At 68.6% G+C, this 56,560-nt stretch carries 50 protein-coding genes (1 of these 50 cut by a window edge); 19 read left to right on the forward strand and 31 right to left on the reverse strand.

Going from position 1 to position 56,560, the window contains the following annotated elements:
* Positions 1–61 precede the first annotated feature (61 nt).
* Positions 62–964, forward strand: coding sequence for a DMT family transporter (locus CFB34_RS25235; RefSeq protein ID WP_089441173.1), 903 nt, complete (start codon positions 62–64; stop codon positions 962–964).
* Positions 965–1,230: 266 nt separating this feature from the next.
* Here CFB34_RS25235 and CFB34_RS25240 read toward each other — a convergent pair whose 3' ends face one another.
* From CFB34_RS25240 to CFB34_RS25255, 4 genes are read right to left on the reverse strand one after another with little or no spacing between them, the layout of a single operon-like run.
* A complete protein-coding gene (locus CFB34_RS25240) occupies positions 1,231–1,443 on the reverse strand; it encodes a DUF1289 domain-containing protein (RefSeq protein WP_089441172.1) in 213 nt (70 codons plus the stop codon).
* Entirely contained in the window at positions 1,440–1,946 is a 507-nt protein-coding gene (locus CFB34_RS25245; RefSeq protein ID WP_089441171.1) for a YbaK/EbsC family protein, read from the reverse strand. Before CFB34_RS25245 ends, CFB34_RS25240 begins: the two co-directional genes overlap by 4 nt.
* 26 nt (positions 1,947–1,972) lie before the next feature.
* The gene (locus tag CFB34_RS25250) at positions 1,973–2,905 is read right to left on the reverse strand and encodes a hydroxymethylglutaryl-CoA lyase (protein ID WP_089426474.1); all 933 of its coding nucleotides are present in this window, start codon (positions 2,903–2,905) and stop codon (positions 1,973–1,975) included.
* Between the two features lie 26 nt (positions 2,906–2,931).
* Positions 2,932–3,873, reverse strand: a complete 942-nt coding sequence (locus CFB34_RS25255) for a glyoxylate/hydroxypyruvate reductase A (protein ID WP_089441170.1) — start codon at positions 3,871–3,873, stop codon at positions 2,932–2,934.
* A gap of 335 nt (positions 3,874–4,208) precedes the next feature.
* Between CFB34_RS25255 and CFB34_RS25260 the strand changes: the two genes are divergently transcribed.
* Positions 4,209–4,832 carry an alpha/beta hydrolase gene (locus CFB34_RS25260; RefSeq protein ID WP_089441169.1) on the forward strand — a complete coding sequence of 208 codons (624 nt, stop codon included), beginning with the start codon at positions 4,209–4,211 and terminating at the stop codon, positions 4,830–4,832.
* A gap of 255 nt (positions 4,833–5,087) precedes the next feature.
* On the opposite strand, the gene CFB34_RS25265 is transcribed toward CFB34_RS25260, so the two are convergent.
* The gene (locus tag CFB34_RS25265) at positions 5,088–5,375 is read right to left on the reverse strand and encodes a hypothetical protein (RefSeq protein WP_089441168.1); all 288 of its coding nucleotides are present in this window, start codon (positions 5,373–5,375) and stop codon (positions 5,088–5,090) included.
* Between the two features lie 553 nt (positions 5,376–5,928).
* Between CFB34_RS25265 and CFB34_RS25270 the strand changes: the two genes are divergently transcribed.
* From CFB34_RS25270 to CFB34_RS25280, 3 genes are read left to right on the forward strand one after another with little or no spacing between them, the layout of a single operon-like run.
* Positions 5,929–6,684: a 2Fe-2S iron-sulfur cluster-binding protein gene (locus CFB34_RS25270; RefSeq protein ID WP_089441167.1), complete on the forward strand. Its 756-nt coding sequence runs from the start codon at positions 5,929–5,931 to the stop codon at positions 6,682–6,684.
* An 18-nt stretch (positions 6,685–6,702) separates the two neighbouring features.
* A complete protein-coding gene (locus tag CFB34_RS25275) occupies positions 6,703–7,704 on the forward strand; it encodes a xanthine dehydrogenase family protein subunit M (protein WP_089441166.1) in 1,002 nt (333 codons plus the stop codon).
* On the forward strand, positions 7,701–9,926 hold the full coding sequence (locus tag CFB34_RS25280; protein ID WP_089441165.1) for a xanthine dehydrogenase family protein molybdopterin-binding subunit: 2,226 nt from the start codon (positions 7,701–7,703) through the stop codon (positions 9,924–9,926). The genes CFB34_RS25275 and CFB34_RS25280 overlap by 4 nt, the downstream gene beginning before the upstream one ends.
* Positions 9,927–9,935: 9 nt before the next feature.
* Here the strand turns inward: CFB34_RS25280 and CFB34_RS25285 are convergent, their stop codons facing one another.
* Positions 9,936–10,856 (reverse strand): LysR substrate-binding domain-containing protein, encoded by a 921-nt coding sequence (locus tag CFB34_RS25285; RefSeq protein WP_089441164.1) that lies wholly within the window; start codon positions 10,854–10,856, stop codon positions 9,936–9,938.
* 112 nt (positions 10,857–10,968) lie between these two features.
* Here CFB34_RS25285 and CFB34_RS25290 point away from each other — a divergent pair, with 112 nt between their 5' ends.
* Complete coding sequence (locus CFB34_RS25290) at positions 10,969–11,607, forward strand: glutathione S-transferase N-terminal domain-containing protein (protein WP_089441163.1); 639 nt, start codon at positions 10,969–10,971, stop codon at positions 11,605–11,607.
* Positions 11,608–11,663: 56 nt separating this feature from the next.
* On the opposite strand, the gene CFB34_RS25295 is transcribed toward CFB34_RS25290, so the two are convergent.
* Complete coding sequence (locus CFB34_RS25295; RefSeq protein WP_089441162.1) at positions 11,664–12,935, reverse strand: MFS transporter; 1,272 nt, start codon at positions 12,933–12,935, stop codon at positions 11,664–11,666.
* A 106-nt stretch (positions 12,936–13,041) separates the two neighbouring features.
* Between CFB34_RS25295 and CFB34_RS25300 the strand changes: the two genes are divergently transcribed.
* From CFB34_RS25300 to CFB34_RS25310, 3 genes are all read left to right on the forward strand, one after another.
* Entirely contained in the window at positions 13,042–14,094 is a 1,053-nt protein-coding gene (locus CFB34_RS25300) for a LysR substrate-binding domain-containing protein (RefSeq protein ID WP_089441161.1), read from the forward strand.
* A 115-nt stretch (positions 14,095–14,209) separates the two neighbouring features.
* Positions 14,210–14,419 (forward strand): hypothetical protein, encoded by a 210-nt coding sequence (locus CFB34_RS25305; RefSeq protein ID WP_089441160.1) that lies wholly within the window; start codon positions 14,210–14,212, stop codon positions 14,417–14,419.
* Positions 14,419–14,799, forward strand: a complete 381-nt coding sequence (locus CFB34_RS25310) for a type II toxin-antitoxin system VapC family toxin (protein ID WP_089441159.1) — start codon at positions 14,419–14,421, stop codon at positions 14,797–14,799. Before CFB34_RS25305 ends, CFB34_RS25310 begins: the two co-directional genes overlap by 1 nt.
* A 56-nt stretch (positions 14,800–14,855) precedes the next feature.
* Here CFB34_RS25310 and dapA read toward each other — a convergent pair whose 3' ends face one another.
* Positions 14,856–15,749, reverse strand: coding sequence for a 4-hydroxy-tetrahydrodipicolinate synthase (gene dapA, locus CFB34_RS25315; protein ID WP_089441158.1), 894 nt, complete (start codon positions 15,747–15,749; stop codon positions 14,856–14,858).
* A gap of 453 nt (positions 15,750–16,202) precedes the next feature.
* Between dapA and CFB34_RS25320 the strand changes: the two genes are divergently transcribed.
* Both CFB34_RS25320 and CFB34_RS25325 read left to right on the forward strand, forming a co-directional pair.
* Positions 16,203–17,222: a sulfate ABC transporter substrate-binding protein gene (locus CFB34_RS25320; protein WP_069249019.1), complete on the forward strand. Its 1,020-nt coding sequence runs from the start codon at positions 16,203–16,205 to the stop codon at positions 17,220–17,222.
* A gap of 204 nt (positions 17,223–17,426) precedes the next feature.
* Positions 17,427–18,389 carry an ion channel gene (locus CFB34_RS25325; protein ID WP_089441157.1) on the forward strand — a complete coding sequence of 321 codons (963 nt, stop codon included), beginning with the start codon at positions 17,427–17,429 and terminating at the stop codon, positions 18,387–18,389.
* A 51-nt stretch (positions 18,390–18,440) separates the two neighbouring features.
* On the opposite strand, the gene CFB34_RS25330 is transcribed toward CFB34_RS25325, so the two are convergent.
* Positions 18,441–19,055, reverse strand: a complete 615-nt coding sequence (locus tag CFB34_RS25330; RefSeq protein ID WP_089441156.1) for a glutathione S-transferase — start codon at positions 19,053–19,055, stop codon at positions 18,441–18,443.
* Positions 19,056–19,413: 358 nt separating this feature from the next.
* Between CFB34_RS25330 and CFB34_RS25335 the strand changes: the two genes are divergently transcribed.
* Positions 19,414–19,971: a sugar O-acetyltransferase gene (locus tag CFB34_RS25335; RefSeq protein WP_089441155.1), complete on the forward strand. Its 558-nt coding sequence runs from the start codon at positions 19,414–19,416 to the stop codon at positions 19,969–19,971.
* 2,182 nt (positions 19,972–22,153) lie between these two features.
* A complete protein-coding gene (locus CFB34_RS25340; RefSeq protein WP_089441154.1) occupies positions 22,154–25,726 on the forward strand; it encodes an indolepyruvate ferredoxin oxidoreductase family protein in 3,573 nt (1,190 codons plus the stop codon).
* Between the two features lie 92 nt (positions 25,727–25,818).
* Here the strand turns inward: CFB34_RS25340 and CFB34_RS25345 are convergent, their stop codons facing one another.
* Positions 25,819–27,486, reverse strand: coding sequence for a Na+/H+ antiporter (locus CFB34_RS25345; RefSeq protein ID WP_089441153.1), 1,668 nt, complete (start codon positions 27,484–27,486; stop codon positions 25,819–25,821).
* Positions 27,487–27,784: 298 nt separating this feature from the next.
* Here CFB34_RS25345 and CFB34_RS25350 point away from each other — a divergent pair, with 298 nt between their 5' ends.
* From CFB34_RS25350 to CFB34_RS25365, 4 genes are all read left to right on the forward strand, one after another.
* The gene (locus tag CFB34_RS25350) at positions 27,785–29,071 is read left to right on the forward strand and encodes an EAL domain-containing protein (protein WP_089426455.1); all 1,287 of its coding nucleotides are present in this window, start codon (positions 27,785–27,787) and stop codon (positions 29,069–29,071) included.
* Between the two features lie 147 nt (positions 29,072–29,218).
* Entirely contained in the window at positions 29,219–29,605 is a 387-nt protein-coding gene (locus CFB34_RS25355) for a hypothetical protein (RefSeq protein ID WP_089441152.1), read from the forward strand.
* Positions 29,602–30,006 (forward strand): hypothetical protein, encoded by a 405-nt coding sequence (locus CFB34_RS25360; protein ID WP_089441151.1) that lies wholly within the window; start codon positions 29,602–29,604, stop codon positions 30,004–30,006. The genes CFB34_RS25355 and CFB34_RS25360 overlap by 4 nt, the downstream gene beginning before the upstream one ends.
* A 109-nt stretch (positions 30,007–30,115) precedes the next feature.
* Positions 30,116–30,841: a copper homeostasis protein CutC gene (locus CFB34_RS25365; RefSeq protein WP_089431779.1), complete on the forward strand. Its 726-nt coding sequence runs from the start codon at positions 30,116–30,118 to the stop codon at positions 30,839–30,841.
* 205 nt (positions 30,842–31,046) lie between these two features.
* Here CFB34_RS25365 and CFB34_RS25370 read toward each other — a convergent pair whose 3' ends face one another.
* From CFB34_RS25370 to CFB34_RS25395, 6 genes are all read right to left on the reverse strand, one after another.
* Positions 31,047–32,402, reverse strand: a complete 1,356-nt coding sequence (locus CFB34_RS25370) for an allantoin permease (protein WP_089441150.1) — start codon at positions 32,400–32,402, stop codon at positions 31,047–31,049.
* Positions 32,403–32,605: 203 nt separating this feature from the next.
* Positions 32,606–33,601: a biotin-dependent carboxyltransferase family protein gene (locus CFB34_RS25375; RefSeq protein WP_089441149.1), complete on the reverse strand. Its 996-nt coding sequence runs from the start codon at positions 33,599–33,601 to the stop codon at positions 32,606–32,608.
* Complete coding sequence (locus CFB34_RS25380; RefSeq protein ID WP_089441148.1) at positions 33,591–34,466, reverse strand: allophanate hydrolase subunit 1; 876 nt, start codon at positions 34,464–34,466, stop codon at positions 33,591–33,593. Before CFB34_RS25380 ends, CFB34_RS25375 begins: the two co-directional genes overlap by 11 nt.
* Positions 34,463–35,926 carry an acetyl-CoA carboxylase biotin carboxylase subunit gene (locus tag CFB34_RS25385; RefSeq protein ID WP_089441147.1) on the reverse strand — a complete coding sequence of 488 codons (1,464 nt, stop codon included), beginning with the start codon at positions 35,924–35,926 and terminating at the stop codon, positions 34,463–34,465. The genes CFB34_RS25380 and CFB34_RS25385 overlap by 4 nt, the downstream gene beginning before the upstream one ends.
* Positions 35,927–35,930: 4 nt before the next feature.
* On the reverse strand, positions 35,931–36,173 hold the full coding sequence (locus tag CFB34_RS25390; RefSeq protein ID WP_089441146.1) for an acetyl-CoA carboxylase: 243 nt from the start codon (positions 36,171–36,173) through the stop codon (positions 35,931–35,933).
* A 16-nt stretch (positions 36,174–36,189) separates the two neighbouring features.
* The gene (locus CFB34_RS25395; protein WP_089441145.1) at positions 36,190–36,972 is read right to left on the reverse strand and encodes a 5-oxoprolinase subunit PxpA; all 783 of its coding nucleotides are present in this window, start codon (positions 36,970–36,972) and stop codon (positions 36,190–36,192) included.
* A 259-nt stretch (positions 36,973–37,231) separates the two neighbouring features.
* On the opposite strand from CFB34_RS25395, the gene CFB34_RS25400 reads away from it, so the two are divergent.
* Complete coding sequence (locus CFB34_RS25400) at positions 37,232–38,149, forward strand: LysR family transcriptional regulator (RefSeq protein WP_069249003.1); 918 nt, start codon at positions 37,232–37,234, stop codon at positions 38,147–38,149.
* 78 nt (positions 38,150–38,227) lie between these two features.
* Here the strand turns inward: CFB34_RS25400 and bioB are convergent, their stop codons facing one another.
* The 11 genes from bioB to aceK all read right to left on the reverse strand — a co-directional run bounded on the left by bioB (position 38,228) and on the right by aceK (position 50,257).
* Positions 38,228–39,250, reverse strand: coding sequence for a biotin synthase BioB (gene bioB / locus CFB34_RS25405; RefSeq protein WP_089441144.1), 1,023 nt, complete (start codon positions 39,248–39,250; stop codon positions 38,228–38,230).
* A gap of 55 nt (positions 39,251–39,305) precedes the next feature.
* Positions 39,306–40,025, reverse strand: a complete 720-nt coding sequence (bioD, locus tag CFB34_RS25410; RefSeq protein ID WP_089441143.1) for a dethiobiotin synthase — start codon at positions 40,023–40,025, stop codon at positions 39,306–39,308.
* A complete protein-coding gene (bioF, locus tag CFB34_RS25415) occupies positions 40,022–41,329 on the reverse strand; it encodes an 8-amino-7-oxononanoate synthase (protein WP_089441142.1) in 1,308 nt (435 codons plus the stop codon). The genes bioD and bioF overlap by 4 nt, the downstream gene beginning before the upstream one ends.
* Positions 41,326–42,672 carry an adenosylmethionine--8-amino-7-oxononanoate transaminase gene (gene bioA, locus CFB34_RS25420; RefSeq protein ID WP_089441141.1) on the reverse strand — a complete coding sequence of 449 codons (1,347 nt, stop codon included), beginning with the start codon at positions 42,670–42,672 and terminating at the stop codon, positions 41,326–41,328. Before bioA ends, bioF begins: the two co-directional genes overlap by 4 nt.
* Positions 42,673–43,071: 399 nt before the next feature.
* Positions 43,072–44,421 carry a HipA domain-containing protein gene (locus CFB34_RS25425; protein WP_089441140.1) on the reverse strand — a complete coding sequence of 450 codons (1,350 nt, stop codon included), beginning with the start codon at positions 44,419–44,421 and terminating at the stop codon, positions 43,072–43,074.
* Positions 44,421–44,810, reverse strand: a complete 390-nt coding sequence (locus CFB34_RS25430; protein ID WP_242808701.1) for a helix-turn-helix transcriptional regulator — start codon at positions 44,808–44,810, stop codon at positions 44,421–44,423. The genes CFB34_RS25425 and CFB34_RS25430 overlap by 1 nt, the downstream gene beginning before the upstream one ends.
* Positions 44,811–44,963: 153 nt before the next feature.
* Positions 44,964–46,238 (reverse strand): CocE/NonD family hydrolase, encoded by a 1,275-nt coding sequence (locus tag CFB34_RS25435; RefSeq protein ID WP_089441139.1) that lies wholly within the window; start codon positions 46,236–46,238, stop codon positions 44,964–44,966.
* Positions 46,239–46,344: 106 nt separating this feature from the next.
* The gene (locus CFB34_RS25440; protein WP_089441138.1) at positions 46,345–46,782 is read right to left on the reverse strand and encodes a YchJ family protein; all 438 of its coding nucleotides are present in this window, start codon (positions 46,780–46,782) and stop codon (positions 46,345–46,347) included.
* Between the two features lie 45 nt (positions 46,783–46,827).
* A complete protein-coding gene (locus CFB34_RS25445) occupies positions 46,828–47,505 on the reverse strand; it encodes an SDR family oxidoreductase (protein WP_089441137.1) in 678 nt (225 codons plus the stop codon).
* A gap of 111 nt (positions 47,506–47,616) precedes the next feature.
* Positions 47,617–48,384, reverse strand: a complete 768-nt coding sequence (gene can, locus CFB34_RS25450; protein WP_089441136.1) for a carbonate dehydratase — start codon at positions 48,382–48,384, stop codon at positions 47,617–47,619.
* A gap of 55 nt (positions 48,385–48,439) precedes the next feature.
* A complete protein-coding gene (gene aceK, locus CFB34_RS25455; RefSeq protein WP_089441135.1) occupies positions 48,440–50,257 on the reverse strand; it encodes a bifunctional isocitrate dehydrogenase kinase/phosphatase in 1,818 nt (605 codons plus the stop codon).
* Between the two features lie 303 nt (positions 50,258–50,560).
* On the opposite strand from aceK, the gene CFB34_RS25460 reads away from it, so the two are divergent.
* Positions 50,561–51,640 carry an MBL fold metallo-hydrolase gene (locus CFB34_RS25460; protein ID WP_089441134.1) on the forward strand — a complete coding sequence of 360 codons (1,080 nt, stop codon included), beginning with the start codon at positions 50,561–50,563 and terminating at the stop codon, positions 51,638–51,640.
* A 16-nt stretch (positions 51,641–51,656) separates the two neighbouring features.
* Here the strand turns inward: CFB34_RS25460 and CFB34_RS25465 are convergent, their stop codons facing one another.
* The 4 genes from CFB34_RS25465 to CFB34_RS25480 all read right to left on the reverse strand — a co-directional run.
* A complete protein-coding gene (locus CFB34_RS25465) occupies positions 51,657–53,303 on the reverse strand; it encodes an ABC-F family ATP-binding cassette domain-containing protein (RefSeq protein WP_089441133.1) in 1,647 nt (548 codons plus the stop codon).
* A gap of 199 nt (positions 53,304–53,502) precedes the next feature.
* Positions 53,503–55,098, reverse strand: coding sequence for an ABC transporter substrate-binding protein (locus tag CFB34_RS25470; RefSeq protein WP_089441132.1), 1,596 nt, complete (start codon positions 55,096–55,098; stop codon positions 53,503–53,505).
* Between the two features lie 538 nt (positions 55,099–55,636).
* Positions 55,637–56,410, reverse strand: coding sequence for an SDR family oxidoreductase (locus CFB34_RS25475; protein ID WP_089441131.1), 774 nt, complete (start codon positions 56,408–56,410; stop codon positions 55,637–55,639).
* Positions 56,411–56,429: 19 nt separating this feature from the next.
* On the reverse strand, positions 56,430–56,560 hold the end of the coding sequence (locus CFB34_RS25480; protein ID WP_089441130.1) for a thiol:disulfide interchange protein DsbA/DsbL. 508 nt of this gene lie beyond the right edge of the window; only the last 131 of its 639 coding nucleotides appear in the window; its start codon lies beyond the right edge, outside the window — the gene reads right to left on this strand; it ends in the stop codon at positions 56,430–56,432.

The following is a 56,560-nucleotide window of genomic DNA, read 5'->3' on the forward strand; positions in this document are numbered from 1 at the left end:
GGCTGCCGCGAAAGCAAGTTTCTAGAATCGAAGTCATCCACTCTTCTGAACGGAGTTCACGATGGCTTCGAATGAAATTCGCCGCGGCGCCGCCGAGATGGTCGTCGCGATGATGATGTCCGGCACGATCGGCTGGCTCGTGATGTCGTCGCAGCAGCCGCTGACGAACGTCGTGTTCTTCCGCTGCCTGTTCGGCGCCGCGACGCTCGCGATCGTCTGCGCGGCGTTCGGGTTCCTGCGCCGCGCGCTGTTCTCGCCGCGGATGCTCGCGCTGGCGATGCTCGGCAGCGTCGCGATCGTCGCGAACTGGCTGCTGCTGTTCGCCGCCTATTCGCGCGCGTCGATCTCGATGGCGACCGCCGTCTACAACACGCAGCCGTTCATGCTCGTCGCGCTCGGCGCGATCGTGTTCCGCGAGCGGATCACCGCGTCGACGCTCGCGTGGCTCGCGCTCGCCTTCGTCGGGCTCGTCGCCGTGGTGCGCGTCGAGCCGGCCGTGCTCGCGGTGCCGGGCGAATATCTGGAAGGTGTCGCGCTGTCGCTCGGCGCGGCGTTCCTGTATGCGATCTCGTCGATCGTCACGAAGCACCTGAAGGGCACGCCGCCGCACCTGCTCGCGTTGCTGCAGGCCGGCCTCGGCGTCCTGCTGCTCGCGCCGTTCGCGCACTTCGGCACGTTGCCGGCGACCGCCGGGCAGTGGCTCGACCTCGTCGTGCTCGGCGTCGTGAACACCGGCCTGATGTATGTGCTGCTGTACGGCGCGATCCAGAAGCTGCCGACCGCGATGACCGGCGCGCTGTCGTTCGTCTATCCGGTCGTCGCGATCGTCGTCGATCACGTCGCGTTCGGGCAGACGCTCGCGTGGACGCAGGTGGTCGGCGCGCTGCTGATCCTGCTCGCGGCGGCCGGCGTGAATCTCGGCTGGCGCATCGTGCCGGCCCGTCGTGCGGCCGTCGGTCACTGAAACGGTCGTGCGATTCGGTGAGCCGCCGTGGAGCAGCGCAGCAGCGCGTCGAATGCGTATTTCAGGGGCGCGTATTGCGTGGAGAGGGCGTGTGCGTGCCGAGCAAAAGCCGTGCGCGCGCACGGGTCCGGGACGCTGTAAGAAGTTGTAGGGAAACACCCGATGCGATGCGGCCGCGTCGCTCGTATGATGCGGGCTGTGACGTTGATCACGTTCACAGGATTCCGATCTCATGCCGTTCGCCTGTCAGGCTGAACGGCTTTTTTTTATGCGCCGCTTCTCGCCAGCAGACGCCGCCGCGCATCGAGCCGCGCGAGCAACGCGCGCCGCGCGTCGTCGTCCGACGCACGCCATCCCTTGATCTCGTCGCGCGTGCGCAGGCAGCCCGCGCACCAGTCGGTGCGCGGATCGATCCGGCATACGTCGGTGCACGGCGATGCGACCGTGGCGACCGGCACCGTCACCGGCACGTCGCTCATGCGGGCTCCCGCAACGCGACGTCCGCGACCGGCGCACCCGTCAGCGACACGAGTTCGTTCGGCGACAGGTTGAACACCGCGTGCGGATGGCCGGCGGCCGCCCACAGGCTGTCGAGCGCGAGCAGGTCGGCGTCGATCAGCGTGACGGGTTCGACGAGATGGCCGATCGGGCAGACGCCGCCGATCGCATAGCCGGTGTTGTCGCGCACGAACTTCGCGTCCGCGCGGCCGACCGCGCCGACTTGCGCGGCGACCTTCTTCTCGTCGACGCGATTCACGCCGCTCGCGACCACGAGCACCGGCGCGCCGTCCGACTGGCGGCGAAACAGGATCGACTTCGCGATCTGCGCGACCGAGCAGCCGAGCCCGGCCGCGGCTTCGGCCGAGGTCTTGCCGGTTTCGGCGAGCATCACGATGCCTTTCGCATGGCCGCGCTCGCGCAGCAGCAGCGCGACGCGTCGCGCGGAGTCGGGGAGGGAATCGAATGAAGCAGGTGTCGTCATGTTGAGGAATCCATCGAATACCGGGGTCATACGCAGTTCGCGGCGTCGGCCGCGCTCTGCGCCTTGGCGAGCAGGGCGCGACCGGCGCGCGACACGTTCGCGCGGCCGATCGCGTTCGAGATGAAGTCGCCGGCGGCAACGACCTGCGCGAGGTCGATGCCGGTGTCGATGCCGAGGCCCTGCATCAGGTACAGCACGTCCTCGGTCGCGACGTTGCCGGTCGCGCCCTTCGCGTACGGGCAGCCGCCGAGGCCCGCGACCGACGCATGGAAGATCTCGATCCCTTCGAACAGCGCCGCGTAGATGTTCGCGAGCGCCTGGCCGTAGGTGTCGTGGAAGTGGCCCGACAGGCGTTCGCGCGGGAACACGCGCGTGACGGCCGCGAGCACTTCGCGCGTGCGCTTCGGCGTGCCGACGCCGATCGTGTCGGCGATGTCGATCTCGTCGCAGCCGAGCGCCGCGAAGCGTTCGACGACGTCGACGACCGATGCGACCGGCACGTCGCCCTGGTACGGGCAGCCGAGCGTGCACGACACGCTGCCGCGCAGCCGCAGGCCCGCATCCTTCGCCGCCTTCGCGACGGGCTCGAAGCGCGCGATGCTCTCGGCGATGCTGCAGTTGATGTTCCGCTGCGAGAACGCCTCGCTCGCCGCGCCGAAGATCACGACTTCGTCCGCGCGTGCCGCGACCGCATTCTCGAAGCCCTTCAGGTTCGGCGTGAGCACCGAGTACACGGTGCCCGCGCGGCGCTCGATGCCGGCCATCACGTCGGCGCCGTCGGCCATCTGCGGCACCCATTTCGGTGACACGAACGACGCGGCCTCGACGTTGCGGAAGCCGGCGTGCGACAGGCGGTCGACGAGCGCGATCTTCACGTCGGTCGGCACGAAGGTCTTCTCGTTCTGCAGCCCGTCGCGCGGGCCGACTTCAACGATCTTGACGGCGGTGGGGAAGGTCATGGTTGTCTCCTGGTGTGCTTGTAGGTTCAGTAGCCGCGTGCGTAGTCGACGACGCCGCCGACGCGCTCGCCGCGCTCGAGCGCGCGGATCTTGCCGGCGATCTGGGCGACGGCCTCGTCGCGCAGCGTCTCGGCCGAGCTGTGCGGCGTGATCGTGATGCGCGGCGCGTGCCAGAACGGGTGGTCCTCCGGCAGCGGCTCGCGATGGAACACGTCGAGCGTCGCGGCGGCGATCTGGCCGCTCGCGAGCGCGTCGAGCAGGTCGGCTTCGACGAGATGCGCGCCGCGTGCGACGTTGACGACATACGCGCCGGGCGCGAGCCGTGCGAACGTGCGCGCCGCGAGGATGCCGTCGGTGTCGGGCGTGCTCGGCAACAGGTTGACGAGCACCTTCGCGCTGTCGATGCACGCATCGAATGCGCCGTCGCCGGCGAAAGTCGTCACGCCGTCGAGCTGCTTCGCGCTGCGGCTGTAGCCGCGCACGGGCAGGCCGAGCGCGGCGAGCGCGCGCGCGACTTGCGCGCCGAGGACGCCGAGGCCGAGCACGGCGACGGTGAAGCTGGCGCGCGCATGCGGTTCGAGCGGTTGCCAGCGGCGCTCGCGCTGCAGCACTTCGTATTCGTCGAAGCGGCGCAGGTAGCGCAGCACCGCGTGCGTCACGTATTCGACCATCTGCTGCGCCATGCCCGAATCTTCGAGCCGCACGAGCGGCACGTGCCGCGGCAGCGTGCCCGGATGCGCGTGCTCGAGCGCGAGCAGCGCGTCGACGCCGGCGCCGAGGTTGAAGATCGCGCGCAGGCCGTCGCGCGGGGCGAAGAATTCGCGCGGCGCGCGCCAGACGAGCGCGTAGTCGGCGGCGGCCGTGTCGCCCGGCTGCCACGCGCGCAGTTCGGCTTCCGGCAGCGCATGCGCGATCGCGTCGCGCCACGCGCCTGCTTCCTGGTGCGGGGAATGGAACAGGATCTTCATTGGATGACGGCGCGCGCGCCGGCGAAGCGCGTCACGGGAACGGCGAGCGGGGCCGGGCGCGGCGCGCCGGCGGGCGTAGCGGACATCGGGCGTCTCCTGACGACCGGGCGCCCGGCGCGTCGGCGCCCGGCCCCGGTTTCGTGTGAAGCTGACGGGAAGCCCACATTCTACGGTCTCGCGGCGCATCGCGCGCCGGTGCACGGGGCGGGCGGACGCCCCCGATGGCCCGCCCCCGGATGGCCGGCCCACTTAAAAGCAAAGCACAAAATATTGGTTCGGCCGCCGCGGACGCCGCGCCACAATCGAATCCCGTCTTCAAGCAAGCGAGGGCAATCATGCGCGCATGCAGCAAATCGGCGTGGCCGCCGCGGCTCGTCACCGTTCCGGGCCTGCACGGCAGCGAAGGCGCTCACTGGCAGACCTGGCTCGAACGGCAGTTCCCGCGCTCGCTGCGCGTCGAACAGGACGACTGGGATGCGCCCGATCTCGCGCGCTGGGCGCAATCGGTGCGCGCGTTGCTCGACCGCGAACGCGGCCCGTTCGTGCTGGCCGCGCACAGCTTCGGCTGCCTCGCGGCCGCGCATGCGCTTGCTCAGTGGCCGCATACGGGCGATGTCGCGGGCGTGCTGCTCGTCGCGCCCGCCAGTCCGAAGAAATTCACGTTTGCCGGGCCGTTCGACGCGCGCCGGCTCGCCGTGCCGTCGATCGTGATCGGCAGCGAAACCGATCCGTGGATGCCGCTCGGCGACGCGCGCACGCTCGCGCAGCACCTGGGCAGCGCGTTCGTGAACCTCGGCGACGCGGGGCACATCAATACCGCGGCCGGCTTCGGGCCGTGGCCGCGCGCGAAGTACTTCATCGACACGCTCGTCCACTGCGCGGCACCGCTGCGCTTTCGCGACGCGGACGACGGCTTCGAAACCGCGCTCGTCGACCGCGCGCTCGCGCACGCGGTCTGACGCGCCGGGCGGGCGGCGCGTGCCGCGCGGCGGCTGTCGCGGCATCGCGCGCCGTTGCGCGCGCGGCGCACGCACGGGCCTGACGCCGCCCGGATCCGAATCGCTCGGCCGGCCGGGCTCGGCATGGCCCGCGAGGTGGCGCGACGTCATGCCGTTTGCGCCACCGCCGACCGTGACGTCATGTCAGCGACACCTCCCAACGAAATCCCACCGCTCGCCCCGAGCGGGTCCGACTCACATCACGTGGTGACGGGATCAGCCCGGTGACGACGCGGCCGCGCTGGAGGCGGCTGCGTTCGCGGCGGGCTTCGCATCGTCGTCGTCATCGGGCGGGTAATGCACGACGGGCGGCGCGAGCGGCGCGGCATCGGACGCGGCGGTATTCGCGCGCGCGTCGCTGTTGAACGCGCTGGCGGCGCCGCTCGATGCGCCGCCGGCCTGCTGCGCGGCGTCGGTCGCGTTGGCGTCGTGCGGCGCGTCGTCGCTGCAGGCGGCGACGAAAACGGCGGCACACAGAACGACGGCGACGAAAACGCGACGCATGACTTCTCTCCTGGCAGGCTGATCGGGAAACGTTTTCGAGTATGCCGCCGCGATGCGACGTTTCGGTGAATCGTTTGCGATGCGAGTGCAATCGCGACCTGTTTTCGTCAGGCTGACGGAACGCCTTCGCGGCAATCCGCCGCCATGCGTGGCGGAATTTCCCGGCAGAGACGGATGCTGCGCGCATTTACACGGCGCGCAACGACGCGACCCGGCCCCGGCGACGCGAGCGCCATGCGCGTCGTGGCACGTGCACCCGGCAACTTGCGACCGATGTGTGGCCGGATGCGCCGGAAAACCGGGCGTTATTGCCGCTTCGCCAGCGAACGGCCAGCCGCGCGCCAGCGTGCTGTCATGAAGGCAGGGTCAGCGGCAACGTGTTCCGTCTGCCCCCCGGCGCGCGTCGCGCACGGATGACCGGCGCGGCACATCGGCGTTGCCCCGCCGTTTCGCGGCACCGGAATTGCTCAATGCAGATGCGCGTGCCGACCGCGCCGCCATCCGGGCGCGGGCGGCACATCCGCGTCCGTCAACCATGGAGCGAGCAGAAGCCATGTCCAGCGATCGATCCGACTCTCCGTCTGCCGAACCGGCGCGCGATGCCGCCCCGTCGCCGCGCGGGCCCGGCCATTCAGCGGCGCCGCGGTTGCCGCACGATACGCCGTCCAGTGCCGCGCGGCGCCACTTCCTGCAATCCGCGGCGGCTGCCGCGACCGTCAGCGCCGCATCGCACGTTCATCCGCAGCCGTCGTACGCGGCATCCACGCCGGCCGCGCCCCGCCGCGATACGGTGCCGGCGCAGCCCGTGCGTTTCGACATCAACGGGCGCGCGTACACGCTGCAGCTCGAACCGCGCGTCACGCTGCTCGACGCACTGCGCGAATACGCCGGGCTCACGGGCACGAAGAAGGGCTGCGATCGCGGGCAGTGCGGCGCATGCACGGTGCTCGTCGACGGGCGGCGCATCAACGCATGCCTGACGCTCGCGGTGATGCACGAAGGCGCGCGGATCACGACCGTCGAAGGGCTCGCGCGCGGCGGCGTGCTGAGCCCGGTGCAGCGCGCGTTCGTCGAATGCGATGCGTTCCAGTGCGGCTACTGCACGTCCGGCCAGCTCTGCTCGGCGACCGCGCTGCTCGACGAGTTCGCGGCGGGGGCCGGGAGCGCCGCCACCGACGACGTGCGGCGCCGTCCCCCGCAGCTGTCGGACGACGAGATCCGCGAGCGCATGAGCGGCAACCTGTGCCGCTGCGGCGCGTACCCGAACATCGTCGCCGCCGTGCGCGCCGCGCACGCGGCGCGCGGCTAGCCGACGGAGGGCACCGCAATGGAAGCGATCTCCTACGAACGCGCGACCGACGTCGCCGGCGCCGTGCGCGCGGCGCAGCGGCCCGGCGCTGCATTCATCGGCGGCGGCACGAACCTGCTGGACCTGATGAAGGGCGGCGTCGCGCGGCCCGTCACGCTCATCGACATCACGCGGATCGCGGGCCTGGATACGGTCGATGCGCTGCCCGGCGGCGGCGTGCGCATCGGCGCGCTCGTGCGCAACAGCGATGCGGCCGATCATCCGCGCCTGCGCGCCGACTATCCGCTGCTGTCGCAGGCGCTGCTCGCCGGCGCATCCGCGCAATTGCGCAACATGGCGACCGTCGGCGGCAACCTGATGCAGCGCACGCGCTGCCCGTATTTCTACGATCCCGCGTTCGCGCAGTGCAACAAGCGCGAGCCGGGCAGCGGCTGTGCGGCGATCGGCGGCCACAACCGGATGCACGCGATCCTCGGCGCCAGCCCCCAGTGCGTGGCGGTGAACCCGTCGGACATGAGCGTCGCGCTCGCCGCGCTCGACGCCGTCGTGCAGGTGAGCGGCCCGCGCGGCGCGCGGCAGATTCCGATCGCATCGTTTCACCGCTTGCCGGGAGATCGTCCCGACCTCGACACGACGCTCGAGCCGGGCGAGCTGATCACCGCGCTGGACTTGCCGCCGCCGCGCTTCGCCGACCATGCGCACTATCTGAAAGTGCGCGATCGCGCGAGCTACGCGTTCGCGCTGGTGTCGGTCGCAGCTGCGCTGCGGATGGATGGCCCGCGTGTCGCCGACGCACGGATCGCGCTCGGCGGCGTCGCGCACAAGCCGTGGCGGGCGATGGAGGCGGAAGCGCATCTCGCGGGCCGCACACCGACCGACGCGACGTTGCGCGAGGCGGCCGCGCTGGCGTTGCGCGACGCGCGTCCGCTCGACGGTAACGGCTTCAAGGTCGCGCTCGCGCAGCGGGCGATCGTCCGTGCGGTCGAAACGGCAGCCGCCATGCCGGGAGGTGCAGCATGAACACGATGACGGGACAACCGCTGGACCGTGTCGACGGCGTGCTCAAGGTGACGGGCGGCGCACACTACGCGGCCGAATTCTCCGATGCGCGGCTCGCGCACGCGGTGCTCGTGACGAGCACGATCGCATCCGGGCGCATCGAGTCGATCGATGCGGCGCGCGCCCGCGCGATGCCTGGCGTGCTGATCGTGATCACGCACGAGAACGCGATGCGGCTGCCCAACGGCGGCCGGCCGCCGCTGTCGCCGCCCGCCGGGCGCCGGCTCACGTTGCTGCAGGACGACACGGTGCGCTACAGCAACGAACCCGTCGCGGTCGTCGTCGCCGAAACGCTCGAGCAGGCGACCGACGCCGCGCATGCCGTGCACGTGCGCTATCGCGCGAGCGAGGCCGTGGCGGATTTCGCGCAGGCGAAGCGCGACGCGCGCGTGCCGCCGAAGCAGCAGGGCCGCCCGATGGATACGCAGCGCGGCGACGTCGATGCGGGCCTGCGCGAAGGCGCGGTGCGCATCGACGCGACCTATACGACGCCGATGCAGCATCACAACCCGATCGAGCCGCATGCGACGATGGCGCGCTGGGACGGCCCGACGCTCACGCTGCACGATGCGACACAGGGCGTGTCGGGCGCGAGCACGGCGGTGGCCGCGGTCTTCGGCATCGCGCCGGACCACGTGCGCGTGATTTCACCGTTCCTCGGCGGCGGCTTCGGCTGCAAGGGTTCGTCGTGGTCGCACGTGTCGTTGTGCGCGATGGCCGCGAAGCAGGTCGGGCGCCCGGTTCGTCTCGCGCTGACGCGGCCGCAGATGTTCGGCCCGGTCGGCGGTCGGCCGTTCACCGAACAGCGCGTCGTGCTGGCCGCCCGCCACGATGGCACGTTGACGGCGATGCGCCACGACACGATCGCCACCACGTCGACGTTCGAGGACTGGATGGAGATGTGCGGGATGCCGTCGCGGATCATGTACGCGGTGCCGAACCACGCGACCACGCACCGGATCGTGTCGCTGAACGTCGGCACGCCGACGTTCATGCGCGCGCCCGGCGAGGCGTCGGGCTCGTTCGCGCTGGAATCGGCGATGGACGAACTCGCGTGGCGGCTCGGCATGGACCCGGTCGCGCTGCGGCTCGCGAATTACGCGGCGGTCGATCCGCAGGACGGCAAGCCGTGGTCGAGCAACAAGCTGCGCGAATGCTACGAGGTCGGCGCGCGGCGCTTCGGCTGGTCGCGCCGCACCGGCGCGCCGCGCACGATGCGCGACGGCGACACGCTGATCGGCCTCGGGATGGCGGCCGCCACGTATCCGGCGAACCGCAGCGAAGCGTCGGCGCGGGCGCGCATCTTGCCGGACGGCACGGCCGAAGTCGCGTCGGGCACGCAGGACATCGGCACCGGCACCTACACGGTGATGACGCAGGTCGCGGCCGATGCGCTCGGTTTCTCGCCGCAGAACGTGCGCTTCGCGCTCGGCGATTCCAGCCTGCCGCGTGCGCCCGTATCGGGCGGCTCGCAGTCGGCGGCGAGCGTGGCGCCGGCCGTGCGCGAGGCCGCGCTGCAGGCGCGCGCGAAGCTGGTCGCGCTGGCGGTCGCCGCCCCCGGATCGCCGCTGCACGGCGCCGGGGCCGACGACGTGACGGTCGACAACGGCTGGGTCGTGCATCGCGGCGACCCTTCGCGGCGCGATCCGGCCGCGGCGGTGATCGCGCGCGCGGGCGGTCAGCCGATCGACGCGCAGGCGACGACGAAGCCGGGCGACGAGAAGTCGCGCTATGCGTCTCATTCGTTCGGCGCGGTGTTTGCCGAAGTGCACGTCGATGCCGAGCTCGGCACGATTCGCGTACCGCGCATCGTTGGCGTCTACAGCGTCGGCAGCCTGCTCAACGCGAAAACGGCGCGCAGCCAGTTGATCGGCGGGATGGTGTGGGGGCTCGGCACCGCGCTCGAGGAAGGTTCGCATCTCGACGTGCGGCACGGCCGCTTCACGAATGCGAATCTCGCTGAATATCACGTGCCCGTGAACGCGGACATCGGCGAGCTGGATGTGAGTTTCGTCGACGAGCGCGACACGCATTTCAATCCGCTCGGCATTCGCGGCATCGGCGAGATCGGCATCACCGGCGTGCCGGCCGCGATCGCCAATGCGGTCTATCACGCGACCGGCGTGCGGGTGCGCGATCTGCCGATCACGCTCGACAAGGTGGCGATGCCGATGCGGGCGTGAGCGCCGGCGTCAGCGCCGCGGCGTCCTGCGCCGCACCTCGCTGCGCAGCCAGTCGAGCCACGTGCGGATCGCCGCTTCGTGCGGATGGCCGGGGCGCCACACGACGTAGTGCGCATATACGTCGGCAATGCGCACCGTCGACACGCGCACGAGCGTGCCGTTCGCGAGCTCGGGCTCGATCAGCGAGCGGCGCGCGAGGGCGACGCCGCGCCCCTTCAGCGTCGCGTCGATCAGCGCGTTCGGATCGGTGAAACGCGGCGCGCGTGCGGATTCGGTGAGGTCGAGCCGCGCGGCCTGGAGCCACGGTTCCCACGGTTGGGCGGGATGACGCAGCAGCGTCGCGCGCACGAGATCGGCCGGCACGCGCGGCGCGACGCCGTCGCGATTGCGGTACGCGGGGCTCGCGACCGGAAAGATCGTCTCGTTCATCAGCTTCTCGGCGACGACACCCGGCCACGTGCCGGGCCCGTAGCGCAGCGCGACGTCGATGCGGTCGCGCTTGCGCAGCGGTGCGAGCGCCACGTCCGGGTGCAACACGATCGCGATGCGCGGATGCGCGGCCGCGAAGCGCGGCAGGCGCGGCGCGAGCCAGCGCTCGGCGACGCTCGGCAGCACGCTGACGTTCAGCGTGACGTCGCAGGTGCGCGGGCGACTGCGCACGGTGAGCGCCGGCTCGAACGCGCGCTCGAGCACGCTGAGGCCCTGGCGTACCTGCAGTGCGAGCGCGTGCGCTGCGTGCGTCGGCGTCGCGCCGTTACGTTCGCGCGTGAAGAGCGGATAGCCGAGCTGCGCCTCGAGCGCGCGGATGTGCTGGCTGACGGCGCCTTGCGTGAGCGCCAGTTCATCGGCCGCACGCGTGAAGCTCTGCAGCCGCACGGCGGTCTCGAACGCGCGCAGCGTCTGCAGCGGAGGAAGGTGGATGCGTCGCATGCGGGTATTAGTAACACTAATGTCCGAGCACGACAATTCATCGTTTGCGGCCGGCGGGCACGCGTTCCTACACTCGGTTCCGTCTTCCACCTCCCCGTCGGGCCCCACCACCATGAACGCCTATCGTCTCTATCTTTCGCCGGGCGCCTGCTCGCTTGCCGTCCACATCGCCCTCGAGGAAACCGGCGCGCCGTTCGACGTCGAGATCGTCTCGGTGCAGAAGCAGCAAAACCTCGAGGCGCGCTATCTCGCGATCAACGCGAAGGCGCGCGTGCCGGTGCTCGCGATTCCGGGCGAGCCGCACGTGCTGACCGAAACGCCGGCGATCCTCACGTATCTCGCGCGCCGTTATCCCGAGGCGCAATTGCTGCCGTTTGGGGACCCGCTGCGCGAGGCACGGTGCCACGAATGGCTCGCGTGGCTGGTCGGCTGGGTGCATGGCGTCGGCTATGGCGCGCTGTGGCGGCCGGGCCGCTTCATCGGCGATCCGGCCCTGCATGGCGAGGTCCGTGCGCATGGCCGACGCACGATCGAAGCCGCGAACGAAACGATCGAAGCCGCGCTCGCCGACGGCCGTACGTGGGCCGAGCCGGGCGCGCATTCGATCGTCGATCCGTTCCTGTTCGTGCTGTATCGCTGGGGCGTCGCGATCGGGCTCGACATGACGCGGCATGCGGCTTGGACTGCCCACGCGCAGCGCGAGGCCGAGCGGCCGGCGTCGCGGCGTGCGCTGGCGCGCGAGGCGGCCTGACGGATTGCGCGGGCGTCGTGGCGTGCGCGGCGACGCCCGCGTGAGACGGGCGGCTGCTATTTCGCGGCGAACAGCGGATGGGTCGCGCCGGCGACCAGCGCGGCCGCGAGCCACACCACGCTCCACGAACTGACCGCGAGCAGCGGTGGAATCGCGAGCGGCGTCGCGAACAGCCCGAGGTAGACGATCGTATTGGCCATCCCGAGTGCGGTGCCCGCCTGATTCGCGCCTGCGAGCGTCGCGAGCTCCGTGTACGCGACGCCGTGCCACGCGGACACGCAGATGCCGGCGAACACGAGAATCGCGACGATCGCGGCGAGCGGCACGTGCGCATGGCCAGCCGTTGCGGCGGCGAGCAGCGCGAACGAGCCGGCCGCGACGAATACCGATCCGCGCAGATACGCGCGCCGGTTGCCGTGCCGGTCGGTATGACGGCCGCTCCACACGCGCATCACCATCGCGCCGAGTTGCAGCGTGACCATCGCCGCGCTGATGCCGGCGAGGCCGAGCCGGCCGAAGTCGTGCAGGAACACCGTCGCGAACGTGAGCACCGCGAACTGCGGCGCGCACAGCAGGCCGATGCCGAGCACGATGCGCCACACGGGGCCGCTCGCGAGCGGGTTGCGCTCCTGCCGCGCGGATGGCTGCCGCTCGACGGGGCGATGCGCGGTGGGGTGCGTCACGGCCGGTTCGGCCGGCGGCTCGTGCAGCCAGCGCCAGGTGAGCGCGGCCGATCCCGCGCACAGCAGCATCAGCGCGCCGAATACCGCGGCAAAGCCGATATGCGACGCGAGCGACGGTAGCAGCGCCGCGCCGATGCCGCCGCCGAGCGGCACGGCCGTCTGCCGGATGCTCATCGCGAGCCCGCGTTCGCGCTCCCCGAACCAGCGCATCACCGCGCGCCCGCTCGACCCGTTCACGCTGCCGCCGAGCAGGCCGACGCAGCACATCGCCACGACGACGCGCATCAGCGGCGGCACGCCGTGCGCGGTCGGGACGATCGTGCACACCATCAGCGCGAACATCGCGGCCGTCGCGACGAGCCCGGCGAGCAGCACGCGGCGGTCGCCGAAGCGGTCGGCGGCCATCCCCCACGGCAGCTCGGACAGCGCGACGCCGAAGCCGAGCGCGCCGAGCACGAGGCCGAGCGCGCCGTTGTCGAGGTGATAGGCCGTGCGCATCCACACGGCCGTGGTCGGAATGCCGGCCGCTGCGGCCGAAAAGCTCATGTTCGCGGCGACGCCGGCCGCCAGCACGCGCCAGCGATGAGCCGCGCCGCGCACGTCGCGGGCGGGCGAGGAGGGGGAAGCGATGCACGAGGTATCCATGACGGCAGGCCCGAGTGGAAATTGACATCCACAGTCTGGCGACCTACATTCATCCTGAAAATCGGAAAGTTCTTGATGAATTGTTCGATAAAACAGGATGGTTGAGATGTCCGGACACGACATTCCTCACGACGACGGCGAGTCGCTCGCGCTGGCCGATGCCACGCTGGCCCGGCCCAACTTCGACGTGGCGGCGCTGCGCAGCCTCGTCGCCGGGGTGGATCTCGGCAGTTTTGCGAAGGCGGCCGACCGCGTCGCGCGCTCGTCGTCGGCGGTGAGCGCGCAGATCCGCAAGCTCGAGGAGCAGGCCGGCACGCCGCTGTTCGTGAAGGCCGGGCGCGGGCTGGCGCTGACCGATGCCGGCGACGCGATGCTGCGCTATGCGCGGCGGATGATCGAGCTGAACGACGAGGCGGCCGCGGCCGTGCGCGGCATGAATCTCGACGGCTGGGTGCGGGTCGGGCTGCAGGAGGATTTCGGCGAGGCGATTCTGCCCGACGTGCTCGGGCGGTTCGCGCGTGCGCATCCGAAGGTGCGGATCGAGGCGCGCGTGGCACGCAATGCCGACTTGCTCGACCGGCTCGACGCGAACCAGCTCGATCTCGCGCTGGTGTGGGGAGACCCGGCGTCGGCGGCGCTGGTGGCGCGCGCGGGGATCGATAGCGAAGCGATCGCGCAGGTGCCGATGCAGTGGGTCGGGGCGGCGGGTTCGGTTGCGGGCGGCTTCGGCATGCCGGGCGGTGGTGCGCAGGAGGACGGCGGCGCGGACGAAACGGGCGACCGAGCGGTGCGAGAGTCCGGCGAGCCGCTGCCGCTCGTCGTGTTCGACCGGCCGTGCCGGTTCTTCGGTGCGGCGACCGGTGCGCTCGACCGCGCGGGCGTGCCGTGGCGCGTTGCGTTCACGACACCGAGTCTCGCCGGGCTATGGGCCGCGGCGGCGGCCGGCCTCGGGCTGACGGTGCGCTCGCAGTACGGGCTGCCCGCGTCGGTGCGCGTGCTCGATGCGGCTTCGTGCGGGCTGCCGGCCCTGCCGAGTTTGCCGCTGATATTGCTGCGGCGCACGTCGTCGGCGACGCCGACCGTCGATCGGCTCGCGCGGATCGTGAAGCAGGCGGTGCAGGATGCGACGGAGGGGACGGGGGTGGCGCTGGCGGCATGACGAAACCTTCGATTGCCGTGGCAGGGTGTTGTTCGGCACGCCCTCTGCCGATCGGTCGAATGGATCGATCAGGTGAACCTGACTACAGTGATGATCACTTGAAACGGAGGTCATCATGCGAAACGCAAATACGCCCGGCGCCAGTGCGGTCGATCCGGCCCAAAGGGCAGATGCCACGGTCCGCGGTGACGGGGCGTCAACTGATCGACTCGTGCCCGGCAATCCACCTGTTCGGTTCGGTGTCCTGCAAGGGCAGGCGTGGATCGCGGACGATTTCGATGCCCCGCTGCCTGATTACCTGCTGGATGCCTTCGAAGGGCGCTGATGCGGCTGTTGCTCGATACGCACATCTTTTTGTGGATCGTGACCAATGACCCCAGGCTGAGCGCAAGGGCGCGCCGACTGATCTCGGCCGCCGACGTACGTTTCGTCAGCAGCGCGAGTATCTGGGAGGCCGCCATCAAGGCCGGCCTGGGGAAGCTCGATATCGACGTCGGCAAGCTGATCCGAGCGATCGGCGCGAGCGGGATTCGCGAGCTACCCGTTCGGGCCGTGCATGGGGCCGCGGTCCGGGATCTGCCGCACCACCATCGTGATCCATTCGATCGCTTGCTGGTCGCGCAGGCCCGTCACGAGCCGCTTCAGCTCGTGACAGCCGATGCCTATCTCGCGCGGTACGACCTGTCTCTCGTTCTGACAGTTTGAAGCAATCTGTCGGGGCGAAATCCATCGGTCGCCTGCACGTCATGTGGCGTCGCGGTTCATGCTGCCGCGACGTCCGGCTCGATTTCATCCAGTTCCGCACAAATGGCCGCCAACCGCTCCTTCAACCCTTCACTCGCCGGTACGAACGGCAGCCGCAACCCGTCCTCGCACCACCCTTGCGCGGCCAGCACGGCCTTCACCGGCGCCGGGTTCGGCTCCGCGAACAGCGCCGCGACGAGCGGCTGCAGCGCGACCGACAGGCGCCGCGCATCGGCGAGCCGGCCGTCGCGCAGCAGCGTATGGATGCGCACATGCCATTCGGGCAGCACGTGCGCGCTGCTCGCGATCGCGCCGTGCGCACCGGTGCACATCGCCGCGAAGTTCTGGTTGTCGTCGCCGGACAGGATCGCGAGCGGCGTGTCGTGCACGAGCCGGCTCATCCGGTCGAGCGTGCCGCCGCATTCCTTGATGCCCGCGACGCGCAGGTCGCGCGCGAGCGCCTGCAGCGTGTCCAGTTCGACGTTCACGCCGGTGCGGTACGGGATGTTGTAGACGAGCACCGGCAGGTCGGCCGCGTCGACGATCGCCTCGACGTGGCGGCGGATGCCGTCCTGCGTCGGCCGCACGTAGACGGGGGGCGTGACGAGCAGCCCGTCGGGCCGCAGCGCCGCGAGTTCGCGCGCACGGGCCGCTGCGAAATGTGTCGCGCTCGCGGTCAGCCCGACGACGATCGGCAGCCCCGGCGCCGCGTCGCGCAGCGTCGCGAACACCGCGTCCTGTTCGCGTGCGTCGAGCAGCACGCCTTCACCGGTCGTCGCGCCCGCGACGAAGCCCGCGAGGCCCGCGGCTGCATAGTGGCGCGCGAGTCGCGCGAGCGCGGCATGGTCGATTTCGCCGTGGTGGAACGGCGTGATGATCGGCAGCCAGATACCTTCGAAACGTGTGTTCATGCAAAGCCTCAGGATGGAAACGGAGTGGGAAGGAACCGTTCCGTCGGCGAAGAGCCGGAGCGAGGCGTGCGAGCAAGGAGAAAGAAACGACCTGCGGGCATCCCGTCCGGCATTCGCCTGACGGGACGCGACGTCCCCGTCAGTCGAGGAGTCGTTTTTTCAGTTTCAGCCCGGCCGCGCGCGCACCTGCCGCGACGGCGGCGAGGATCGGAAGCGAGCGCAGGGCAGCGGACATGGAGGAACCGGGAAAATGGGCTTAGCGGCGATCTTAACATCGGATCCGATCCGCGCGCGAGGGCACGCCATCGTTTAGCAGGATTCGAGATTTGCTTTCCACGACTGATTGGAAAGGGCGCCGCGCCCGGCCGCTAGAATGCCCGCTTACGTTTCGATGACAGCGCGTACGCGTGCCGTCACGCACATTCACCACCACTGGAAACGGGGCATATCACGATGGCAAGCATGAAGGGGATCGGCCGCTGGCTGCACACGGGCGCGGCGGCGGCGCTGGTCGTGGCGGCAACGGCCGCGCACGCGGATACGTCGATCCTGAACGTGTCGTACGACGTGACGCGCGAACTGTACAAGGACATCAACGCGGGTTTTGCCGCTGCCTACAAGCAGAAGACCGGCGAGACGGTCGCGATCAAGCAGTCGCACGGCGCGTCGAGCGCGCAGGCGCTGTCGGTGCTGCAAGGGCTGCAGGCCGACGTCGTGACGATGAACCAGCCGAACGACATCGACCTGCTCGCCGAGCGCGGCCAGCTGCTGCCGAAGGACTGGCGCGCGCGTTTCCCGGACAACAGCTCGCCGTACTCGACGACGATGGTGTTCCTGGTGCGCAAGGGCAACCCGAAGGCGATCAAGGACTGGAGCGATCTCGCGAAGCCGGGTGTCCAGGTGATCATCGCGAACCCGAAGACGTCGGGCAACGGCCGCTATGCGTATCTCGCCGCGTGGGGCTTCCAGAAGCAGAAGGGCGCGACCGACCAGCAGGCGATCGACTTCGAGAAGGCGATCTTCCGCAACGTGCCGGTGCTCGACTCCGGCGGCCGCGGCGCGACGACGACGTTCACGCAGCGCGGCATCGGCGACGTGCTGGTCACGTTCGAGAACGAAGTCGCGCTGATGGACACCGGCGCATCGGGCGCGCAGTTCGACGCGGTGTATCCGTCGGCGAGCATTCTCGCGGAGCCGCCCGTCGCCGTCGTCGACAAGGTCGTCGACAAGAAGGGCACGCGCAAGGTCGCGCAGGCGTATCTCGACTACCTGTACACGCCCGAAGCGCAGGAAATCATCGCGCAACACCATCTGCGCCCGCGCGACGCGAACGTGCTGAAGAAGCATGCGGCCGAATTCAAGTCGTTGAAGACGTTCAGCGTCGAGCAGGTCTTCGGCAGCTGGGCGAACGCGCAGAAGACGCACTTCGCGGACGGCGGCACGTTCGACCAGGTGATCGTCGACCGCAAGTGAGCGTCCACCGCAGGTGAGCGTCGACCGCAGGTGAGCGCCGCGCGCTCGCCCACACGCCGACGACGCAGCCGGCCGCTTCCGCGGCCGGCTTTTTTTGCGCCGCGCGACCGGTAGCGCGACGGATTTCCATTCCGAACCGGCACGCATACCCGACCGCCGCCGCGCGTGCTACGCTCTTCGCCTCCCAGCTTTCGGCACCGCGCGATGAACGTCGATTCGTCCTCCCCAGCCTCCCGCGGCCGTGGCCGCAAGCTCTGGTCGGGCACTCGCCCGGTGATCGCGTACGGGATGCCGCCGCTCGGCTGGCGCGACCTCTATCACCGCGCGCTGACGGTGAGCTGGCCCGTATTCTTCCTGTCGCTCGCCGTGCTGTTCCTGCTGCTCAACGGCGCCTTCGCGACGCTCTACCTGCTTGGCCATGCGCCGATCGCGAACCAGTCGCCGGCCGGCTTCGGCGGCGCGTTCTTCTTCAGCGTCGAGACCCTTGCGACCGTCGGCTACGGCGACATGCATCCGCAGACCGTCTATGCGCACCTGGTCGCGACGTTCGAGATCTTCGTCGGGATGTCGGGCATTGCGATGGCCACCGGGCTCGTGTTTGCGCGGTTTTCGCGGCCGCAGGCTAAGATCCTGTTCGCACGCTACGCGATCGTCCGGCCGTTGAACGGCAGGATGACGCTGATGGTGCGCGCCGCGAATGCGCGCCAGAACGTGATTGCCGAGGCGCAGGCGAAACTGCGGCTGATGCGCGTCGAAGGCACGCACGAGGGCTATACGCTGCGCAAGATCCACGACCTGGCGCTCGTGCGCAGCGAGCATCCGATCTTCCTGCTCGGCTGGAACCTGATGCACGTGATCGACGAATCGAGTGCGCTGTTCGGCGAGACACCCGAGTCGCTCGCCGCGCGCGACGCGTCGTTGCTGATCACGATCGAAGGCTCGGACGAGACGACCGCACAGGTGATGCAGGCGCGTCATTCCTGGGAGCATCACGAGATCCGCTGGCGTCACCGCTATGTCGACCTGATGCACGACGAAGACGGCATCACGCACATCGACTACACGCATTTTCATGAGGTGGTGCCGGTCGACGCCGATACCGACGAGCGCGGCTCGCCGGGCGCGGTGGTCAATGCCGGTGCCGCGACGTCGGGCCCTGCCACGTAGGCATGCTCGCGGGCGGCGGGTAGCGCCGCCCACGCGCTGCACATCGACACGTCACGCATGCAGCAGGCGCGCCGCTTCGCGCTGTTCGATCGCGACCGCGCGGCGGAATGCGTCGCGGTCCTCGGCGCGCGCGACGTAGTCGCCGAGCACGCCTTCGTGCGGCAGCAGATGCGAGTCGAACGCGATCTTCAGCGTGCTGGCGAGCAGCAGGTCGGCTGCGGTGAAGCGGTCGCCGACGAGCCACGGAGCATGGGCGAGCGCTTGCGCGAGTGCGCGCTGCACGCGCGTGATGTTGCCCCAGCCGAACGCAACCGGATTGCCCGACGCACCGGTGAATTTTTCGGCCATCGCCGGTTCGAGGCAGGTCGGCGTGAAGAACATCCATTGGAGGAAGCGGCCGCGCAGCGGATCGTCGGGCGCGACGCCGAGCCCGGCGCCCGGGCAGCGGTCGGCAAGATAGAGCAGCACCGCGCCCGATTCGGCGAACGGCATGCTGCCGTCGTCGAGCGCGGGCAGCTTGGCCATCGGGTTGACCTGCACGAACGCGTCGCTGCCCTGTTCGTGCGAACGCAGGTCGATCGGCACGAGTTCGTACACCACGCCGAGTTCTTCAAGCATCCACAATGCCCGGAATGCCCGGGTCTTCGGCCAGTAGTAGAGCTTCATCGTGCCTCCGCGTTGGGGTGCAGCTGTCGGTCCGGTGGATGCTCCAGCGTACCCGAGCAGCGGCGGTTCGGACAGGGGCGCCCGGCTAGGGGCGCTATCTGCGTGTACTGGCCAGATGCGTTGTGTGTCGAGCGTGAATCAAGCAGAAGACCGGGCAAAGCCTTATGGCACAAGGAGGTATTTCAATAACTAGTTATATTTAAACTAGTTATAAATTTTACGGAAAAGTCCGGTGCAGGCCGGCATCCTGCACACGGCATCACGGAGCCCGCAGCGTCCGTGCACACGCCAACACGGGCATTGCTCCGCAACCGCCGATGCATCCAGAAACAGGGAAATCATGGGAGGCAACTCACGCATGGCAAACGACGATCGCACCACGATCATTCCGAGAAGAACGCCGGAATCGGCGGCGATGGTGGCCGAGGTCAAGCGGGCGATGTCGATCGCCGCGAGGATCAATCGCCTGACGTTCGACGATGTTGCCGAAGTTCGCACATTATTCGGAGAACTGATCGGCACGCAGGTGGACGACGGCTTCGTGCTGATCCCGCCGTTCCATGCGACAGGCGGCACCGGCATGAAGCTCGGGCGCAATGTGTTCATCAACCAGAACTGCACGTTCTACGATCTCGGCGGGCTCGAGATCGGCGATGACGTGATGATCGGGCCGAACGTCAGCCTCATCACGTCCGGCCATCCCGTCGAACCTTCGCGGCGGCGGGACTTCGTCGTCGCGAAGCCGATCGTGATCGAACGGAACGTCTGGATCGGCGCCGGCGCGACGATCATCGGCGGTGTGACGGTGGGGGAGAACTCGGTGGTGGCTGCCGGGGCCGTCGTCACGCGGGATGTTCCGCCGAATGTGCTGGTCGGCGGCAATCCGGCGGTAGTCATCCGGTCGATTGTCGAGTAATCCGACGCGAGGGTGCATGCCCGTTCGAGGCAGCCGGGATGGACGGATGTGGATAACCCACCCCCGAGGCGACTCGAAACACTGTGTATTTGAACGGTGAGCGCGCCGCCGAGGCAGTCTGGATGGAGCTTTCCGGTAAATGCCCGATAACCGTCGGCGGATGCGCGGGCCGTTCCGGTCGACGGTCGGACGAAAGCCGCGCCGCGCGATCGGTTGTGGATATCCTCACGCCGAAACGACTCGGCACCCTGTGCATTTCACAGGTGAGGGTCACCGGATGATACGGAATGCTTGAAGCGGGTTGTGGACAACTCGCCCGCGAAACGACGCGAAATGCTGTGGAATTCGACGGTGAGGGCGGCGTCCGATCGGGCGATGCGCCTTTCCTGGCGCGGTTTTCCGGTCTTTGCGTGGTTCGAGGCGTCGCGCATTCTAGCCGAACGCGCGCATGCTTGGCGGAACCGCGCGTGTGCGGCGACGTGGAGATCCGGTTCCGGCTGTCACCCGGAAGGCCGTGCATTTTAACGGCGAGTGCGGGTGCGTGGTCTGCAACGTGCAGATTTCGCTGCGCCTTGCCGCGTTCGCAAACGACTCGAAGCACTGCGCAATGCAGCGGCGAGCGCGAATACGCGATCGTTGGTCGGCGCGGCAAGACGCGATCGTTTTGGCCAGCGGCTCCGTCCGACGTGGCGTGCATGTCCGGTTCGGACGCGAGCGCACGAGCGGGGCCAACGCGAGCCCCCGTGTGGATATCCGATCACCGAAACGACTCGCGACACTGTGCATTTCAACGGTGAGTGGCAGTACTCGATCGGCCGATGAGCCTTTGCCAGCAAGGATTGCCGGCCGGTCGCACCTTCCGCGGCGCGCATCCGCCATCGCATTGGTCGATGCGCATGCATGTGGATATCCTGCGTCGCGGACCACTCGACGCGCTGTGGTTTTCAACGGTGAGGGTGCCCGCGGGGATGGTCGGTAATGCCGGATCGGGCGGGGATAACCGCTGTTGCAGACACTCGAAGCCCTGTGTATTTCAACGGTGAGCGCGAGCCCGCGATTGTGCCGCATGCGCGTTGCGGCGTACATGTCCGGCCGATAAACCTGCTCGTGCCGCAGTGTGTACTTCTGCGGAGTGCGTGAATCCGCGATTGTGCGGCATGCGTGTACCTGGGCGCCCGTCCGGCGGATCGTCCGGCTCGCGACCCAGGGCGTTTCCACGGTGAGCGCAGGCCCGTGATTGCGCAGCATGCGTGTTTCAGCGTGCCTTTCCGGCTGATAAACCCGCTCGCGACCCAAAGTACTTCCACGTTGAGCGCGCGCTCGCGATTGTGCAGCATGCGGGATTCGGCACGCCTGTCCGGCCAATAAGCCCGCTCGCGATCCAGTGTATTTCCACGATGAGTGCCCGACCGCGATTGTGCGGCATGCGGGTTCCGGCATGCCTTTCCGGCTGATAAACCCACTCGCGACCCAACGTACTTCCACCATGAGCGCGAGTCTGCAATTGCCCGGCATGCGTGTTTCTGCACGCTATTCCAGTCCACAAACTCACTCACGACCCTGAGCATTCGAACGTTGAAGGCGAGCCGCCGATCGACGCAACATACCTTCGCCGATGTGGATATCCGCAGCCGAAACCCACTCGCCGCGCTGTGAATTTCAAGGGTGAGCCTCGAGGTAAGCGCCAAATTCATGCCGCCAACGATGTGGACATCCCGGCCACCAAGCCACTCGAAACGCTGTGCAATCGAATGGTGAGCGCGCGAGCCCGGTCGGCCGAGGGACGCGGTGTTGTGGACATCCAGCGTCGCCAACCAATCGCAACCCTGTGCATTTCAATGGTGAGGGTCACCGCCGAGAGGTGCCGAAACCCTTGTCAGACGGGGTGCGAGCGCCACCCGCCCCCTACCCGGAGCCGCCGTCGGGCAGCCACGCGTTTCCCGGCAAACAACCCGCCCGCCCCGACGCGCCGCCCATCCCGCCCGACCGCCGTGCGCGAAAACTCTCTCAAATCCCGGCAAAAAGCTGCGCAGTTTTTCTCACTGAGGGCCCGCCCGAGCAAGATGAGAAAAAACATTCTCGGCCGCGCGCGAAAAAATAGAGCCATTCGCTGCCGCCAGTCACGCGTCGCCCGACGCCCTGCCGAGCAGCCCAGAACAGCACAATCCGGAGACATCCCCCCATGACTGCCCGCCTGCCCGTCGACGGCACGCCTGCCCTGTCCGACTACCGCCTGACCGACAACCTGACCGCGACGCGCGGCCGGATCTTCCTGACCGGCACGCAGGCGCTGGTTCGCCTGCTGCTGATGCAGCGCACGGTCGACGCCGAACAGGGGCTCAACACGGCCGGCTTCGTGAGCGGCTATCGCGGCTCGCCGCTCGGCATGGTCGACCAGCAGCTGTGGAAGGCGAAGAAGCTGCTCGACGCCGGCGGCGTGCGCTTCCTGCCCGCGATCAACGAGGAACTCGGCGGCACGGCCGTACTCGGCACGCAGCGGGTCGAGGCCGATCCCGAGCGCACGGTCGAGGGCGTGTATGCGATGTGGTACGGCAAGGGGCCGGGCGTCGATCGCGCCGGCGACGCGCTGAAGCACGGCAACGCGTACGGTTCGTCGCCGCATGGCGGCGTGCTCGTCGTCGCGGGCGACGACCACGGCTGCGTGTCGTCGTCGATGCCGCACCAGAGCGACTTCGCGATGATCGCGTGGCACATGCCGGTCGTGAACCCGGCGAACATCGCCGACATGCTCGAATTCGGCCTGTACGGCTGGGCGCTGTCGCGCTACTCGGGCGCGTGGGTCGGTTTCAAGGCGATCTCGGAAACGGTCGAATCCGGCTCGACCGTCGACCTCGACGCGTTGCAGACGCAGTGGCCCGCGCCGGACGGCTTCACGCCGCCGGCGGGCGGCCTGCACAACCGCTGGCCCGACCTGCCGAGCCTCACGATCGAGGCGCGCCTCGCGGCGAAGCTCGACGCGGTGCGCCATTTCGCGCGCACCAACAGCATCGACAAGTGGATCGCGCCGAGCGCGCAGGCGAACGTCGGCATCGTGACCTGCGGCAAGGCGCACCTCGACCTGATGGAAGCGCTGCGCCGCCTCGACCTGACGGTGGCCGATCTCGACGCGGCCGGCGTGCGGATCTACAAGGTCGGCCTGTCGTACCCGCTCGAGATGACGCGCGTCGAAACCTTCGTCGACGGCCTGGCCGAAGTGCTCGTGATCGAGGAGAAGGGCCCGGTCATCGAGCAGCAGATCAAGGATTACCTGTACAACCGCACGGAAGGCGCGCGCCCCCGCGTGCTCGGCAAGCACGACGCCGCCGGCGCCTGCCTGCTGTCCGAGCTTGGCGAGTTGCGTCCGTCGCGCATCCTGCCGGTGTTCGCCGACTGGCTCGCGCGCCACAAGCCGGCGCTCGACCGTCGCGAACGCGTGGTCGATCTCGTCGCGCCGCAGATCCTGTCGAACGAGGCGGACGCGGTGAAGCGCACGCCGTATTTCTGCTCGGGCTGCCCGCACAACACGTCGACGAAGGTGCCCGAAGGTTCGATCGCGCAGGCCGGTATCGGCTGCCACTTCATGGCGTCGTGGATGGAGCGCGACACGACGGGGCTGATCCAGATGGGCGGCGAGGGCGTCGACTGGGCCGCGCACGCGATGTTCACCAACACGAAGCACGTGTTCCAGAACCTCGGCGACGGCACCTACTTCCACTCGGGCATCCTCGCGATCCGCCAGGCCGTGGCCGCGAAAGCGAACATCACGTACAAGATCCTCTATAACGACGCGGTCGCGATGACGGGCGGCCAGCCGGTCGACGGCAGCATCTCGGTGCCGCAGATCGCGCGGCAGGTCGAGGCGGAAGGCGTGTCGCGCTTCGTCGTCGTGTCCGACGAGCCGGAGAAGTACGACGGTCATCACGGCCAGTTCCCGACGGGTACGACGTTCCATCACCGCAGCGAACTCGACACCGTGCAGCGCGAGCTGCGCGAGACGCCGGGCGTCACCGTGCTGATCTACGACCAGACCTGCGCGGCCGAGAAGCGCCGCCGCCGCAAGAAGGGCGAATTCCCCGACCCCGACAAGCGCCTGTTCATCAACGACGCGGTGTGCGAAGGCTGCGGCGATTGCGGCGTGCAGTCGAACTGCCTGTCGGTCGAGCCGCTGGAGACGCCGCTCGGCCGCAAGCGTCGCATCGACCAGTCGTCGTGCAACAAGGACTACTCGTGCGTGAACGGCTTCTGCCCGAGCTTCGTGACGGTCGAAGGCGCCGCGCTGAAGAAGGCCGCGGGTGCCGCATTCGACGAAGCCGCGCTCGCCGTGCGGGTCGACGCGCTGCCGGTGCCGGCGACCCATCTCGACGCGGCACCGTTCGACATGCTCGTGACGGGCGTCGGCGGCACGGGCGTCGTGACGGTCGGCGCGCTGATCAGCATGGCCGCGCATCTCGAAGGCAAGAGCGCGTCGGTGCTCGACTTCATGGGCTTCGCGCAGAAGGGCGGCTCGGTGCTGTCGTTCGTGCGGATCGCATCGAGCGACCGGTGGCTGAACCAGGTGCGCATCGACACGCAGCAGGCGGACGTGCTGCTCGCGTGCGACATGGTCGTCGGCGCGAGCGCCGAAGCGCTGCAGACGGTGCGCCACGAGCGTACGCGGATCGTCGTCAACATGCACAAAATCCCGAACGCGTCGTTCGTGCAGAACCCCGACGCGAACCTGCATGCGGATGCGCTGCTCGAGAAAATGCGCCACGCGGCCGGCGACGGCTACCTGTCGAGCTGCGACGCGCAGGCGCTCGCCGCGAAGTTCCTCGGCGACTCGATCGGCGCGAACATCCTGATGCTCGGCTATGCGTGGCAGCTCGGCCTCGTGCCGGTGTCGCTCGCGGCGCTGATGCGCGCGATCGAGCTGAACAACGTCGCGGTGCCGATGAACAAGCTCGCGTTCTCGATCGGCCGGATGGCGGCCGGCGACTCGGCGGGCCTCGATGCGTTGTGGAACGCGCGTCACACGGTGGCCGCGCACGCCGCGCCGGAGACGCTCGCCGAGCTGATCGCCGATCGCGAAGCGCGTCTCGATGCTTACGGCGGCGCACGCTATGTCGAGCGCTACCGTGCGCTCGTGAGTGCGGCGCGTGCGAAGGGCGACGACGCGCTGACGCGCGCGGTCGCGACGACGTTCTACCGGCTGCTCGCGGTGAAGGACGAATACGAGGTCGCGCGGCTGTACACGGACGACGCGTTCCGCACGGCGCTCGAAGCGCAGTTCGAAGGCGTGCCGGGGCAGGCCTATCGCGTGAAGTTCAACCTGGCGCCGCCGACGGTCGCGAAGGCCGGCCGCGACGGCAGCGCGCCGAAGAAGCGCGTGTTCGGCCAGTGGATGTGGCCGGTGTTCGGCATGCTGGCGCGCGTGCGCAGCCTGCGCGGCACGTGGCTCGATCCGTTCGGCCGCACCGTCGAGCGCAAGATGGAGCGTGCGCTCGCCGACGACTACGAGACGACGCTCACGCGTGCGCTCGCCGCGATGACGGCCGGCAATGCGCCGCAGGTCACGCAGCTGGCCGACCTGCACGCCCGCGTGCGCGGCTTCGGTCACGTGAAGGTGCGCAATCTTGCCGGCGTGAAGCGCGCGGAGCGCGAGCTCGCATTGCAGCTCGGCATCGAAGCGGCGACGAGCGCGGCCGTGCAGCACGCGCTCGACGAGATGAAGGGGGCGGGGATGCTGAAGGGGATTCCGGTCGTCGTCGCGAAGTAGCGCGAACACGGGTGGATATGAAAACGGCGACGCGTGTGCGTCGCCGTTTTTTCTTGGGCCGCGGCGGCTGCGTACCGGCAGCGGCCGGCCCGTTAGAGAATGCCTTTCTTGCGCGTCGACAGCGCGGTTTCCGACAGGTCGATCTCGCGGAGCAGCTTCGTCAGCGTCTCGTCGGAAATCTTGCTCTCGCTGCGCAGTCGGTACAGCGCGGAGCGTTCCGCGCGCACGGCCGCGATCCGCATCTGCAGTTCCATCGTTTCGGCCTGCTTCGCTTCCGCGCGCGGCGTGGGGCCGTCCTCGGCGAGTGTCGCGAGGCGGCGGCGGTACTGGTCCATCACGCGTGCGGAGATGTCCGCGCAGCGCGCGGCACCCGATTCGTCGAGATCGACCGAGATCGCGTCGTGCGACGAGTCGATCGCGCGGATCGCCGCCTGCGCGGCGGCCGCGCGCGCGGCGCGCTCCTCGTCGCCGAGCGGGCTGCGCGACGAACGCACGCCGCGCAGCAGCAGCGGCAGGCCGACCACGGCGACGACGAGCGAGCCGAGGATCACGGCCGACGCGACGAAGATCGCCGTGTCGCGGCCCGGCAGCGGCACGCCGTCGGACAGCGCGACCGGAATCGACAGCACGCCGGCGAGCGTGACCGCGCCGCGCACGCCGCCGACCGTCATCACCGCGATCGTGCGCACGCCGGCCATCGTGCCCGCGAGGCCGTGGCGGGCGGCGCGACGGCTCGCGAACCAGCGCAGCAGCCAGACCCACAGGAAGCGGATCGCATACAGCGCGAGCATCATCGCGCAGACGTTGAAGATCATCCGGCCGACGAGCGCGTCGCTCGTGTGGTGCGCGTCGACGAGCGTGCGGCCGATGATGTGCGGCAGCTGCAGCCCGAGCATGATGAACACCATGCCGTTGAACACGAACTCGATCATCGCCCACGTGCTTTCGGCGCGCACGCGCGACGCGACGGTGCTTTTACGCGAGAAGCTCGTGTAATTCATCATCATCCCGGCCGACACGGCCGCCAGCACGCCCGACAGGTCGAGGTGCTCGGCGAACAGGTAGGCCGCGAACGGCACGAGCAGCGTCATCACGATGCCGGGGGCCGGATCGCCTTCCTGCTCGGCGTTCAGGAAGCGCGTCGACAGCGCGCTGAACGCCCACGACACGATCGCGCCCGTCGCGAGCCCGCCGGCCGCGACGATCACGAACGTGACCGATGCGTCGCGCAGCGAGAACATGCCCGTCAGCGCGGCCGCGATCGCGAATTTCAGCGCGACGAGGCCCGACGCGTCGTTCATCAGCGCCTCGCCTTCGAGGATGTGCATCAGTTGCGGCGGGATCCGGCCCTTTCCGGCGATGCCCGACAGCGCGACCGCGTCGGTCGGCGACAGCACGGCCGCGAGCGCGAACGCGATCGGCAGCGGCAACTCGGGTATCAGCCAGTGCGCGAAGTAGCCCACTGCGAGTACCGTCATGAACACGAGCCCGAATGCGAGCATCAGGATCGCGCGGCGCTGCAGGTACAGCTCGCGCTTCGGAATCCGCCAGCCGTCCGCGAACAGCAGCGGCGGAATGAACAGCAGCATGAAGATTTCGGGATCGAACGTGACGTGCAGGTTCAGCTTCGGCCACGCGAGCATTGCGCCGAACGCGATCTGCATCAGCGGCAACGGCAGTTGGAACGGCAGGAGGCGTGTCACGGCGCCGGACAGCGCGACGGTCAGCAGCAGGATCAGGACGGTGAAGACGATTTCCATCGATACGGCGAATACGGGGAATGAAACGATCGTACGGAGTGTAGCGTGCTGGCGTGACGGCTGCGTTCGAGCGGCCGGTGCGCGTGCACGAAAACGGTGCGTGTGACCTGCGCCGGGATGGTGCGGAAACCCGGCGCGAGCCATGCGGCGCACGGGCGGTCGGCGCCTTGCACGGAGCTTGCTTGAGGTTCGGCAGCCGTCCGGCGTCGACCGGGCAACCGAGGGTCCAACCAATGACATTGCACGCGCCGCTCGCTTCGTCGGACGCCGCGTTCGAAGGCAATACCAGGAGGAACGCATGACGATCGTGCAACAGGAGCGTCCGGCCGCCGCGTCGCCGTACCGGTTCGAGCGGGAGGTGAGTTCCGGCTTCGAACGTCTGGCGACGCAGCACCGCGACATGACGCTCACGACCGTATTCCAGCCGATTTTCAGCCTGTCGCACCAGCGGGCGGTGGGCTACGAGGCGCTGCTGCGCGCGCACGATGCGCTCGATCGCGCCGTGTCGCCGCTCGACGTGTTCGGCGAAGCCGCGCGCCGGGGCGAGCTGCTGCAGCTCGACCGGCTCGCGCAGGCGCTGCATCTCGAGAACTTCGCGCTGCTCGGCGCCGAGCGCGAGTGGCTGTTCCTCAACGTGCATCCGGGCGTGCTCACCGACCCGTTCCAGGCGGCCGCGCTGCTCGCGAACCTGAAGCGGCTCGGCATGCCGCCGCGCCGCGTTGTGCTCGAAGTGCTCGAGCAGCGCGCGGAAGACGTCGAGCGGCTCGCCGAGGCCGTGCGCGAATTCCGCACGCACGGCTTCCTGATCGCGCTCGACGATTTCGGCGCGGGCCACTCAAACCTCGAGCGGATCTGGCAGCTGAACCCGGACATCGTGAAGCTCGACCGGATCATGCTGTCGCACGCGGCGCATCGCACGGGGCTCACCGCGATCCTGCACGGGCTCGTGACGCTGTTGCACGAGGCCGGCAAGCTGGTGCTCGTCGAGGGCATCGAGACCGAGCACGAGGCGCAGATCGCGCTGTCGTGCGAGGCCGATTTCGTGCAGGGCTATTACTTCGGCCGGCCGGCGCCGGGGCTGCCGGACAGCGCGGCCGCGACGGGCTGCATCGGCGAGCTGACCGAGCGCTTCCGGCAGCAGACCGACGCGCGCGAACGGCGCGATGCGCAGCGGCTCGCGCCGTACCTGCGCGCGTTCGAACGTGCCGCTGAGCGTCTCGCGGCCGGCGAGCCGCTCGACGAGGTGTGCTGGAACTTCCTCGCGCTCGACGCGGCCGCGCGCTGCTTCCTGCTCGACGCGCACGGCCGCCAGTCGGGCCGCAACGTCGTGCTGCGTGCCGACCGCGCGCTCGCCGAGGCGCGCTTCTCGCCGCTGGCGGACGCGCAGGGCGCGAACTGGCTGCGCCGGCCGTATTTCCGCTCGGCGATCGCCGAGCCGGGGCGCGTGCAGGTCACGCGGCCGTACCTGTCGATCAACGAGGCGCAGCCGTGCGTGACGCTGTCGGTGGCCGTGCGCATCGGCGACGCGCAGCGCGTGCTGTGCGGCGATATCGACTGGCGCGACGACGAAGCGGACGCCGGCTAGCGCCGCGCGCATCGCGGGCGAGGCGAGCGGAGCGGGCCCGCCGTTGCGTTCGCCCCGCGCTTCCCCGACAATGGCCCGACCGCGGCGATCGTGACCGCGCGCGCCGTCCCGGGGGCCACCATGGCGGCGAATAACAAGGAAAACACAATGAAAAGACCGATTTCGCTGACCATTCTCGCGTGGATCATCATCGTGACCAACGCGATCACGTGCGTCTATACGCCGTTCTCGATCGGCATGCCGACCGCCCAGGCGCTGCTGTCGCACTACCTGCTGCCCGTCTGGGCGACGCTCGGCATCAGCGTGATCCTCGAAGCCGTGAACGTCGTGATCGGCATCGCGATCCTGAAAGGCCGCGAGTGGTCGCGCAAAGCCTACATCGTGACGTTCGTGATCGGCATTGCGTTCTCGTTCGTCAACATGCCGGCGTCGATGTATGCGGTGCTGATTCCTGGCGTCCTGCTGTTCGCGCTGTTCGTCTACCTGCTGTTCCGGCGCCCCGCGACCGCGTACTTCCGACAGGCCGTCGCGTGAGCGTCGTGCGTAACGCGCTGGCGATCGTGCTGTTCTCGATCGCCGGCTTCTGCGTGATCGCCGCCCAGATGGCGGCGTTCATGAAAGTCGGCCACGCGGGTGCGACCGTCCTATTCGTCGCCGTGCTGTTCGCGGTATCGGCCGTGCTGCTCGCTGCGGGCGCGTTTGCCGGCGCATTCCGGCCGCGTGCGCGCGGCGCGGGCATCGTGCTGCTCGTCGCGGCCGCGACCACCGCGCTCGGGATGGTGGGCTGGGGGACGCTCGTGCTCACACCGGCGATCGTCGACGTGATGCAGCAGCAGGGCGCGTACTTCAACGCGCGCATGTTCCGCTTCGTGCCCGGCACCGGCGTGACGGTGTTGTCCGCGCTCGTCGGCGTCTGGCTCATGCGGCGCGGCTGACGTACCCGGCTGAAATACGCCGCTGAAGTATGTGGCCGCCGGCATGCTGGCGTCCGTCACGCGGCTCGGCTAGGATGCGCGAATTGTCCAGACGAATCGCGGGCCGCCCATGAACCGAAACGCCGCCTCCTCCGTTCTTCTCGAAGTGATCGCCACGACCGTCGGCGATGCGAAGGCCGCCGCCCGCGCGGGCGCCGACCGGCTCGAACTCGTGACCGCGATCACCGAAGGCGGGCTGACGCCGAGCGTCGGCCTGATCGAAGCCGTCGTGGCCGCCGTGCCGATTCCCGTCAACGTGATCGTGCGACCGCACAGCCGGTCGTTCGTGTATGACGCCGACGATCTCCGCGTGATCGAACGCGACGTGCGTGCAGCCGTCGCGGCCGGGGCGAACGGCGTCGTGTTCGGCGCGCTCGACGCACGCGGCGACGTCGATCTCGGCGCGCTGGCGCGCATCGCGGCCGCGGCGGACGGCCGCGCGCTGACCTTCCACCGCGCGTTCGACGTGTCGCGCGACCTCAATGCCGCGTTCGACGCGCTGCTGCGCGTGCCGGCCGTCACGTCGGTGCTGACGTCGGGCGGCCATCCATCGGTGCTCGACGCGGTCGCAACGATCACGCGGCTCGCGCGGCAGGCGGCAGGCTCGACCTGCACGGTGCTGGCCGGCTCGGGGCTCACGGTCGACGCGGTCGGCGATTTCGTCCGCGCGACCGGCGTGCGTGCGGTGCATTTCGGCTCGGGCGTGCGGCCGCGCGGCGAGGTGCTGGCGCCGGTCGATCAATCACTCGTCGAGCGCGTGCGCGCGGCGATCGACGGCGCGGCGGCACACGTGTGATGCACACGGCGCACGGTCGCGGGCAGCGGCCGTGTGCGCCGATACGACACACCGGTACGCCGTCCGAAAGGGCGGGCCACATGACGGGCGTATCACCCGCCACGCAGGACGGCGCAGATGACAGCGCACGCGTCGATCCGATGCACGCGCAGCCGCGCGCCAGCGAGTATGCGGTCGACGGGCACGGCGGCGCGCAGGTGTCCCGTCACGTATTGCGTACGAACCAGGTCCGCTTGGCCGTGCCCAGCAGCGCGCGATAGACCACCCACGACACGACGAACGTCGCGGGCGCCGACAGCGATGCGGCGAACCCCGTCGCCTGGTTCAGCGCGAGCCCGACGAATGCGCCGGCGAACCAGGCGGTCAGCCCGCCCGGGTTGAAGGTCGGTACATGCGCGTCGCGGCATTCGACGTCGTCGCCGACCAGTTTCCCGTAGCGATCCGACAGGATGTGCGCGAGCGCGACGCCGACCCATGCGACGACGAAGATCCCCTGGTACGCGAGCGCCTGCAGGATCCGCGAGAAGATGTCCGCCATCATCAGCGCATAGACGACCGCGCCCACCACGAGCGCCCACACGAATTTCGGCGCGCGCAGGCCGGCCACCTTCAGGAAGAACGCCTGCATGTTGACGGTAGCGAGGTAGTAGTTCGCGGTGTTGATCCGCGATTGCGTGACCCACACGAACAGCAATCCCCATACGCCCATCAGCTTCAGCAGCGCGAGCACCACGGATACTTCGGAGAGCGTACCGAGCCCCGGAATCGTGCTGACGAGATAGATGCCGGCCGCGCCGTTGACGAGAAACGTGACGAGGTAGAACGGCATCCCGAAGTTGAAGCGGCCGTGATAACCCGCGTCTTCCTTGCGGCCGAAGCGCGCGTAGTCGAACGTGAACATCATCAGCACCCACACGCCCATGTAGTAGACGAAGCAGTGCCACCAGCCGCCGGCCGGCACGGCGCCCGTCGGCCCGAAATCGAGCCAGGCCGCGTGGTAGCCGTATTCGGCCGTCGCGAGCCCGACCGCCGCGAGCAGCCCGAGCAGGTAGAATGGCAGCAGCACGCCGTTGAACTTGTCGAGCCAGTGCTGCACGCTGCCGAACACGAGCGGCACGCTGTAGCAGACGACGATCAGCGCGGCCCATTTGTAATCGAGCCCGGGAAACTGGTGATGCGCGGCGACTGCGATCACCGAACCCTCGAACACCGCGTAGTAGATCGCCGTCGCGAAGAAGATCAGCGTCGCGAGCGCCGCACCCGCGCTGCCGAACAGCACGCGCGAGAACAGCGCGACCGAGAGTCCCGTGCGGATCGCATAGCGGCTGATGATCGTGTTGACGAGGCCGTACGACACGACCGACAGCGCCATTCCGATCAGCGCGTTGCGCGCGCCATAGGTGAGCGCGAGCGTGGCGCCCACGACGATGTAGAACACCGCGCTGCACACGGCCCACCACGCCATCGTCAGCGAAAAGGGCGGCATGCGCGCGTGGTCGGGAACGGCGAGCGTCGACAGGTCGAGATCCTCGTCGGGGCGGGCCTGAGCCAGGTTGGCCATGATCGTGCTCCTTGATGAGCGGAAACTGCGAACGACGTCTCGGCCGCGGTACATGCGATCCGCAGGGTTGCCCCGACGTCGGGCGGGCAACCGGTTCGGCAGGAACGGAAACAGCGCGCAAGCGTCCCCGCCGCGCGGCGCACGGCCGCGCGGTCGGGAAACGACAGCGGAACAGGAACGAGACGGCGTCAGGCGCCCGGAGCTCAGTCCCGCAGCACGGCGCGCAGCAGTGCGAGGCGCCGCTGGTACTCGCGGCGCGCGGCGAGCGCGTCGGCCATCGTCACGCGCACGAAGCGCGCGCGGTGGTTGGGCTGCATCTGGCCGATCAGGTCCATGTCGGCGCTGATGACCGTGCCGATCGTCGCGTAGCCGCCGCCCGACACCGCGTCGCGGTGCAGGATGATCGGTTCGAGCCCGGCCGGCACCTGGATCGAGCCGATCGGGTAGCACGCATCGACGATGTTGGACGGATCGGCGCCTGCGCCGAATGGCTGCTCGCGCGGCCGGAACTGCAGCGCGCGGCCGTTCTTGTAGCGGTAGCCGATGCGGTCGGCTTCGGGCGCGACCGTCCATTCGTCGTCGAAGAAGGTGCGCGCCGATTCGTCGGTGAGCCGGTGGTGGTACAGGCCCGTCAGCACGCGCAGCTCGACCGGGTTGTCGAGCGGCCGGCTCACGGCCGCCGGCAGCTCGCGTCCTTCGCGGTGCGTGCCGGCGGGGGCACCGATCGGCAGCCGGTCGCCTTTCTGCAGGCGCCGGCCCGCGTGGCCGCCGATCGCGCCGAGCGTGTAGGTCGAGCGGCTGCCGAGCACGACCGGCACGTCGATGCCGCCCGCGACGGCGAGATACGCGCGCGCACCGGCCTTCACGTAATGGAACGACAGCACGCTGCCCGCGCGGATTCGCAGCGCGACGTTGCAGCGCTGGCCGATGCCGTCGATCTTCGGCGTCATCTCGGCGCCGGTGACGGCGATCAGCGCATCCGTATGGAACATCAGCTCGGGGCCGAGCAGCGTGCATTCGAGCACGGCGGCTTCCTCGGGGTTGCCGACCAGCAGGTTCGCCGCACGCGATGCGTACTGGTCGAGCGAGCCCGACGGCGGAATGCCGACGTGATAGTAGCCTTGCCGGCCCGTGTCCTGGACCGACGTCGCGAGGCCGGGTTTCACGACTTCGATCAGGTTGTGCGCGTCAGTTTGCATGCAGCACCTCGACGAGAGAGCGGTTATACGCATCGGGATCGCGCAGGAACGCGTCGAGCGAGAATTTCACCGGGCGCACGCGCAACGAGAAGGTGCCGGCTTCGACGGCCGCCACTGCCGCGTCGTACGCGTCGCGATCGATCGGCTGGAATTTCACGATGTCGCCGGGCCGGAAGAACACCATGAACTCGCGCAGGTAGTCGAGCCGCTGCTCGGGGTCGAAGATCGGCGCCGGCGTCACGCCGAACATCTGGTAGCCGCCCGCGCCGCGCACCGAGTAGATGCAGCCGAAACAGCCGCCGTGGCCGACCGTCAGCTTCGGCGTGTCGGTGCGCGGCCGCAGGTACTTCGGCACTTCGAGCTGGCGTTCGCGCTCGACCATCTGGTACATGAACGGCAGGCCGGCGACGAAGCCGACCATCGACACGAACCACGGCGAGCCCGAGTGCGCGGCGATGAATGCGTCGACGTCGCGCTTGCCGTTGATGCGTGCCGCGTATTCGAGATCGGTCGATGACGGGTCCTGGTGACGCTCGCGAAACCGCATCAGCGTCTCGTGCGTCCACGGATCGTTGTAGAGCACCGGCACCTCGACGATGCGCGTCTCGAGTTCGAGCGGCGCGTCGCCGACTTCGGCCTCGATCGTCTTCAACAGCGCGACGAGCGCATCGGGCTCGATCACGTCCGGGTCGTAGCGCACCTGGTAGGACGCATTCGCCGGGCAGATCTCGGTGATGCCGGGCACCGCGCGGCGCTGCAGTTCGCGCGTGATCGCCGTGCCCTTGAAGAACGCGTCGAGCGACATCGATTCGCTGATTTCGACGAACACGAACTCGTCGCCGCCGAACGTATAACGGGTCATCACATCGCCTCCCCGACGCGCACGGCGTCTGCATTGTCGGCTGCGTGTTGCTGCGAGGCGGCGGTGGCGGCTTCACGCCATCGCGGCATCCACGCCTCGAGGAAATTCGTGTGATAGCGCCCGGCGCGCACGTCCTCGTCCGCGAGCAGCGCGACGTGCAGCGGCGCGGTCGTCTTCAGGCCGCCGACGTGCAGCTCGCCGAGCGCGCGAGCCAGGCGCCGCAGCGCGGCCGCGCGGCTCTCGTCGTGCACGATCAGCTTCGCGAGCAGCGAATCGTAGAACGGCGGCACGACGTAGCCCGGATAGAGCAACGAATCGACGCGCACGCCGGGGCCGGTCGGCCACACCAGTTCGTCGATCCGGCCGGGGTTCGGGCGGAAATCCTGCAATGGATCTTCCGCGTTGATCCGGCATTCGAGCGCCGCGCCGCACATCGTGATGTCGTGCTGCGCGAAGCGCAGCGGCTCGCCGTCGGCGATGCGCAGCGTCTCGCGCACGAGATCGACACCGGTGATCGCCTCGGTCACCGGATGCTCGACCTGGATGCGCGTGTTCATCTCGATGAAGTAGAACTCGCCGCGCGCGTCGTCGAACAGGTATTCGAGCGTGCCCGCGCTGCGATAGCCGACCGCTTGCGCGAGTCGCGTGGCCGACGCGCACAGCGCGTCGCGCTGCGCGGGCGTGAGCGAAGGCGACGGCGCTTCCTCGAGGATTTTCTGGCGGCGCCGCTGCAGCGAGCATTCGCGTTCGAACAGGTGGACGACGTGGCGGCCGTCGCCGAGCACCTGCACCTCGATGTGGCGTGCCCGCGCGATGAAGCGTTCGAGGTACACGCCGCCGTCGCCGAACGCCGCCTGCGCCTCGCGCTGCGCGAGCGGCAGCTCGGCGTCGAGCTGCGCGGCGTCGTGCGCGACGCGGATGCCGCGCCCGCCGCCGCCGGCGGCCGCCTTGATCATGATCGGATAGCCGATGCGCGCGGCGACGTCCCGCGCCTCGTCGAGCGACTGCACGACACCGTCGCTGCCGGGCACGGTCGGCACGTTGGCGCGCCGCGCGGTTTCGCGGGCGCGGGCCTTGTCGCCCATCGTGGCGATCACCTGCGAGTCCGGGCCGACGAAGATCAGGCCGGCCGCCTCGACCTGCGCGGCGAATGCGGCATTTTCCGACAGGAAGCCGTAGCCGGGATGGATCGCGTCCGCGCCGCACTGCCGCGCGGCGTCGAGAATCGCGGCGGGATTCAGGTAGCTTTTCGCCGCATGCGACGAGCCGATGTGGATGGCTTCATCGGCCATGCGCGCGGCGAGGCTGTCGCGGTCCGCGTCGCTGACCACGGCGACCGCGCGCATGCCCAGTTCGCGCGCGGCGCGGATCACGCGCACCGCGATCTCGCCGCGGTTCGCGACCAGCACGGTCCGGATTCGCGAAGGGCGATAGAACGAGTCGGGGGAAGTTTCCGGTTTCATCGCGTCACCCCTCGATCCGCATCAGCACCTGGCCCGCGTCGACCGGCTCGCCGTCCTCGACGAGCAGCTCGACCACGCGCCCTGCCGCCTCGGCTTCGATCTCGGTGAACTGCTTCATCACCTCGACGAGGCCGACCACCGCGCCGGCGGCGACCGTCGCGTCGACCGCGACGTAGTAGTCCGCATCGGGCGACGGGCGCCGGTAGAAGGTGCCCGGCAGCGGGCTGACGATTTCGTGCAATGCCATCGTGTGTCTCCTTGAATCAGTGATGGGCGGCGAGCGGTTGCGGCCCGGCGGTCCGGATGCCTTCGCGGATCAGCGCGTGACGCGTGTCGCGCACGAGATCGAGCGCGCCCGGTGTGTCGCTGTGAATGCAGACCGAGTCGAAATCGATGTCGATGTCGTCGCCGTCGATCGTGCGCACCTTGCCGTCGATGCACGCGCGCAGCACCTTGTCGGCGACCTGGCGCGGATCGAGCCGGCCGACGCGGCGCGTAAACACGATCGAGCCGCTGCGGTCGTAGTCGCGATCCGCATAGAACTCGCGGATGACCGGCTGCCCGTATTCGACGGCGACGCGGTAGGTGACCGACGCCTCCATGCAGTACAGCCACAGGCCCGGGTCGACACGTTGCAGCGTTTCGATCAGTAGCCGCGAGAACGCCTCGTTGGCCGCAGCATGCATGTAGAGCGCGCCGTGCGGCTTCACGTGCTGCAGGCTGACGCCGTTCAGGCGCGCGAACTCGCGCAGCGCGCCGAGCTGGTACAGGATGTCGTTGACGAGCGCCTGCGGCGTTTCGGCGATCGTGCGGCGGCCGAAGCCGACGAGATCGCGAAAGCCCGGGTGCGCGCCGATGCCGACGCCGGCGTCGCGCGCGAGCTGCACCGTGCGCGCCATGATGTTCGGGTCGCCGGCGTGAAAACCGGTGGCGATGTTCGCCGAGCTGATGAGCGGCATGATCTGCTCGTCGACGCCGTCGCCGATCGTCCACGGGCCGAAGCCCTCTCCCATGTCGGAGTTCAGGTCGACGCTGTGCTTCCTCATACGGTGTGCTCCTCCAGGTTCTCCGGTTCGCGTGCGTCGTCGCGCATGCCGAAACCGTGTTGAACGCAGGTTAGCCGCGCGGGTTGTGTCAAAAAAGTTCTATTTTTGTATGCAGCTGTATCGATTTTTTCGATACCCCGGAGAGCGGCCGCAGATGGCCGTCGCAGTTGGGATGGCAGGGTTTCCACGAGGCCCGGCTCAAGGGCGCGGCACGGTTGTTATGATGTTTATCGCGCGCCCATCTGCTTTCCCATCGACCATGGCCCTGACCCTCAGACAGCTCAAGTATTTCGTCGCGACCGCCGAGCTCGGCCAGATCTCGCAGGCCGCGATCCAGCTCACCATTTCGCAGTCGGCCGTGACGAGCGCGATCAAGGAGCTGGAGGACAGCCTTGGCACGCAGCTCTTTCTGCGCACGCCGTCGGGCGTGACGCTCACCGACACGGGGCGGCGCTTCCTGAATCATGCGTACACGATCCTGTCGTCGGTCGACGAGGCGATGCGGATTCCGAACCTCGAAAGCACGCTGACCGGCACGCTCGCGATCGCCGCGAGCTACACGGTGCTCGGCTACTTCCTGCCGCATCACGTGCTGAGGCTGAACACGCTGTATCCGCGGCTGACGATCCACCTGCACGAGCTGAACCGCGAGTCGATCGAGGAAGGGCTGATCGCGGGCCGCTACGACATGGCCGTGTTGCTCACGTCGAACGTGTCGAATCCGGCGCTCGTGCTGGAGCCGGTGATCCACTCGGTGCGACGGCTGTGGGTTGGTGCGCATCACCCGCTGCTCAGGCACGAGAGCGTCACGTTCGCGGAAGTCGCGCGCGAGCCGTTCGTGATGCTGACGGTCGACGAGGCGGGGCAGACGGCGCTGCGCTACTGGAACGAGACGCCGTACCGGCCGAATGTGATCCTGCGCACGTCGTCGGTCGAGGCGGTGCGCAGCATGGTCGCGAACGGCAGCGGCGTCGCGATCCTGTCCGACATGGTGTATCGGCCGTGGTCGCTCGAAGGGCGGCGGATCGAGACGATCGTGCTGCGCGATCCGGTGCCGCCGATGAGCGTCGGTCTCGCCTGGCGCAAGGACATCGAGTTGAGCCCCGCGATGCACGCGGTGCGCGACTATTTCAGGCACACGTTCATGGAGCCGCGCGCGCTGGGTGGAGCAGGCTGAGGGCGCGACGCACGCGAAAAAAAGCCGGGACGTATCCCGGCCTTTTCATGTGGCGAACGAACGCGCCGTGCGTGCCGCTTACGCGTTCGCCGTCATCGCGTCCGCATCGCTCGAACGGATGCCGAGGCGTTCGAACAGCGCGCGGTCCTTCTGCGACTGCGGGTTGCTCGTCGTCAGCAGCTGGTCGCCGTAGAACATCGAGTTCGCGCCGGCGAGGAAGCACAGCGCCTGCAGCCCGTCGTCGAGCTGCTCGCGGCCGGCCGACAGGCGCACCACGGCCTTCGGCATCGTGATCCGCGCCACCGCGATCGTGCGCACGAATTCGAACGGGTCGAGCGGCGCGGTGCCTTCGAGCGGCGTGCCTTCGATCGCGACGAGGTTGTTGATCGGTACCGAATCCGGATACGGGTTCAGGTTCGCGAGTTGCGAGATCAGGCCCGCGCGTTCGCGGCGCGATTCGCCCATCCCGATGATGCCGCCGCAGCACACGTTGATGCCCGCGTCACGCACGCGGTCGAGCGTGTCGAGGCGATCCTGGTAGGTGCGCGTCGAGATCACCTGGCCGTAGAACTCCGGCGACGTGTCGAGGTTGTGGTTGTAGTAGTCGAGGCCCGCGCTCGCGAGTTCCTGCGCCTGCTCGTCTTCCAGCATGCCGAGCGTCATGCAGGTCTCGAGGCCGAGTTCCTTCACGCCGCGCACCATCTCGGTCAGCGCCGGCATGTGGCGCTCCTTCGGGTTGCGCCACGCGGCGCCCATGCAGAAGCGGCTCGCGCCGTTCGCCTTCGCCGCGCGCGCGGCGTCGAGCACCGCGTCGACGTCCATCAGCTTCTCGGCCTTCAGGCCCGTGTCGTGGTGCGACGACTGCGAGCAGTAGCCGCAATCTTCCTCGCAGCCGCCCGTCTTGATCGACAGCAGCGTCGACAGCTGCACCGCATTCGCGTCGAAGTGCTCGCGGTGCACCTGCTGCGCGCGGAAGAGCAGGTCGTTGAACGGCAGCTCGAACAGCGCGACGACGTCGGCGACGCGCCAGCGCTGCGAGACCGGAGCGGCCACGGGAATCGCGTCGGGTTGCACGGTGGCGGCGGTCTGGGCTTGGGTCATATCGTTTTCCTGTCCTGGTCGGGGATGAGGGATCGGGGGATCTGTTTCGGTTGGGTCAATGCTGCACGGTGCGCAGCGTCTCGACGAGCGTGGCGATGTCGAGCATCGCCGCGGCGGATTCGGGGGCGGCCGGGCTCAGGTGCGGAATGCGGCCGAGCAGCGGCGCGCCATGCTCGCGGGCGAGCCAGTCGCGCATCGTCGCGATGTTTTCATCGGGGAACGACATCGCCGGGTCGACGTGGTTCGCGACCCAGCCGGCGAGTTTGAGGCCGCGCGTGGCGATCGCGTCGGCGGTCAGCAGCGCGTGGTTGATGCAGCCGAGCCGCACGCCGACCACGAGCACGACCGGCACGCCGAGCGCGACGGCGAGATCGGCCATGTCCTGCGTGTCGTTCATCGGCACGCGGAAGCCGCCGGCGCCTTCGACGACGACGATGTCCGCGCGCGTCAGCGCTTCGCGATGGCACGCGACGATCGTGTCGATGTCGAGCGTCACGCCTTCCTGCGCGGCGACGATATGCGGCGCGGCCGGCGCCTTCAGCAGGAACGGCGTGCGCAGCTCGGGCGGCAGCACGACGTTCGCGGCCGCGTCGAGCTGGTCGGCGTCCTCGTTGCGCCACACGCCGTCGCGCTCATACGCGCCGGCCGCGACGGGTTTCAGCGCGGCCGCGCGCAGGCCATGCCGTGCGAAGCCGTGCAGCATCGCGGCCGAGACGAAGGTCTTGCCGATTTCGGTGTCGGTGCCGGTAACGAACAGCGAGAGCGGGGCGGTCATGCCGCAGTCTCCCGCCGGGCCGCCCCAAGGGAGGCTGCAGCCGAAGTAAGCGCTGAAGCGCCAACTCCGGTCGACAGCGAACGAAGTGAGCGTGGGGGCTGTTCCGTCTCCTGCACGGCCTGCGCTTCACTGGCTTCGATCAGCGCGGCTTCGAGCCGCGCGAGATCGTCGAACGAATGCGCGGCCGACAGCGACACGCGCAGCCGCGACGTGCCGACGGGCACCGTCGGCGGCCGGATCGCGGGCACCCACAGGCCGTGCGCGTCGAGCGCGCGCATCGCGGTGAGCGTCGCGTCGTTGCTGCCGATCACGAGCGGCTGCACGGCAGTGTGCGAATCGACCGGCTGCCAGCGCGTGTTGCGCAGCAGCGCGCGCGTGCGGTCGATCAGCGCGGCGAGATGCGCGCGTCGCGCGTCGCCTTCGTCGCCCGCGATCACCTTCAGGCTGGCCGATACCGCGTGCGCGACGGCCGGCGGCGCGGCCGTCGTGAAGATGTAGCTGCGCGCGCGCTGGATCATCCATTCGATCACGGTCTCATGCGCGATCACGAACGCGCCCGCGACGCCGGCGGCCTTGCCGAGCGTGCCGACGTACACGAGATGCGGCGAGCGCAGCGCGGCGGCCGCGAGCGCGCCGCGGCCTTGCGGGCCGAGCACGCCGAAGCCGTGCGCATCGTCGACGACGAGCCACGCGCCGTGGCGTTCGGCCAGCGCGACGAGTTCGGCGAGCGGCGCGATATCGCCGTCCATGCTGAACACCGTGTCGCTGACGATCAGCTTCGTTTCGGCATCCGATGCGTCGAGCAGCGCGGCGAGCGCGGCCGTGTCCGCATGCGGATAGACCTGCACGTTCGCGCGCGACAGCCGCATGCCGTCGATCAGCGACGCGTGGTTCAGCGCGTCGGAGAAGATCGTCGCGCCCCGGCCGGTGAGCGCCGTCATCGCGGCGAGGTTCGCCATGTAGCCGGTGCTGAAGTACAGCGCGCGCGGCGCGTCGGAGAAGCCGCCCGAGAAGGCCGCGAGTTCGTCCTCGAGCGTCGCGTGCGCACGCGAATGGCCGCCGAGCAGGTGCGAGCCGCCGCTGCCGGAGCCGTAGCGCTGCGCACCTTCGGCGAACGCGGCGACGAGCGCCGGATGCGCGGCGAGGCCGAGATAGTCGTTGCTCGCGAAGCCGACGATTTCGCGGCCGTCGACGGTCATGCGCGCATCGCACGCAGTGTCGGCGGTGCGGCGCACGCGGCGCAGCCCTTGCGCGTCGAGCTCGGCGAGGCCGCGTTGCAGGGTATCGAGCAGGAGGTTCGTCATGCAGCGATCTCCGCGAGCGTTGCATCGAGCGTGTCGCGCGTGCTTTGCGCGAGCCACGCGATGTCGTCGTCGCTCATCACGTACGGCGGCATCAGATAGACGGTCGTGCCGATCGGGCGCAGCAGCAGCTCGCGTTCCAGCGCGCGTTCGAAGAAGCGACGCGAGAAGCCGCGCGCCGCGTCGCCGTCGAGCGCGACGTCGAACGCGAACAGCGTGCCGCGCTCGCGCAGGTGGCGCACCTGCGGGTGCGCATCGAGCGGCGCGAGCGCCGCGCGCATCGTCGCCGATTTGCGGGCATTGGCCGCGAGCACGTCGTCGCGCTCGAACAGGTCGAGCGTCGCGACCGCCGCGCGGCACGCGAGCGGGTTGCCCGTGTACGAATGCGAGTGCAGGAAGCCGCGCGTCGTGTCGTCGTCGTAGAACGCGGCGAACACGTCGTCGCGCGTGAGCACGAGCGACAGCGGCAGGTAGCCGCCGCTGATGCCTTTCGACAGGCACAGGAAATCGGGCCACACGCCGGCCTGCTCGCACGCGAAGAAGGTGCCGGTGCGGCCGCAGCCGACCGCGATCTCGTCGGCGATCAGGTGTACGCCGAATTCGTCGCACAGCGCGCGCAGCCCGCGGACGTACGACGGATCGTGCATCGCCATGCCGGCCGCGCACTGCACGAGCGGCTCGACGATCAGCGCGGCGATCCGGTCGCCGCGTTCGACGAACAGGCGTCGCACGTCCGCGAGCGCACGGCCCGCGACGTCGGCGGCCGTTTCGCCCGGCAGCGCGCCGCGTGCGTCGGGTGATGCGACGACGTGCGCATGGCGGATCAGCGGGTCGTACGCGTCCTTGAACAGCGCGACGTCGGTCACGCCGAGCGCGCCGATCGTCTCGCCGTGATAGCTGTTGGCGACGCAGACGAATTCCTGCTTGTTCGCGCGGCCGCGGTTGCGCCACGCGTGGAAGCTCATCTTCAGCGCGATCTCGACCGCCGACGCGCCGTCCGACGCGAAGAACGCATGGCCGAGCGTGCGCTGGGTGAGCGCGTGCAGCCGCTCCGCGAGCTCGATCGCGGGCTCGTGCGTGCAGCCGGCGAGCATCGCGTGCTCGAGCGTGTCGAGCTGGTCCTTCAGCGCCGCGTTGATGTCCGGGTTCGCATGGCCGAACAGGTTGACCCACCACGAGCTGATCGCGTCGAAGTAGCGGCGGCCGTCACGGTCGTACAGCCACAGGCCCGCGCCGCGCGCGACGGGGATCAGCGGCAGGCGCTCGTGATGCTTCATCTGGGTGCAGGGATGCCAGACCGCGCGCAGGCTGCGCGCGACCCAGTCGTCGGTGGCTGGCGTACTCAAGGCGACTCCGGGGGATAAAACGGCTGCGCGGCATCGACGGGATGCCGCGCGGCGAGATACGAAACGCGCTGAGATTAGCGTGTTCCGCGACCCGTTGCACTACCGGTTACAAACACCGCAAAGCCTTGCCTGGCGGGAGTTCGACGCAGATCGGGGCGGCTCGGGACGGTACGGTTCAGATATCCCGAAATGACCGCAGATGACGACGTTCGAGCGAGACCCCCCAACCGAAAAAAATCGTGGGGCGGGTGGGGCGTGATGGCGCAGAAATATGGGGAATGATGAGGTGAGTGGTTTGTGGCGACACTGGGAGATCGAACGATTCAGCGTCTCGCGTTGCCCGATCGACGGGGGCCATGCGTGGCAAGGCGCCGGGACGGACGCCGATGGAAGGTGAGATCAGGGCAACGCTTTACGCAATGTCGGGTGGGATACGTCATCGATGTGGCGGAACGCTGGCGCGATCTTGTCGATTTCCTTGCCGGGCACGCCGCGCTCCTCGAAACACGTCTTCCACTCGCGGGTCGGTTGCCAGACTTCCGCAATCGCGAGTCCGGCATCCGTTTTCGAAAGACCGAACGCATCCCGGGCGTCGAACGCGTTGTCGAGCGTCGCGAGCCGGCCTTGCGGCCCGATGCCAAGGTGCAGATAGCGCTCGTGCGCGCTGCTCGGCCGGGGCAGGACATCGTACAGCGGGCTGAGGCGCCAGCCGGGCAGGCGGGGGTCGTGGATGAATCCGTGGTTGCGCAGGTGGTCGTCGTCGTTGCTCACGAGGATGTTGAAGACCATCCGCTTGAACAGTTCCCGGTTGTCGGCGCGAATGGCATCGATGTGTCCATGCTGCCGGATCGCGTGCGCGACGTCCTGGTAACTTTTCGCCATCGATTCCATCTCGGCACAGCCGACCAGCGTCAACGCACTCGCGAAGGGGAGTCTTCGCTCGGTTGCTCCGGCGCGAGGGGGCAGGTATAACGCGTCGTCGCCGCGAAGGGTGCCGAATTCGGGGTGGGTCCAGTACCGATCGAATCGACGGATCAACATGACCTGACGGGTTCCCACGTCGACGATGCGGGTGGGCGGTACCCGAATGCCGCACCGTGCCGCCAGACGAAGCGTGGCTTCTTCGATGACCGTCAGGTTCAACCGATCGCTGAGACTCGGGAATTTGGCCAGCCACAACACGCCGTCTTCGTCTCGCACCGTCGCCTTCGGGCGCGCACCGCCGAGGCCGCTCCCTTGTACGAAGATGGCCTCGAGCTCGGCGGGCACGGTCTCGCCTTCCTCGATGCGCGCCGCCGAATCGACCAGGTATTCGAGGTTGAGCAGGCCATTGCCCGCCTGCGGGCCGGGAGGCGTGTCCAGGCTTTCCCGAACATCGAGTGCGCCGATCCGCTGACTGCCGGCGTGCAGGAGATAGGTGGACTCGGGCAGCGCGTTGGCTTTGGCCCTGAGCTTGGCTTCGATGACACGTCGCCCCCATGCATCGGGCGCGGCGTCGCGAATACCGCCGAACTGCGTCAATCCGCCCGCCGGAAAGCTCATCTTGCCGCGTATCTCGTCCTTTCTTGCGAGGCTCAGGCTGACCGGGTCGACTTCGATGGCGTTGGGCCGGCCGAGATAGCGCAAGCCGTATGCGAAGCTCGACGCCTGCAGGCTCACGCCCTCTTCGGTCATTTCGAGCAGGCCGGCGGGTGCCCAGTCATCGTCGAGATAGGCAAACACCGCGAGTCTTTTGACGACGGCAGCCATCAGAAGTCCAGATCCTTGAGTTCGTTGTCGGTGAGCGAGCGCACCCGCCGGCCGCGTTCGCGGGCCGCTTGAGCCTTGAGCGACGGGTCCGTTCCGGAGAGCAGTTCCAGCAGGGTCGTTCCTGGCGCAATCGCGTCGAGATACCGAAGCCACTGCCCGAGGGCGACGCCCGGATCGCCTTTCTCGATACGATAGGCGGTATTGCGCGAGAGCCCGGCGCGGGTGGCCGCCTCGTTTTGCTGAACGCGTCGCGAAACGCGCAGACGGGCGAGCGCTTCGCCAACGCGGGCGGCTTCCGCGAGAACGGTTGGGCTGGCGGCAGCGGCTTGATTGACCTTCATGTTCGTAAAATCGATCGTTATGTCGATAGGGATCGAAATAACGATCATGATAGATCATGACTACACGAATTCAAGCTGGATGCTCGTAAAAACGAGCGTTCCACGGCTTGCGCTCGATTTTACGAGCACGAGCGATGCGTGAAGCGAGGCGCTGAGATGGCCTCGGTGTGATGGGCGAGGGGAGGAAATGACGCGCTTGGATCAGCGCGAAGCCAACGCCGGCGTGCCGGTGTCGCGTGCGGTGCCGTCGTCGTGATCGGCCGTTTGCGTCGCGTCGTTCCACACGACCCGGTCGTTGACCGCATACAGCCGGCACGAACCTGCGCCCTGCTTCGAGCAGTTGTCGAGCGCGAGCGCCATCGGATCGTCGCCGCCTTCGGCCCACGACCACGCGCCTTCCGACGACACCGCGAACGCGCGGCTCGGATGCTGGTTCAGGAAGCGGCGATAGCCTTCACGGCCGGCTTCGTCGACATACGGTACCGCGTTGACCGAGTCGATCGACGCATAGCCGCTCGCCTTCGGTTCGTGCGGGCTCGCGACCGCGTAGCGCACCGACGTCGGCAGGTTCAGCTGCGCGAGGAACGCGTTGACGGCCGGCCACCACACGGGCACGCCGTCGCGATCGACGATCAGCCGGTGCGCGTCGTCCTTGTAGCGGCCGAAATCGATGAACTGGGCCTGCGTGCCGTGCGAAACGTACGCGTCGTGCATTTGCGCGACGAGCCCGGGCGTCCACACCGAGTCGTTGTCGCCGTACAGCCACAGCGACCGCACGGCCGTATGTGCGCCGTACTGGTCGAACGCGTCGACGAGGTTTTTCTGCCAGCCGTCGCAGAGGTCCTGGCGCAGCCCGCCGGAGAAGTTGATGATGCCGCGCACGCCCGGTGCGGCTTCGGTGCCGTACGCGACCGACACGAGGCCGCCGTGCGACGTGCCGGCGACGACGATGCGCGACGCATCGACGTACGACTGATGCGACATGTAGCGCACGGTCGCGTCGACGTCGGCCGCCTGCGCGAGGCCGTTCTTGCCGACGTTGCAGCCTTCCTGCTGGTACGTGCCGTCCGAGCCGGCGAAGCCTTGGCGGTTCGGCGCGATCACCGCATAGCCGCGGCGCACGAATTCGCGCGCGAACGCGAGCGGCCGGCTGCGCGGCTGCTGATGGAGATCGCCGGTGTTCTTGCCGTGGTTGAAGACGACGAGCGGGAACGGGCCGGGCCCGTTCGGCTTGAAGAGCGTGGCTTCGAGCGTAACGGTGCCCGATGCGTCGGCCGGAATGCGGAGGATTTGTTCGTTCAGGTCGGCGGTGACCTGCGGCAGGTTCGCATCGGCGTAGTCGAAGCGTTCGGCGTGGGCGAGCGACCCGCTGGCGCCGGCACCCGACCCCGTATTGGCGCCCGGCAGCGTACCGGCCTGAGCGGCCGACAGCGCACACGCCGCCATCCATCCCACCAATACCTTGCTGAACGCCATTCGTAAGCCCTGCCATGCAACATGACCAATTCGAGGTCATCGTAGCCGGACAAAATGGGGTTGTGCAATGCGGGAATTACCCGGCGTCTGACACAGCAACTATTTGTCAACGTTCACTGACTTCGCCGTCGACGTAGCGCCAGAAACCCTGTTCGTCGCGCTCGAAACGGCTCGTCTCGTGAAGGCGGTAAGCGCGCCCGCCAACCTTGTAGCGGGCCACGAACTCGACCTCCGCGTGCCGCTCGTCGAGCGGCGCGTGGCGTTTGACCGCGAGGCCGAGCCAGCGCGGCGCGTCGGGCGCTTTGGGGTCGGTGTCGAGATCGGGCGGGCAGGTGCGCGCGGCCCAGGTCGCGCGCAGGTAGTCGGTCGCGCCGAGCACGTACGCGCTGTACCGCGAGCGCATCAACTCGAGCGCGGTCGGCGCGGCCTCGCCGCCGTCGATGTAACGGCCGCAGCAGGCCGCGTAGCGGGGCGCCGGCGCTTTGCCGGCGGGAGCGGGGGACGCGCCGCCGCACGGGCACGCGTCAGGTCGGTTCAAAATCATGCGAAACAGGAATTAACGACGTAGGGTTGTCGGCTGACTACCGGTTCACCAGCTCAGCTCGATACCGTCGTACTGGAAGAAACGGCCGTTTGCCTGCGACACGTCCGCGCCGGATTCGGCGATCACGCGGCGCATGCCGGTCACGCTGGTTTCCGGGTCGATCGCGGCCTGCGCGCCGCCCATGTCGGTGCGCACCCAGCCGGGATGGAGCGAAATGCATGCGGCGTGGCGCGTCTGCAGCGACGCGATGCGCAGCGCATCGTTCAGCGCGGCCTTGCTCGCGCGGTACAGCCAGCCGGTCGTGCCGGTCGCCTCGGCGATGCTGCCCATCCGGCTCGACACGACGGCCAGCACGCCGCGCGCGTCCTCGACGAGCGGCAGCACGATCGGCAGCAACTGCATCGGCCCGCGCACGTTCGTATGCATCACCGCGTCGAAATCCTCGGCGGTGACCGTCTCGACCCCTTCGGTGCGCGGCCCATACACCCCCGACACCAGCACGGCCGCATCGAGCCGCTCGCCGTCGAGCTTCCAGCCGAGCGCCGCGATCTGCTCGGGCTGCGTGATGTCGAGCGCATGCGCCTGCGCGCCGAGCGCGCGCAGCGCGTCGAGCGACGCGTCGTCGCGCGCGGTGGCGATCACGTTCCAGCCGTCGCGCCGGTATTGGCGGACGAATTCGCGGCCGAGGCCGCGCGATGCGCCGACGATCAATGCGGTTTTCATGCCCGTCGCTCCTTTGCTTGGCGCCGCCGTGGCGGCAGCGCCGGTGTCAGATCCGTTCGATGGGTGCGCAGCGGCACGCCTGCGTAGCGATTCGCTGCGCAGGCCGTGGCGTCACTTCGCGTCGTCGCACGGCTTCAGCGTGGCGGCGACTGCCTGCGCGACGCCTTCGAGCCGTGCGGCGTCCGCCGCGATCATGTCGTTGTCCGGGGCGTGCTCGCCGCCGGCGACGAGTGCGGCCACGCAGCGCTTGTAGGTCTCGTCGAGCGCGTCGAAGCTCGACACGGCCATCCCGAGGTTGCGCATCCGGCCGTCATGCACGCCGTACACGAGCCCGTGCACTGTGAGCGACTGGCCGCGCGCCCACGCGTCGTTGACGATCGTCGTGCGGCACACGTTGACGACCTGCTCGATCGCGTTCAGCTCGATCAGGCGGCGATAGCGCGCTTCGCCCACCGGCCATGCGTCGAGCAGCGCCGAGTGGCGTTCGCGCACGTCCTGCACGTGATGCAGCCAGTTGTCGGCGAGGCCGACGCGGCGGTTGAGCAGGGCGGCGTTCACGCCCGAGCAGCCGTAGTGGCCGACCACCATGATGTGCTTCACGCGCAGGATGTCGACCGCGAACTGGATCACCGACAGGCAGTTCAGGTCGCTGTGCACGACCACGTTCGCGATATTGCGGTGGACGAACACTTCGCCCGGCGGCAGGCCGATGATCTCGTTCGCGGGCACGCGCGAATCCGAGCAGCCGATCCACAGATATTCCGGCGCCTGCTGGTGGGCGAGACGCGCGAAGAACTGCGGGTCGTCCTCGAGCTTGTGCTTGACCCAGGCGTCGTTGTTGTCGAACAGGTGTGAAAGCGGATTGTCTTGGGGGTTCATCGGTGTGGATTCCGTTGACGGAAATCGGGTCGCAATCGGTGCGGCATAGCGGGCGTCAGGCGGCGCGCTGCGCGTCGCCTGCGCCCTCGTTCTGGTCCGTCGCGCCGAAGCGCGCGGGGTAGCGCACGCAAAAGCGCAGCGCGGTGTCGTACGGATAAAAGTCGGGCAATTCGCCCTGGATCAGCTTGTCCTTGCTGGCCTGCCACAGCGCGGGATCGAAAAAGTCCGCGTGATGCTTCATGAAGACCTCGCGCACGCGCGGGTCGCCGAGCAGGAACGGCCCGTAGGTCTCCGGAAAGATGTCGTGCGGGCCGACGGTATACCACGGTTCGCCGGACAGCTCGTCTTCCTCGTTGCGCGGCGGCGGCACGCGGCGCACGTTGCAGTCGGTCAGGTACTCGATCTCGTCGTAGTCGTAGAACACCACGCGGCCGTGGCGCGTGACGCCGAAGTTCTTGTACAGCATGTCGCCGGGAAAGATGTTCGCCTTCATCAGCTCCTTCACCGCGTTGCCGTATTCCTTCACGCCGTGCTCGACGTCGGCATCGGAGCCGTTCTGCAGGTACAGGTTGAGCGGCGTCATCCGGCGCTCGATGTACAGGTGCTTGATCACGAGATTGCCGTCCTCGTATTCGAGCAGCGACGGCACTTCCTTCTCCAGCTCGCGCACGAGCGCGTGGTCGAGCCGCGCGAGCGGCAGCGCGACGCTCGAATACTCGAGCGTGTCGGCCATCCGCCCGAGGCGGTCGTGGCGCTTCACGAGCTGGTACTTCTCCATGATCTGCGCGCGCGTCGTTTCCTTCGGCGGCGGGAAGTGATCCTTGATGATCTTGAACACGTACGGGAACGACGGCAGCGTGAACACGAGCATCACGAGGCCCTTGATCCCGGGCGCGATGATGAAGCGGTCGCTCGAATGCGACAGATGGTGCAGCAGGTCGCGATAGAACAGGTTCTTGCCCTGCTTCTGCAGCCCGACCGACGTGTAGATCTCCGCCTTCGGCTTGCCGGGCATGATCGTGCACAGGAAGTCGACGTACGCGGACGGCACGCCCATGTCGACGAGGAAATACGAGTGCGAGAAGCCGAAGATGATCATCAGCTGGTCGCGGCGCAGCAGCACGGTGTCGAGCGCGAGCACGCCCGGGCGCACGTGGCGGATCGGCACCGCGAACGGCAGCACGCGGTCGGCGTTGATGATGCGGCCGACGATGTACGCGCTCTTGTTGCGGAAGAACAGCGACGACAGCACGTGGATCTGGAAATTCGGCGCTTCGTCGAAGTGGCCGAATTCGTCGTGGATCGCCTGCATCACACAGGCGATGTCGCGCGGGAGATCGTCGAACGCCGGCTCGAGCTGGAAGTTCGTGACGATCCGCTCGAGCGTGGCCGCGAGCCCGTCGGTGCCCGGATAGTACGCGCGGTAGGTCGGCTTCGCGGCCGGCTCGTCGTTCTCCAGATACTCGGTCGAGATCGCCGGGCGCACGAAGATGAAATCGTTGCTGAAGTACGAGCGGTGCAGGATCTTGCAGCACACCGAATTGAAGAAGGTCTCCGCGCACTCGGGCTGGCGGTGCGACGTGAGCAGGCCGATGTAGTGCAGCTTGATCTGCTGCCACACTTCGTCGTCGATGTTCTCCGCGTCGTATTCGTCTTCCAGCACCTCGACACATTCCTTCACGCGATCGTCGTACGACGTGATCCGCTCGCGCGCGAGCCGCTGCAGCCCGTGCCAGTCGCCCTGCTCGTACAGCGTCTTCGCCTCGACGGCCGCGTCGCGGAAGATCCGGTAGTGGCGGTCGAAGTTCTCGAGCATCGTCTGCGCGACGTCGAAACCGATCTGCGAGGACAGCAGTTTGGGGAAGTGATTCATCGCGTGCAGGCTCGTTCGGGAGGGGCTGTAAGCACTCGCCATTTTAGCGCCCAAGCGGGCGGTTCAAGGGCGTTGCGGCGACGCGCGGCCGGCGGGCAGGCGGCGGGTTGTCCGCCGTTGGGAGCCGTTCGGTGCATCTTCGCGTAAAGATACGGGTACGGAACCGATTCTGGCACGAACTTTTTTTGACGGGCAGCCAGCCGCGGACACGCGTTCCGTGTGACGGCGATAGAATCGACGCACCGCCCGCCATGGCCTGCCGCCGGCGTGCAATCGCACCGATAACGACGAGACGCCCCATCGATGAACGCACTGGAACACCAACTCGACTATCCCTTCGCCGACACGCTGCCCGCCGCGGGCGACACGTTCGAGGTCGCGCCCGGCGTGCGCTGGCTGCGCATGCCGCTGCCGTTCTCGCTCGATCACATCAACCTCTGGCTGCTGCGCGACGAGATCGACGGGCAGGCCGGCTGGACGATCGTCGATTGCGGGATCGCATCGGACGCGATCCGCGCGCACTGGGAACAGATCTTCGACACGCATCTCGACGGCCTGCCCGTGCTGCGCGTGCTCGTCACGCATTGCCACCCCGATCACTTCGGCCTCGCGAACTGGCTGTGCGAAGGCGGCGACAAGGGCCGCTGGAACGTGCGGCTGTGGATGACGCTCGGCGAGTACATGTTCGGCTGCCTGATGGCGGCCGGCAACGGCTCGAACGCGGGCGGCGCGGCCGCCGCCGATCACTTCGCGCGCCACGGGCTGACCGATCCGGCCGCGCTCGACAAGCTGCGCAACCGCCGCAACTACTACTCGGATCTCGTGCCGGCCGTGCCGCCGCGCTATCGGCGCCTGCGTGAGGGCGACGCGGTGACGATCGGCGCGCGCACGTGGCGCGTCGTGACCGGCTTCGGCCATTCGCCTGAACATTGCGCGCTGCACAGCGAAGCGGACGGCGTGCTGATCTCCGGCGACATGGTGCTGCCGCGCATCTCGACGAACGTGTCCGTGTTCGACCTCGAGCCGGAGGCGAACCCGCTCGCGCTGTACCTGCAGTCGCTCGGCCGCTACGAGACGATGGCGCCCGATACGCTGGTGCTGCCGTCGCACGGCAAGCCGTTCCGCGGCGTGCGCACGCGCATCACGCAACTGCGCGAACACCACGACGCGCGCCTGGCCGAAGTGCGCGTCGCCTGCGCGGAACAGCCGATGAGCGCGGCCGACATCGTGCCGATCATGTTCCGCCGCCGCGAACTCGACATCCATCAGATGACGTTCGCGCTCGGCGAGGCGCTCGCGCACCTGAACCTGTTGTGGCTTGCGGGCGAGCTCGTGCGCGAGCAGGGCGACGACGGCGTGCTGCGGTTCCGCACCGCCGGCTGACACCGTTTCGCTTTCCTCAAGCGACGGGTTCGTAACGCCACCCGTCGCGATGCCATTGCATCGTGTGCGTCGGGGCGAGCGCCGCAAGAAACGCGGGGTCGTGCGACGCGACCACGATCGCGCCGGGGAAGCCCGCCAGTGCGGCTTCGATCGCCCGCACCGATTCGAGATCGAGGTGATTGGTCGGCTCGTCGAGCAGCAGCAGTTGCGCGGGCGTGCCGCGCCACAACGCGCACGCGAGCGCGGCTTTCAGCCGTTCGCCGCCGCTCAGTTGCCGCGCCGGCTGCGTTGCGCGCACCGCGTCGAGCTGCAACAGTGCGAGCCGGCTGCGCAGGTCGCCTTCGGCGAGCGGCGTATCGAGCAGCCCCAGTTGCTCGACGATCGAGCGGTCGGGATCGAGCAGCGCGAGCCGCTGGTCGAGATACGCGGCGCTCACATGCGTCGTGCACGCGCCTGAACGCGGCGAAAGCTCGCCCGCGAGCATGCGCAGCAACGTCGATTTGCCGCAGCCGTTCGGGCCGGTCAATGCGATGCGCACCGGGCCGCTGGCCGACCATGTGATCGCGTCGGCATCGCCGGCGATGCGCCACGGCAGTTGCGCGCGGTCGAGCGTGAACAACTGGCGGCGTGCGCTGACCGCGGTGCCCGGCAGCGACACGAGCACGGGCGCATCGGCTTCGACGCGCGCGGCCGCTTCCTGTACGCGTTCGTCGAGTGTCGCCTTGAATTCGTTCTGGTGGCGCCGCACCGTGCCCATGATGCTGCGCGCCGCACCCTTGCGACTCTGTTTTGCCATCGACGACAGGTTGGCCGTCTTCGCGTCGCGCAGCGACGCGGCCGCGTGACGCTGGATCGTGTCGTGCTCCTGTTCGAGCTTGCGGCGGGCACGTCCGCGTTCCGCGCGCGCGTTGTCGAGCGCGGACTGCGCGGCATCCTGTTCCGCGTCGCGCTGCGCGCGATAGAGCGCGTAGTTGCCGCCGTACGCGCGCACGCCTTGCGGCGTCAGCTCGACGATGCGCTGCACGCCGGCGAGCAGCGCGCGGTCGTGGCTCACGACGACGAGGCCGCCGCGCCAGCCGTCGAGCGCCGCGCGCAGCCACGCCCGGCCCGGCGCGTCGAGATGATTGGTCGGTTCGTCGAGCACGAGCAGGCCCGCGCCGGACAGCAGCGCGCCGATTAGCGCGACACGCGCGAGCTGGCCGCCGCTCAATGCCTGCGCGGGCGTATCGGCGCGCACGTCGTACAGGCAGGCGGCGTCGAGCGCGGTGCGCAGCCGCTCCGCGAGATCCCAGCGATCGCCGATCAGGTCGAAGTCGTGCGGTTCCGCGCGACCGTCGGCGAGACGCGCGAGCGCGCCGAGCGGTGCATCGAGCGCGGCAATCTGCGCGACGGTTCGCGGGCCGGCCGATACGTCCCCGTCGTCATGCTGCTGCGCGACGTAGACGACGTGCGTGTGCCGCTCGATCGTCCCCGCGCTCGGCGCGCAGCGGCCCGCGATCAGTTGCGCGAGCTGGCTCTTGCCGATGCCGTTGCGGCCGACGATGCCGGTCGGCGTGCGATCGATGCAAAGGTCGAGCGAATCGAACAGCGTGAAGCCGTCGTCGAAGCGGAAGGAAACGTGATGAAGCGCGACGAGCGCGCCGGTGGGCGTGGCTGCAGCCATAAGCACCTCCGAAAATGCGTGAAGACCTTCGCGCGCGGCGTGCGTGGCACGGCGGCGAAAACATTTTGGGAAGGCTTAGTTGTTCACTTTGGCTGGCGTCCGGTATGAGGAATAGGCGCGCAGTGTAGCAAGCGCGGCGCGCGGGCCGCAAGCGACGGTCGGACGCACCGTCGCTTGCGCGCCACGCGCGAGGGTCGCGTTACTGCACGGCGACGGTCGTGAAGTTCTGCCGTCCGAACGGACTCACGTGATAGCCGCTCACGTTCGTGCGCGTGAGCGCGGCCGCGGTCGGGTAGCCGAGCGGAATCCACAGCGCCTGGTCGTGGATGATCTTCTGCGCGGCTTCATACAGCTTCGCGCGCTTGGCCTGGTCGGCGGTCGACTTGCCGTCGGCGATCAGCTTGTCGAGCTGCGAGTCGCAGAAGCGCGCGAAGTTGATGCCCGACTTCACCGCATTGCAGCTGAACAGCGGCGACAGGTAGTTGTCCGGATCGCCGTTGTCGCCGGCCCAGCCCATGAACAGCATGTCATGCTGGCCGAGCTTCGCCTGCTTGATCAGCTCGCCCCATTCGATCACCTTGACCTCGGCCTTCACGCCGATCTTCGCGAGGTCGGCCTGCAGCAGCTCCGCACCGACCTTCGGATTCGGGTTCAGCACGCTGCCGGTCGGACGCGTCCAGATCGTCGTCGAGAAGCCGTTCGGGAAGCCGGCCTGCGCGAGCAGCTGCTTCGCCTTCGCCGGATCGTACGCATACGGCGCGACGTCCTTTGCGTAGCTCCACGTGTTCGGCGGATACGGATTGTTCGCGGCCGTCGCGGTGTTGTCGAACACGACCTTCAGGTAGGTCGCGCGGTCGAACGCGAGGTTCAGCGCTTCGCGCACCTTGTCGTTGTCGAGCGGCTTCTTCTGCGTGTTCAGCGCGACGAACGCGGTCATGAACGCAGGCGTCTGCACGACCTTCAGCGCGCTTTCGCCCTTCGCGGCGAGCACGTCCTGCGGCTTCGGCGACAGCGCGATCTGGCATTCGCCGGCCTTCACCTTTTGCAGCCGCACCGACGGATCGGGCGTGATCGCATAGATCAGCCGGTCGACCTTCGGCTTCGTGCCCCAGTAGGTCGGGTTCACGTCGTAGCGGATCAGCGCGTCCTTCGTGTAGCTCTTCAGCACGAACGGGCCGGTGCCGACCGGCTTCGCGTTCAGGTCGGCCTGCTTGCCGGCCTTCAGCAGTTGGTCCGCGTATTCGACCGAGTAGATCGACGCGAAGCCCATCGTCAGGATCGGCACGAACGTCGCGTTCGGCTCGTTCAGCACGAACTTCACGGTGCTGTCGTCGACCTTCGTGACCGACTTCACGAGCTTCACGAGGCCCATCGACTGCGCGTGCGGGAAGCCGCTCGCGCCGGCCACCTTGTGCCACGGATTCGCGTCGTCGAGCATCCGCGAGAACGTGAACACGACGTCGTCCGCGTCGAGCGCGTGGGTCGGCTTGAAATACTCGGTGGTCTGGAACGCGACGTTCGGACGCAGATGGAACGTGTACGTCAGGCCGTCGGCGCTCGCGTCCCATTTGTCGGCGAGCGCGGGCACGACTTTCTTCGCGGCTTCGTCGTACGACACGAGCGTGTTGAAGATCACGTCGGCCGACGCGTTGGTCGTGACGAGCGAGTTGTACTGCACGACGTCGAAGCCGTCCGGGCTCGATTCCGTACAGACGGTGAGCGGCTTGGCGGCGGCGAGGCCGGGGGCGGCGAGGGCGGCGGCGAGCGTGGCCGCGGCGAACAGCTTGACCTGCATAGGATCTCCCACGTGGCTTGTGTTTTTTGCTGGGTGACGGGATGCGGGCGCGGCCCGGAAGCGGACAGGGCCGGCGCGGCTGGCGAATAGCATACCGTCAAAGCGCGCGGCGCGTGAAAAAAGGCGCCTGAACGCGGCGAATTGGCCGAAAAACGGCTGCGTTCGCGACGGAACGGGTGTTGGGGCGGCAGTGGGGCGGAGGAGGCGGCGGGCGGCGGAACGCTGGCACCGGGGATGCAGGACAGCGGCGCGTCGGGGATGGCGCGGGCGCGGTGTGGGCGTGTCGCGGATCGAATCGTCGAAACGGCCAGGCGGCGGTGCGGAGAAGTGGAGAAGCGGAGAAGCGGAGAAGCGGAGAAGCGGAGAAGCGGAGAAGCGGAGAAGCGGAGAAGCGGAGAAGCGGAGAAGCGGAGAAGCGGAGAAGCGGAGAAGCGGGGAAGCGGGGAAGCGGAGAAGCGGGGAAGCGGAGAAGCGGAGAAGCGGAGAAGCGGAGAGACGGCCCGCGCAGCTTCACGCGGGCCCAGCGCTCACCGGAGCGTCAGTGCGCGCCCGCCTTCGGCTTGCGCGGCGCCTTCTCGAACAGGCGGTCGTACAGCCAGCGCGGCAACACATGCAGCACTTTCGCGACGACGCCCATCTGCCACGGAATCACGCGGAACGCGTGTTGCCGCGCGATCGCCTGGGCCGCACGCGCGGCGAAGCGGTCGGCGTCCATCAGGAACGGCATCCGGTACGGGTTGTGCGCGGTCATCGGCGTGCGGATGTAGCCGGGCGCGATCGTCACGACGCCGACGCCGGCCGGCCGCAACTCGACGCGCAGCGCTTCGAGATACTTGATCGCGGCCGATTTCGACGCGCTGTACGCGCCAGAACCGGGCAGCCCGCGCACGCCGGCAACGCTCGCGACACCGACCAGCGTGCCGTGGCGCGTGGCCGTCATCGGGCCGACGAACGGCTCGAACGTCGCGACCATCCCGTAGTAATTGATGTCCATCACGTCGCGGAACGCCGCGAGATCGCCCTGGCCCGTGACGGCGCCCTGGCTGATGCCGGCGTTCGCGATCACGACGTCGGGGCAGCCGTGCGTCGCGATGAACGACGCGGCGGCCGTCGCGAGCGCGTCGGCGTCGCGCACGTCGGCGGAATAGACGGAGATGGACAGCTTCGGGAACCGCCGCGCGAACGCCTCGAGGGCATCGGTGCGTCGCGCGACGAGTGCGAGCGTGGCGCCCTGGCGGGCGTATTCCTCGGCCATCGCGAGGCCGAGGCCGCTCGATGCGCCGGTGATGAAGACCTTCAGCGGAGTAGTCATGCCGGCGCGCGGGCGGGGATCAGAGCTTCTTGTCCTGAACCTGCTTCACGAGGAAGTCGAGCACCTGGGCGGTACCCGGGATGCTGTTCGTGTAAGCGGGGCCCGTCTTGTACTTGCCCTGGACGACGACCGTCGGCACGCCGTCGATCG

It is taken from the genome of Burkholderia sp. HI4860 (assembly GCF_002223045.2).
In the GTDB taxonomy this organism is placed as follows: Bacteria; Pseudomonadota; Gammaproteobacteria; order Burkholderiales; family Burkholderiaceae; genus Burkholderia.

Excerpts from the sequence above, each read along its gene's own strand:
- CFB34_RS25475 (WP_089441131.1), bottom strand. The coding sequence starts at position 56,410 with ATGACTACTCCGCTGAAGGTCTTCATCACCGGCGCATCGAGCGGCCTC.
- CFB34_RS25350 (WP_089426455.1), top strand. The coding sequence starts at position 27,785 with ATGACGATCGTGCAACAGGAGCGTCCGGCCGCCGCGTCGCCGTACCGG.
- CFB34_RS25295 (WP_089441162.1), bottom strand. The coding sequence starts at position 12,935 with ATGGATACCTCGTGCATCGCTTCCCCCTCCTCGCCCGCCCGCGACGTG.
- CFB34_RS25290 (WP_089441163.1), top strand. The coding sequence starts at position 10,969 with ATGAACGCCTATCGTCTCTATCTTTCGCCGGGCGCCTGCTCGCTTGCC.
- can (WP_089441136.1), bottom strand. The coding sequence starts at position 48,384 with ATGAACCCCCAAGACAATCCGCTTTCACACCTGTTCGACAACAACGAC.
- CFB34_RS25260 (WP_089441169.1), top strand. The coding sequence starts at position 4,209 with ATGCGCGCATGCAGCAAATCGGCGTGGCCGCCGCGGCTCGTCACCGTT.
- CFB34_RS25375 (WP_089441149.1), bottom strand. The coding sequence starts at position 33,601 with ATGCAAACTGACGCGCACAACCTGATCGAAGTCGTGAAACCCGGCCTC.
- CFB34_RS25255 (WP_089441170.1), bottom strand. The coding sequence starts at position 3,873 with ATGAAGATCCTGTTCCATTCCCCGCACCAGGAAGCAGGCGCGTGGCGC.
- CFB34_RS25335 (WP_089441155.1), top strand. The coding sequence starts at position 19,414 with ATGGCAAACGACGATCGCACCACGATCATTCCGAGAAGAACGCCGGAA.
- CFB34_RS25265 (WP_089441168.1), bottom strand. The coding sequence starts at position 5,375 with ATGCGTCGCGTTTTCGTCGCCGTCGTTCTGTGTGCCGCCGTTTTCGTC.
- dapA (WP_089441158.1), bottom strand. The coding sequence starts at position 15,749 with ATGAACACACGTTTCGAAGGTATCTGGCTGCCGATCATCACGCCGTTC.
- bioD (WP_089441143.1), bottom strand. The coding sequence starts at position 40,025 with ATGACCGCCCCGCTCTCGCTGTTCGTTACCGGCACCGACACCGAAATC.
- CFB34_RS25320 (WP_069249019.1), top strand. The coding sequence starts at position 16,203 with ATGGCAAGCATGAAGGGGATCGGCCGCTGGCTGCACACGGGCGCGGCG.
- CFB34_RS25365 (WP_089431779.1), top strand. The coding sequence starts at position 30,116 with ATGAACCGAAACGCCGCCTCCTCCGTTCTTCTCGAAGTGATCGCCACG.
- CFB34_RS25355 (WP_089441152.1), top strand. The coding sequence starts at position 29,219 with ATGAAAAGACCGATTTCGCTGACCATTCTCGCGTGGATCATCATCGTG.
- CFB34_RS25440 (WP_089441138.1), bottom strand. The coding sequence starts at position 46,782 with ATGATTTTGAACCGACCTGACGCGTGCCCGTGCGGCGGCGCGTCCCCC.
- CFB34_RS25435 (WP_089441139.1), bottom strand. The coding sequence starts at position 46,238 with ATGGCGTTCAGCAAGGTATTGGTGGGATGGATGGCGGCGTGTGCGCTG.
- CFB34_RS25425 (WP_089441140.1), bottom strand. The coding sequence starts at position 44,421 with ATGGCTGCCGTCGTCAAAAGACTCGCGGTGTTTGCCTATCTCGACGAT.
- CFB34_RS25245 (WP_089441171.1), bottom strand. The coding sequence starts at position 1,946 with ATGACGACACCTGCTTCATTCGATTCCCTCCCCGACTCCGCGCGACGC.
- CFB34_RS25385 (WP_089441147.1), bottom strand. The coding sequence starts at position 35,926 with ATGAAACCGGAAACTTCCCCCGACTCGTTCTATCGCCCTTCGCGAATC.
- CFB34_RS25280 (WP_089441165.1), top strand. The coding sequence starts at position 7,701 with ATGAACACGATGACGGGACAACCGCTGGACCGTGTCGACGGCGTGCTC.
- CFB34_RS25250 (WP_089426474.1), bottom strand. The coding sequence starts at position 2,905 with ATGACCTTCCCCACCGCCGTCAAGATCGTTGAAGTCGGCCCGCGCGAC.
- CFB34_RS25345 (WP_089441153.1), bottom strand. The coding sequence starts at position 27,486 with ATGGAAATCGTCTTCACCGTCCTGATCCTGCTGCTGACCGTCGCGCTG.
- CFB34_RS25330 (WP_089441156.1), bottom strand. The coding sequence starts at position 19,055 with ATGAAGCTCTACTACTGGCCGAAGACCCGGGCATTCCGGGCATTGTGG.
- CFB34_RS25400 (WP_069249003.1), top strand. The coding sequence starts at position 37,232 with ATGGCCCTGACCCTCAGACAGCTCAAGTATTTCGTCGCGACCGCCGAG.
- CFB34_RS25340 (WP_089441154.1), top strand. The coding sequence starts at position 22,154 with ATGACTGCCCGCCTGCCCGTCGACGGCACGCCTGCCCTGTCCGACTAC.
- CFB34_RS25240 (WP_089441172.1), bottom strand. The coding sequence starts at position 1,443 with ATGAGCGACGTGCCGGTGACGGTGCCGGTCGCCACGGTCGCATCGCCG.
- CFB34_RS25270 (WP_089441167.1), top strand. The coding sequence starts at position 5,929 with ATGTCCAGCGATCGATCCGACTCTCCGTCTGCCGAACCGGCGCGCGAT.
- CFB34_RS25465 (WP_089441133.1), bottom strand. The coding sequence starts at position 53,303 with ATGGCTGCAGCCACGCCCACCGGCGCGCTCGTCGCGCTTCATCACGTT.
- aceK (WP_089441135.1), bottom strand. The coding sequence starts at position 50,257 with ATGAATCACTTCCCCAAACTGCTGTCCTCGCAGATCGGTTTCGACGTC.
- CFB34_RS25310 (WP_089441159.1), top strand. The coding sequence starts at position 14,419 with ATGCGGCTGTTGCTCGATACGCACATCTTTTTGTGGATCGTGACCAAT.
- CFB34_RS25390 (WP_089441146.1), bottom strand. The coding sequence starts at position 36,173 with ATGGCATTGCACGAAATCGTCAGCCCGCTGCCGGGCACCTTCTACCGG.
- CFB34_RS25305 (WP_089441160.1), top strand. The coding sequence starts at position 14,210 with ATGCGAAACGCAAATACGCCCGGCGCCAGTGCGGTCGATCCGGCCCAA.
- CFB34_RS25325 (WP_089441157.1), top strand. The coding sequence starts at position 17,427 with ATGAACGTCGATTCGTCCTCCCCAGCCTCCCGCGGCCGTGGCCGCAAG.
- CFB34_RS25300 (WP_089441161.1), top strand. The coding sequence starts at position 13,042 with ATGTCCGGACACGACATTCCTCACGACGACGGCGAGTCGCTCGCGCTG.
- CFB34_RS25430 (WP_242808701.1), bottom strand. The coding sequence starts at position 44,810 with ATGATCGTTATTTCGATCCCTATCGACATAACGATCGATTTTACGAAC.
- CFB34_RS25395 (WP_089441145.1), bottom strand. The coding sequence starts at position 36,972 with ATGAGGAAGCACAGCGTCGACCTGAACTCCGACATGGGAGAGGGCTTC.
- CFB34_RS25235 (WP_089441173.1), top strand. The coding sequence starts at position 62 with ATGGCTTCGAATGAAATTCGCCGCGGCGCCGCCGAGATGGTCGTCGCG.
- CFB34_RS25445 (WP_089441137.1), bottom strand. The coding sequence starts at position 47,505 with ATGAAAACCGCATTGATCGTCGGCGCATCGCGCGGCCTCGGCCGCGAA.
- CFB34_RS25460 (WP_089441134.1), top strand. The coding sequence starts at position 50,561 with ATGAACGCACTGGAACACCAACTCGACTATCCCTTCGCCGACACGCTG.
- CFB34_RS25370 (WP_089441150.1), bottom strand. The coding sequence starts at position 32,402 with ATGGCCAACCTGGCTCAGGCCCGCCCCGACGAGGATCTCGACCTGTCG.
- bioB (WP_089441144.1), bottom strand. The coding sequence starts at position 39,250 with ATGACCCAAGCCCAGACCGCCGCCACCGTGCAACCCGACGCGATTCCC.
- CFB34_RS25470 (WP_089441132.1), bottom strand. The coding sequence starts at position 55,098 with ATGCAGGTCAAGCTGTTCGCCGCGGCCACGCTCGCCGCCGCCCTCGCC.
- CFB34_RS25275 (WP_089441166.1), top strand. The coding sequence starts at position 6,703 with ATGGAAGCGATCTCCTACGAACGCGCGACCGACGTCGCCGGCGCCGTG.
- bioF (WP_089441142.1), bottom strand. The coding sequence starts at position 41,329 with ATGACGAACCTCCTGCTCGATACCCTGCAACGCGGCCTCGCCGAGCTC.
- CFB34_RS25285 (WP_089441164.1), bottom strand. The coding sequence starts at position 10,856 with ATGCGACGCATCCACCTTCCTCCGCTGCAGACGCTGCGCGCGTTCGAG.